The sequence below is a fragment of the Cupriavidus sp. GW822-FHT02D05 genome (genome assembly GCF_058802485.1).
In genome coordinates this window covers 168,226-225,404 of record NZ_JBXAOE010000011.1, presented here as the reverse complement: position 1 = coordinate 225,404, position 57,179 = coordinate 168,226, and the positions used below count along the sequence as shown (strand labels likewise).

49 protein-coding genes, 1 other RNA gene and 1 pseudogene (2 of these 51 only partly in view) are annotated in these 57,179 nt (G+C 64.8%); 35 read left to right on the top strand and 16 right to left on the bottom strand.

What is annotated here, in order from left to right; translation table 11 throughout:
* Both AC1RQK_RS16965 and AC1RQK_RS16960 read left to right on the top strand, forming a co-directional pair.
* A protein-coding gene (locus tag AC1RQK_RS16965; RefSeq protein ID WP_492809962.1) for a DUF1653 domain-containing protein crosses the window boundary here: on the top strand, positions 1–786 show its 3' portion. It extends 84 nt beyond the left edge of the window; the window shows 786 of its 870 coding nt (coding positions 85–870); the start codon falls outside the window, past its left edge; the stop codon is at positions 784–786.
* A 4-nt stretch (positions 787–790) separates the two neighbouring features.
* Positions 791–1,630, top strand: a pseudogene (locus tag AC1RQK_RS16960) (phosphatase PAP2 family protein); the annotation flags it as partial.
* A gap of 157 nt (positions 1,631–1,787) precedes the next feature.
* Here AC1RQK_RS16960 and paeA read toward each other — a convergent pair.
* A complete protein-coding gene (gene paeA, locus AC1RQK_RS16955; protein ID WP_492809960.1) occupies positions 1,788–3,101 on the bottom strand; it encodes a polyamine export protein PaeA in 1,314 nt (437 codons plus the stop codon).
* Between the two features lie 85 nt (positions 3,102–3,186).
* On the bottom strand, positions 3,187–4,140 hold the full coding sequence (locus AC1RQK_RS16950) for a LysR family transcriptional regulator (RefSeq protein WP_492376699.1): 954 nt from the start codon (positions 4,138–4,140) through the stop codon (positions 3,187–3,189).
* 137 nt (positions 4,141–4,277) lie between these two features.
* Between AC1RQK_RS16950 and AC1RQK_RS16945 the strand changes: the two genes are divergently transcribed.
* The 4 genes from AC1RQK_RS16945 to AC1RQK_RS16930 all read left to right on the top strand — a co-directional run bounded on the left by AC1RQK_RS16945 (position 4,278) and on the right by AC1RQK_RS16930 (position 8,206).
* Positions 4,278–5,540: a D-amino acid dehydrogenase gene (locus AC1RQK_RS16945; protein WP_492809958.1), complete on the top strand. Its 1,263-nt coding sequence runs from the start codon at positions 4,278–4,280 to the stop codon at positions 5,538–5,540.
* Between the two features lie 104 nt (positions 5,541–5,644).
* Positions 5,645–6,565 (top strand): glutamate/aspartate ABC transporter substrate-binding protein, encoded by a 921-nt coding sequence (locus AC1RQK_RS16940; RefSeq protein WP_492376697.1) that lies wholly within the window; start codon positions 5,645–5,647, stop codon positions 6,563–6,565.
* Positions 6,566–6,718: 153 nt separating this feature from the next.
* A complete protein-coding gene (locus AC1RQK_RS16935) occupies positions 6,719–7,516 on the top strand; it encodes a transporter substrate-binding domain-containing protein (protein WP_492376696.1) in 798 nt (265 codons plus the stop codon).
* A 30-nt stretch (positions 7,517–7,546) separates the two neighbouring features.
* Positions 7,547–8,206, top strand: a complete 660-nt coding sequence (locus AC1RQK_RS16930) for an amino acid ABC transporter permease (RefSeq protein ID WP_174423239.1) — start codon at positions 7,547–7,549, stop codon at positions 8,204–8,206.
* A gap of 212 nt (positions 8,207–8,418) precedes the next feature.
* Here the strand turns inward: AC1RQK_RS16930 and cphA (AC1RQK_RS16925) are convergent, their stop codons facing one another.
* Both cphA (AC1RQK_RS16925) and cphA (AC1RQK_RS16920) read right to left on the bottom strand, forming a co-directional pair.
* Positions 8,419–10,989 carry a cyanophycin synthetase gene (cphA, locus tag AC1RQK_RS16925; RefSeq protein ID WP_492809955.1) on the bottom strand — a complete coding sequence of 857 codons (2,571 nt, stop codon included), beginning with the start codon at positions 10,987–10,989 and terminating at the stop codon, positions 8,419–8,421.
* A gap of 20 nt (positions 10,990–11,009) precedes the next feature.
* A complete protein-coding gene (cphA, locus tag AC1RQK_RS16920) occupies positions 11,010–13,646 on the bottom strand; it encodes a cyanophycin synthetase (protein WP_492373958.1) in 2,637 nt (878 codons plus the stop codon).
* A gap of 240 nt (positions 13,647–13,886) precedes the next feature.
* Between cphA (AC1RQK_RS16920) and AC1RQK_RS16915 the strand changes: the two genes are divergently transcribed.
* The gene (locus tag AC1RQK_RS16915; protein ID WP_492373959.1) at positions 13,887–16,175 is read left to right on the top strand and encodes a cyanophycin metabolism-associated ABC transporter; all 2,289 of its coding nucleotides are present in this window, start codon (positions 13,887–13,889) and stop codon (positions 16,173–16,175) included.
* A 14-nt stretch (positions 16,176–16,189) separates the two neighbouring features.
* Positions 16,190–16,660, top strand: coding sequence for a cyanophycin metabolism-associated DUF1854 family protein (locus AC1RQK_RS16910; protein WP_144409738.1), 471 nt, complete (start codon positions 16,190–16,192; stop codon positions 16,658–16,660).
* An 8-nt stretch (positions 16,661–16,668) separates the two neighbouring features.
* Here AC1RQK_RS16910 and AC1RQK_RS16905 read toward each other — a convergent pair whose 3' ends face one another.
* From AC1RQK_RS16905 to ompA, 5 genes are all read right to left on the bottom strand, one after another.
* Positions 16,669–17,541, bottom strand: coding sequence for a hypothetical protein (locus AC1RQK_RS16905; protein ID WP_492809952.1), 873 nt, complete (start codon positions 17,539–17,541; stop codon positions 16,669–16,671).
* A 441-nt stretch (positions 17,542–17,982) separates the two neighbouring features.
* Positions 17,983–18,341: a transfer-messenger RNA gene (gene ssrA, locus AC1RQK_RS16900) on the bottom strand.
* Between the two features lie 88 nt (positions 18,342–18,429).
* Positions 18,430–19,101 carry a phosphoglycolate phosphatase gene (gph, locus tag AC1RQK_RS16895; protein ID WP_416047841.1) on the bottom strand — a complete coding sequence of 224 codons (672 nt, stop codon included), beginning with the start codon at positions 19,099–19,101 and terminating at the stop codon, positions 18,430–18,432.
* Positions 19,102–19,103: 2 nt separating this feature from the next.
* Complete coding sequence (ubiG, locus tag AC1RQK_RS16890; protein ID WP_459373108.1) at positions 19,104–19,853, bottom strand: bifunctional 2-polyprenyl-6-hydroxyphenol methylase/3-demethylubiquinol 3-O-methyltransferase UbiG; 750 nt, start codon at positions 19,851–19,853, stop codon at positions 19,104–19,106.
* 111 nt (positions 19,854–19,964) lie between these two features.
* Positions 19,965–20,624, bottom strand: coding sequence for an outer membrane protein OmpA (gene ompA, locus AC1RQK_RS16885; protein WP_492373962.1), 660 nt, complete (start codon positions 20,622–20,624; stop codon positions 19,965–19,967).
* A gap of 458 nt (positions 20,625–21,082) precedes the next feature.
* Here ompA and gyrA point away from each other — a divergent pair, with 458 nt between their 5' ends.
* From gyrA to aroA, 7 genes are all read left to right on the top strand, one after another.
* Complete coding sequence (gyrA, locus tag AC1RQK_RS16880) at positions 21,083–23,797, top strand: DNA gyrase subunit A (RefSeq protein WP_253931343.1); 2,715 nt, start codon at positions 21,083–21,085, stop codon at positions 23,795–23,797.
* Positions 23,798–23,878: 81 nt separating this feature from the next.
* Positions 23,879–24,442, top strand: a complete 564-nt coding sequence (locus tag AC1RQK_RS16875) for a DUF2059 domain-containing protein (RefSeq protein ID WP_043344476.1) — start codon at positions 23,879–23,881, stop codon at positions 24,440–24,442.
* A 122-nt stretch (positions 24,443–24,564) separates the two neighbouring features.
* Positions 24,565–25,725 (top strand): 3-phosphoserine/phosphohydroxythreonine transaminase, encoded by a 1,161-nt coding sequence (gene serC, locus AC1RQK_RS16870; protein ID WP_492809948.1) that lies wholly within the window; start codon positions 24,565–24,567, stop codon positions 25,723–25,725.
* Between the two features lie 117 nt (positions 25,726–25,842).
* Positions 25,843–26,982, top strand: coding sequence for a prephenate dehydratase (gene pheA, locus AC1RQK_RS16865; RefSeq protein WP_492373963.1), 1,140 nt, complete (start codon positions 25,843–25,845; stop codon positions 26,980–26,982).
* A 44-nt stretch (positions 26,983–27,026) separates the two neighbouring features.
* The gene (hisC, locus tag AC1RQK_RS16860) at positions 27,027–28,142 is read left to right on the top strand and encodes a histidinol-phosphate transaminase (RefSeq protein ID WP_492373990.1); all 1,116 of its coding nucleotides are present in this window, start codon (positions 27,027–27,029) and stop codon (positions 28,140–28,142) included.
* Between the two features lie 140 nt (positions 28,143–28,282).
* The gene (locus tag AC1RQK_RS16855; protein ID WP_492373964.1) at positions 28,283–29,191 is read left to right on the top strand and encodes a prephenate dehydrogenase; all 909 of its coding nucleotides are present in this window, start codon (positions 28,283–28,285) and stop codon (positions 29,189–29,191) included.
* A 93-nt stretch (positions 29,192–29,284) separates the two neighbouring features.
* A complete protein-coding gene (aroA, locus tag AC1RQK_RS16850) occupies positions 29,285–30,595 on the top strand; it encodes a 3-phosphoshikimate 1-carboxyvinyltransferase (RefSeq protein ID WP_150992216.1) in 1,311 nt (436 codons plus the stop codon).
* Here the strand turns inward: aroA and AC1RQK_RS16845 are convergent, their stop codons facing one another.
* On the bottom strand, positions 30,596–30,829 hold the full coding sequence (locus AC1RQK_RS16845; protein WP_492373966.1) for a DUF2061 domain-containing protein: 234 nt from the start codon (positions 30,827–30,829) through the stop codon (positions 30,596–30,598).
* Positions 30,830–30,963: 134 nt separating this feature from the next.
* Here AC1RQK_RS16845 and cmk point away from each other — a divergent pair, with 134 nt between their 5' ends.
* The 11 genes from cmk (at position 30,964) to cysM (ending at position 42,399) form a co-directional block, all read left to right on the top strand.
* Positions 30,964–31,626, top strand: a complete 663-nt coding sequence (cmk, locus tag AC1RQK_RS16840) for a (d)CMP kinase (RefSeq protein WP_492373967.1) — start codon at positions 30,964–30,966, stop codon at positions 31,624–31,626.
* Between the two features lie 151 nt (positions 31,627–31,777).
* Positions 31,778–33,472, top strand: coding sequence for a 30S ribosomal protein S1 (rpsA, locus tag AC1RQK_RS16835; protein ID WP_006158411.1), 1,695 nt, complete (start codon positions 31,778–31,780; stop codon positions 33,470–33,472).
* Between the two features lie 32 nt (positions 33,473–33,504).
* Positions 33,505–34,005 carry an integration host factor subunit beta gene (locus tag AC1RQK_RS16830; protein WP_492809944.1) on the top strand — a complete coding sequence of 167 codons (501 nt, stop codon included), beginning with the start codon at positions 33,505–33,507 and terminating at the stop codon, positions 34,003–34,005.
* 205 nt (positions 34,006–34,210) lie between these two features.
* The gene (locus AC1RQK_RS16825) at positions 34,211–34,540 is read left to right on the top strand and encodes a lipopolysaccharide assembly protein LapA domain-containing protein (protein WP_492373969.1); all 330 of its coding nucleotides are present in this window, start codon (positions 34,211–34,213) and stop codon (positions 34,538–34,540) included.
* Between the two features lie 3 nt (positions 34,541–34,543).
* Positions 34,544–35,782: a lipopolysaccharide assembly protein LapB gene (gene lapB / locus AC1RQK_RS16820; RefSeq protein ID WP_492373970.1), complete on the top strand. Its 1,239-nt coding sequence runs from the start codon at positions 34,544–34,546 to the stop codon at positions 35,780–35,782.
* 66 nt (positions 35,783–35,848) lie between these two features.
* Positions 35,849–37,222 carry a UDP-glucose dehydrogenase family protein gene (locus AC1RQK_RS16815; RefSeq protein ID WP_492373971.1) on the top strand — a complete coding sequence of 458 codons (1,374 nt, stop codon included), beginning with the start codon at positions 35,849–35,851 and terminating at the stop codon, positions 37,220–37,222.
* Between the two features lie 70 nt (positions 37,223–37,292).
* Entirely contained in the window at positions 37,293–38,240 is a 948-nt protein-coding gene (gene rfaE1, locus AC1RQK_RS16810; protein WP_174423163.1) for a D-glycero-beta-D-manno-heptose-7-phosphate kinase, read from the top strand.
* Between the two features lie 40 nt (positions 38,241–38,280).
* Positions 38,281–39,276: an ADP-glyceromanno-heptose 6-epimerase gene (gene rfaD / locus AC1RQK_RS16805; RefSeq protein WP_174423162.1), complete on the top strand. Its 996-nt coding sequence runs from the start codon at positions 38,281–38,283 to the stop codon at positions 39,274–39,276.
* 185 nt (positions 39,277–39,461) lie between these two features.
* A complete protein-coding gene (locus tag AC1RQK_RS16800; RefSeq protein ID WP_174423161.1) occupies positions 39,462–39,839 on the top strand; it encodes a ComEA family DNA-binding protein in 378 nt (125 codons plus the stop codon).
* 276 nt (positions 39,840–40,115) lie between these two features.
* Positions 40,116–41,426 (top strand): solute carrier family 23 protein, encoded by a 1,311-nt coding sequence (locus AC1RQK_RS16795; RefSeq protein WP_492373972.1) that lies wholly within the window; start codon positions 40,116–40,118, stop codon positions 41,424–41,426.
* Positions 41,427–41,496: 70 nt separating this feature from the next.
* Positions 41,497–42,399, top strand: coding sequence for a cysteine synthase CysM (cysM, locus tag AC1RQK_RS16790; RefSeq protein ID WP_150992214.1), 903 nt, complete (start codon positions 41,497–41,499; stop codon positions 42,397–42,399).
* An 84-nt stretch (positions 42,400–42,483) separates the two neighbouring features.
* Here the strand turns inward: cysM and mltB are convergent, their stop codons facing one another.
* The gene (mltB, locus tag AC1RQK_RS16785; protein WP_416047854.1) at positions 42,484–43,590 is read right to left on the bottom strand and encodes a lytic murein transglycosylase B; all 1,107 of its coding nucleotides are present in this window, start codon (positions 43,588–43,590) and stop codon (positions 42,484–42,486) included.
* 118 nt (positions 43,591–43,708) lie between these two features.
* Between mltB and AC1RQK_RS16780 the strand changes: the two genes are divergently transcribed.
* The 8 genes from AC1RQK_RS16780 (at position 43,709) to AC1RQK_RS16745 (ending at position 51,960) form a co-directional block, all read left to right on the top strand.
* Positions 43,709–44,632 carry a histone deacetylase family protein gene (locus AC1RQK_RS16780; protein WP_416047855.1) on the top strand — a complete coding sequence of 308 codons (924 nt, stop codon included), beginning with the start codon at positions 43,709–43,711 and terminating at the stop codon, positions 44,630–44,632.
* 11 nt (positions 44,633–44,643) lie between these two features.
* Entirely contained in the window at positions 44,644–45,447 is an 804-nt protein-coding gene (locus AC1RQK_RS16775; protein ID WP_492373973.1) for an enoyl-CoA hydratase, read from the top strand.
* Between the two features lie 170 nt (positions 45,448–45,617).
* Complete coding sequence (locus AC1RQK_RS16770; protein WP_043344503.1) at positions 45,618–46,652, top strand: methionine ABC transporter ATP-binding protein; 1,035 nt, start codon at positions 45,618–45,620, stop codon at positions 46,650–46,652.
* On the top strand, positions 46,642–47,295 hold the full coding sequence (locus AC1RQK_RS16765; protein WP_043344505.1) for a methionine ABC transporter permease: 654 nt from the start codon (positions 46,642–46,644) through the stop codon (positions 47,293–47,295). The genes AC1RQK_RS16770 and AC1RQK_RS16765 overlap by 11 nt, the downstream gene beginning before the upstream one ends.
* A 68-nt stretch (positions 47,296–47,363) precedes the next feature.
* Complete coding sequence (locus tag AC1RQK_RS16760; RefSeq protein ID WP_043344507.1) at positions 47,364–48,161, top strand: MetQ/NlpA family ABC transporter substrate-binding protein; 798 nt, start codon at positions 47,364–47,366, stop codon at positions 48,159–48,161.
* 204 nt (positions 48,162–48,365) lie between these two features.
* Entirely contained in the window at positions 48,366–49,115 is a 750-nt protein-coding gene (locus AC1RQK_RS16755) for an electron transfer flavoprotein subunit beta/FixA family protein (RefSeq protein ID WP_006158397.1), read from the top strand.
* A gap of 19 nt (positions 49,116–49,134) precedes the next feature.
* A complete protein-coding gene (locus AC1RQK_RS16750) occupies positions 49,135–50,070 on the top strand; it encodes an electron transfer flavoprotein subunit alpha/FixB family protein (RefSeq protein ID WP_477134969.1) in 936 nt (311 codons plus the stop codon).
* Between the two features lie 105 nt (positions 50,071–50,175).
* The gene (locus AC1RQK_RS16745) at positions 50,176–51,960 is read left to right on the top strand and encodes an acyl-CoA dehydrogenase (protein ID WP_492809938.1); all 1,785 of its coding nucleotides are present in this window, start codon (positions 50,176–50,178) and stop codon (positions 51,958–51,960) included.
* A gap of 76 nt (positions 51,961–52,036) precedes the next feature.
* Here the strand turns inward: AC1RQK_RS16745 and AC1RQK_RS16740 are convergent, their stop codons facing one another.
* On the bottom strand, positions 52,037–53,341 hold the full coding sequence (locus tag AC1RQK_RS16740; RefSeq protein ID WP_492809936.1) for a D-amino acid dehydrogenase: 1,305 nt from the start codon (positions 53,339–53,341) through the stop codon (positions 52,037–52,039).
* A gap of 109 nt (positions 53,342–53,450) precedes the next feature.
* On the opposite strand from AC1RQK_RS16740, the gene AC1RQK_RS16735 reads away from it, so the two are divergent.
* Positions 53,451–53,954: an Lrp/AsnC ligand binding domain-containing protein gene (locus tag AC1RQK_RS16735; RefSeq protein WP_006158394.1), complete on the top strand. Its 504-nt coding sequence runs from the start codon at positions 53,451–53,453 to the stop codon at positions 53,952–53,954.
* Between the two features lie 25 nt (positions 53,955–53,979).
* On the opposite strand, the gene AC1RQK_RS16730 is transcribed toward AC1RQK_RS16735, so the two are convergent.
* From AC1RQK_RS16730 to AC1RQK_RS16715, 4 genes are all read right to left on the bottom strand, one after another.
* A complete protein-coding gene (locus AC1RQK_RS16730) occupies positions 53,980–55,062 on the bottom strand; it encodes a PA0069 family radical SAM protein (protein ID WP_492373976.1) in 1,083 nt (360 codons plus the stop codon).
* A gap of 74 nt (positions 55,063–55,136) precedes the next feature.
* Complete coding sequence (locus AC1RQK_RS16725; protein ID WP_492809933.1) at positions 55,137–56,060, bottom strand: LysR family transcriptional regulator; 924 nt, start codon at positions 56,058–56,060, stop codon at positions 55,137–55,139.
* A 36-nt stretch (positions 56,061–56,096) separates the two neighbouring features.
* Entirely contained in the window at positions 56,097–56,582 is a 486-nt protein-coding gene (locus AC1RQK_RS16720) for an NINE protein (RefSeq protein WP_492373978.1), read from the bottom strand.
* 274 nt (positions 56,583–56,856) lie between these two features.
* A protein-coding gene (locus AC1RQK_RS16715) for a hypothetical protein (RefSeq protein WP_492373979.1) crosses the window boundary here: on the bottom strand, positions 56,857–57,179 show its 3' portion. It continues 85 nt past the right edge of the window; the window shows 323 of its 408 coding nt (coding positions 86–408); its start codon lies off the right edge, out of view — the gene reads right to left on this strand; it ends in the stop codon at positions 56,857–56,859.

Sequence of the window (57,179 nt, the reverse complement as noted above, 5' to 3'; positions counted from 1 at the left end):
CGCCATTACAAGGGCGGCGCCTATGCCATGGTTGGCCTCGGCGTGATCGAGTCTGACTTGTCGCAGGTGGTGGTGTACGAGTCGATGCGGGACCGCTCCCGCTTGTGGGTGCGGCCGCTGGATGTGTTCGGTGAAAACGTGGACACGCCGCAGGGCACGCAAGCGCGTTTCGCGCCGGACTGGCCGGCTGCGCTGGCTTGCCTGGACTTCTTGCCGCGCGCGACGGTGTTGCAGGTGCTGGCCTGCTACGACGCGCCTTACCGCCACTACCACGATCGCCGCCATGTGCTGGAGATGTTCGCGCTGGCGCAGGCGCGCGGCATTGCGCTCGCGCCCGCGCAGGCGCTTGCCGTGCTGTTCCACGACGCGGTCTACGTGCCGGGCTGCGAGCACAACGAAGCGGCGTCGGCCGCGTTGATCGAGACCATGGTGAGCGGGGTCGATGCGGCGGTGACAGCGCTGGCCGCGCGCATCGTGATGGATACCTGCGGGCATCGTGCATCGGTGCCGGAGTCCGAGGCGGTGCTGGATCTGGACCTGTCCCGGCTGGCTGCGCCCGACGCGGAATTCGATGCGTGGACTGTCGCTGTGTTCGAGGAAAACAAGGCGCTGCTGGCCAATCGCACTGGCCTGTCTGGCGATGCCCTGTACGCGGCATTCATGCAGCGGCGGATCGCGTTCCTGCAGGCGATGGCGCAGCGGCCACACTTGTTCCTCACGCCAGCCTTTGCCGATTGCGAAGCGCCGGCACGCGCCAATATCGCGCGTATGGCGGCAGGGGGCTGAGCCGATGGTGGCTGCTCCCGTTCAAGCGCTCGCGGCCGTCCAGCCGGCTGGCGCGTCCTGGCTCACGCCGGCAACCGCGCTGGGCGTGGTGGGCCTTCTCGCTTTGTTCGCGTTGTTGCTGCTCTGTGTGGTGCGCGGCTTGCTGCTGGTGATCCGCCCGCTGGTGCGCAGGCTCGATGCCGCGCGCTTGCGTGCCCGCGATGCGCTGCGGACGCGGGACACGCAGCCGTGGCCGCGCGTAGCCGGCATGCTGGAGCGCGATATCGTCGAGCTGCTCCTGCTGGCGGCAGGCGGTGTGTTGTTGCTGGCTTGCGCAGCCGCGTTGCTGTGGCTGGGCGAATCCATCGCCGAAGGCGCGCCGCTGGTGCAGGTGGACCAGGCGGTGTTCGCGCAGCTTCGCGCGTGGCAGCAGGGCTGGCTGGATACGGCCATGGTGGCGCTGACCGAGCTGGGTGGCGCGCGGGTGTCCGTGGCGGTGGGCGTGGCGGTCTTTGGCTGGCTGGCATGGCGCCGTGCCTGGGTGGCGGCAGCTTACTGGGTGGGGGCGCTGGTTGGCGCGCGCGCCTGCGTGATGGTGCTCAAGCTTGCCCTTGAGCGCAGCCGGCCGGCCAGCATCTACGGCGGCCTGGAGTCGTTCTCGTTTCCTAGCGGCCACGCCACCAGCAGCATGGTGACCTATGGCTTCCTGGCCTTCCTGCTGTGCCTGCGCCAGCCGTGGCGGGTACGGATGCCGGTGGTGGCGCTGACCGCGGTGGTGGTGACGCTGATCTGCCTGTCGCGGCTCTACCTTGGCATGCACTGGCTGTCCGACGTGCTGGCGGGCTGCGCGCTCGGCTTTGCCTGGATCGTGCTGCTGGGCACCGCCTATGCCACCCTGCATGCACCGGAACGCCTGGCGCCGCTGCGCCTGGGCGCGGTCGCCGCCGCGGCGGTGGTGGTGGTTGGCACGTGGATCGTGGTGTTCCAGCTGCCCGGCACGGTCGAGCGGTATCGCCGCGCGCTTACGGCTGGAACGGCGCCGCCAGCGGCAGCCGCGAAACCAGCAACTGATCGATCTTGTGATGGTCGATGTCCAGCACTTCAAAGCGGAATCCCGCAGCCTCGATCGCTTCCGACTTCTTCGGGATCCGCTTGAGCGTGTAGATGACGAGCCCGGCGGCCGTGTCGACGTAATCCTCGCCGGGCAGCTCGTCGAGCTCCAGCGCCTTCTTCAGGTCCACCAGCGGCGTGACGCCGTCGACCAGCCATGAGCTTTCGTCGCGCCGCACGATCTGTTCATCCTCGGTGGAGTAGATGATGTTGCCCATCAGCGCGCCGACGATATCGTCCAGCGTGACGATGCCCACCACCAGCCCGTATTCGTTCATGACCACCGCAAAGTTCTGGTGCATCTCGCGAAAGCGCGTGAGCGATTCGGTGAGCGTCAGCGTGTCCGGGATCACCAGCACGTTCTTGTCGTGGTGTTTGCCGATATTGCCGATGTTGCCCATCACGCCGGTGGAATCGTCGGCAAGGAACAGCTGCAGGATGTCCTTCGAATCGATGTAGCCCAGCACGTCGTCGAGGTTGTGCCCGCACACCGGATACTGCGCGTGCGGATAGTTGACCAGCTTGCGCCGCAGGCTGTCGGGGGATTCGTCCAGGCCGATGTAGACCACATCGTCGCGCGGGGTCATCACCGCGGTGACGCTTTTCGCGTCCAGCTCGAACACGTTCTCGATCAGGTGGATCTCGTGCTTGTGCAGCACACCGGCCTCCGCCCCGGCATCGACCATGGCGGCGATGTCCTCCGAGGTGATCTGGTCGATGTGCTTGGTGGGCACGCCGAACAGATGCAGCGTGGCATTGGCGGCACCGTTGAAGACGTAGACCAGTGGCTTGAAGATCTTGATGAGCGTGAGCATCGGCCCGATCACCGCCAGCGCGCAGGCTTCGGGAAACGTCATGGCGATGCGCTTGGGGATCAGGTCGGCGAACTGGATAAAGAGCAGGGTGACGATCAGGAAGGAGCCGACATTGGCGATGCGCTGGGTGGTGACCACGTCCAGGTAGGGCAGCAGCGCCGTCTGCAACAGGTCGGAGACATGCTTCTCGCCGACGATACCGGCCAGGATGGCCACGCTGTTGACGCCGATCTGCACGATGGTGAAGAAGTTGCCCGGCTCCTCCTTGAGCAGCATGATCTTGGTGGCGCGGCGGTCGCCACGCTCGGACAGCGTCTGCAGCTTGGTGCGGCGCGATGCGGTCAGCGCGATCTCGGAAATCGAGAAGAAGGCGCTGATCAGGATGAGGAGAAGCAGGGTCAGGGCGAACATAGGTTTGGGAAAGCACCGTTCAGGCACTTTGATGATGGTGCACGGCGCACGGTACTGTCAAATTCCGCAAGGGCGGCGGGACGTTTCATCTAGGCGCATGCTCAAAACTGACCGCCGGCGCTTCCAGTCGCTGCGGCAGCGCAGCAGCCAGTTCCCGTGCGGCGGCGGCAAACTGTTCGCGCATCGCGTCGGCCAGGCTGGAACTGCCGCGGTGGCTGGCGCGCAGCAACTGGATCTCGAAAGGCAACGCGGGCTTGACCTCGTGCAGCGAAACTCGCTGCGGGTTTGCGCCCAGCGCGGTGTACTGGTCGAGCAAGGTAAGGCCCAGGCCGGCATCGACCAGTGCCAGCGCCAGCGAATAGGTCTGGACTTCCAGCGTGGAACGCGGCTCAAGCGCATTGCGCGCCAGCGTCTGGCGCACCAGCAGCCCAAGCGAGCTGTTGTCGTCGTAGGCAATGAAGGGACGCTCAACCAGCTTGTGCATCGGCACGTCGGCCCGCCGGCCACGGGCCGCCAGCGGCTCGCCGCGCGGCACCGCCAGCAGCATCTGGCCACCAGCTACCGGTTCGCTGGTGATGGCTTCGTGGCGTGGTGGCGAGAAGGCGAAGCCCAGGTCGATCTGGTTAGCCAGCAGCCCTTGCACGATCTCGTCGGTGTGGTGGGTCAGTACCTGCACCTGGGTGTCGGGATGGCGCGCGCAAAAGCGGCGTACGGCTGGCACCAGCAGCGGATTGGCCAGGCTGGGCGTGGCCGCCACGCGCAGGCGGCCGGCGCCTTTGTGGCGCAGGCTTTCGGAGACGCGGCGCACCCGCTCGATCTCGCCATATAGCCGCTCGACATCGCCATACAGCGCGCCGGCCTCCGGCGTGGCCTGCAGCCTGCCTTTCACCCGGTCGAACAAACGGAAGCCGAGCGTGGCCTCGGCATGCTGCAGCACGCGCGTGACCACCGGCTGGGAGACGTGCAGCAGGCGCGCGGCCTCACTGACGGTGCCGGTCAGCATGACCGCGCGAAAGACTTCGATCTGACGCAATCGCATGTGGCAGGGGAGGGCGCTGCAGCAAAGCGGCACCCATAGCCTAAAGACATATTCTTGCACGTATTCGCATTGGGCAAGGCGGGCCGCGTGGTCTACCCTGTGTCGGGTCGAGAAGGACCGGATCAAAGAGGCGGGTAATGAAGGTTGTGATCGTAGGGGCGGGCGTGATTGGGATGAGCGCGGCGTGGCGGCTGGCGGGCGACGGGCACGAGGTGACCGTGCTGGAGCGGCACGACGGCCCGGGCGAGGAAACCAGCTTCGCCAACGGCGGGCAGCTCAGCTATAGCTATGTGGCGCCGCTCGCCGGGCCGGGCGTGCTGGCCAAGGTACCCGGGTGGCTGCTGCGCCCTGATTCGCCGATGCGCTTCCGGCCATCGGGCGACCCGGCGCAGTGGCGCTGGCTGGCGGCGTTTGCACGCGCTTGCAATGCCTCGGCCAGCGAGGCCACCACGCGCAAGCTGCTGCGGTTGGCCTTCTACTCCCGCGACCTGATGCAGGCCTTTGTCGACAGCCAGCCGGTGGACTTCGGCTTTGCCCGGCGCGGCAAGCTGATTGTGCACCGCGACGCGGCCGGCTTCGATGCCGCCTGCCGCCTGCTCGATTACCAGGCCAGCCTGGGCTGCGAGCAGCAGGCGCTGGACGGCGACGCGTGCGTGGCGCTGGAACCGGCGTTGGCCGGCATCCGCGGCGAGATTGCCGGGGCGATTCACACGCCGAGCGAGGAAGTGGCCGATTGCCATCGTTTCTGCCTGGCGTTGGCACAGTTGCTGCGTGACCGTCCTGGCGTGTCGCTGCGCTTTGGCACCGGCGTGCTGGGCATCGAGCGCGAAGGCGATCGCGTGACCGGCGTGCGTACCGATGCCGGCATCGAGCGGGCGGATGCCGTGGTGGTGGCAGGCGGCATCGGCAGCGTGGCGTTGCTCAAGCCCCTGGGCGTGCGGGCACCGCTGTGGCCGCTCAAGGGCTACAGCATCACGGTGCCAATTCGCGATGGCGAGCGCGCGCCGCACATCAGCATCACCGATGCTGCGCGCAAGATTGTCTATGCCCGCATCGGCAACACCTTGCGCGTGGCGGGCATGGCCGACCTGGTGCGCGCGGATACCGTCATCGACCGTGCCCGCATCGCCACGCTGGCCTTTGAGACCCGCGCGCTGTTTGGCGACATGGCGCCGGGCATGGAGCCGGAGCAGTTGCAGCCCTGGGCGGGCCTGCGCCCGGCCACGCCGACCGGCCTGCCGATGGTGGGCCGGTCGGGCGTGCGCGGCCTGTGGCTCAACATCGGCCACGGCGCGCTTGGCTTCACGCTGGCCATGGGCAGCGCGGGTTTGCTGGCTGATGGCCTGGCCGGGCGCAAGCCGGCCATCGCAGACACGGATTTCGCCGGGATGCTGGCTTGATGGGCAGCGTTCCGGGGCAGTTTTTACGTTTGCATTACCGCTGAGAAACACCGCTTCACGACCAGGCAGTACCTCGAGCCATTCCCACCCAAGGAGAAAACGATATGAAATCGCAGGTCCACTCCAACCGATTCTCCCGCTGCCTGCTGGCGGTTGCCATGCTGGCTGGCACCGCAGGCGCTGTCAGCAATGCGCACGCCGCCGACGGCGATACGCTGCGCAAGATCAAGGAAACCGGCGTGATCTCGCTGGGCTATCGCGAGTCCTCCATCCCGTTCTCCTATACCAACGGACGCGATGTGATGGGCTACTCGCACGAGATCCTGCTGCAGATCGTCGACAAGGTGAAGGCGCAACTGCAAAGCCCCAAGCTCGAGATCAAGCTGGTGCCGATCACGTCGCAGAATCGCATTTCGCTGATGCAGAACGGCACCATCGACATCGAGTGCGGCACCACCACCAACAACCTGGAGCGGCAGAAGCAGGTAGCGTTTTCCAACAGCCTGTTTGTCTACGGGCTGCGCATGCTGACCAAGAAGGATTCGGGCGTGAAAGACTTCCCGGATCTCAAGGACCGCAACGTGGTGACCACCGCTGGCACCACGGATGAGCGCCTGCTGGTCAAGATGAATGGCGAGAAGGCCATGAACATGAGCCTGATCAGCGCCAAGGACCACGGGCAGTCCTTCCTGATCCTGGAGACCGGGCGCGCGGTGGCCTTCGTGATGGACGAGCCGCTGCTCTACGGCGAGCTGACCAAGGCCAAGAGCGCCAATGACTGGACCGTGGTGGGCACGCCGTTGCAGACGGAGAACTACGCCTGCATGTTCCGCAAGGACGATCCGTCGTTCAAGGCGCTGGCCGACGGCGTGATCGCCGACCTGATGACCAGCGGCCGCGCCGAGCAGTTGTACAAGAAGTGGTTCCAGTCGCCGATTCCGCCGCGCAACATCAACCTGAACTATCCGCTGTCAGCCGATATGAAGGATCTCTACGCCCATCCTAACGACAAGGCGTTCCAGTAAGCCGGGCGGGGCAGGGCGAATCGTTATTGCTGTTCGACGCGAAATTGCGCTAGGCTAAAAGCCGGCTTGCGCGCTTGGCGGACCAACGCCGGGTTGGCGCTTGCCGGACCGTTGCGGACGCCGTCCGCGTCGGCTGTGCTGACTGGAGAACATATGCGATCGCTTCGTACCGGCTGTCTCAACGCCCTGTTCGCCGTTTCGCTGCTGGCGGCCGGCGCCGCCGCGCAGGCCGCCGACCTGCTCGATACCGTAAAGCAGGCCGGCGTGCTAAAGATTGGGCTGGAAGGCACCTATCCGCCATTCAACTACCGCGGCAGCAACAACCAGCTGGAAGGCTTCGACGTGGATGTGGCGAAGGGCGTGGCGGCCAAGCTGGGCGTCAAGCCGGAGTTTGTCACCACCGAGTGGAGCGGCATCATTGCCGGGCTGCAGGCCGGCAAGTTCGATGTGATCGTCAACCAGGTCGCGGTTACGCCGCAACGCAAGCAGGTGCTGGAATTCTCCACACCTTACGTGTATTCGGCGGCGCAACTGATCCAGCGCAAGGATGACAACCGGCAGTTCAAGTCCCTCGAGGACCTGAAAGGCAAGAAGCTCGGCGTGAGCCTGGGCAGCAACTACAACGAACTGGCCAAGTCGGTCGCCGGCATCGACGTCAAGACCTATCCGGGCGCGCCCGAGTACCTGCGCGACCTGGCCGCGCAGCGCGTGGATGCCGCGCTGAACGACCGCCTGATGATCGGTTACCTGATCAAGACGTCAAACCTGCCGCTGCGGCCCGGCGCGATTGTGGAAGGCGGCAATTCCGAGGTGGCGATCCCCTTTCGCAAGGACAATCCGAAGTTTGCGCAGGCCATCGACCGCGCGCTCGACGAGATGCGCAAGGACGGCAGCCTCGGCAAGCTCTCGGCGAAGTGGTTCGGCAGTGACGTGACCAAGCCGGCCAGATAAGCGCGGGCAGGCCTCCCGCCAGGGCTTTCCATGTCCGCTCTCCAGCTCGTTGCCGCATCGCTGCCCGTGTTGCTGCAGGGCATGCTGCTGACCATCAAGTTCGCGCTGCTGTCGATGATCTTCGGGCTGGTGATCGGCACCGTGGTGGCGTTGATGGGCATCAGCCACCAGCCCGTGCCGAAGGCCGTCGCGCGGGCCTATGTCAGCATCATGCGCGGCACGCCGCTGCTGGTGCAGATCTTCGTGGTGTATTACGGCTTGCCGGGCATCGGCATCGCGCTGGAACCCACCCCGGCGGGCGTGTTGACGCTGAGCCTGAACGTAGGGGCGTATCTCTCGGAGAGCATGCGCGGCGCCATCCTCGGCATCCCGCGCGGGCAGTGGCTGGCGGCTTACAGCCTGGGCCTGACGCAAGGCCAGACCTTGCGCTACGTGGTCGGTCCTCAGGCGCTGCGGCTGGCGGTGCCGAGCCTGTCGAACAGCCTGATCAGCCTGATCAAGGACACCTCGCTGGTGTCTGTGATCACGGTGACGGAGCTGCTGCGCACGGCGCAGGAGGTGATTGCCGCGACCTACCAGCCGTTGCCGCTTTATCTTGCCGTGGCTGCTATTTATTGGATGCTTAGTACGGCGCTGGCGCATGTGCAGCGGTTGTTGGAGAGGCGGCTGTCGTTGCCGGGGAGGCATTAGGGGTGGGGGGGATAGGGGGGATAGGGGGGGATTTGGGCGGCGTTGGTTTTTGGACCCAAAAGCCATCGCCGCCAACAAAAAAACCAAAGCCCCCGCAGATCAACGTCATACGGCTGTTGGGTACAAGACACCAACCAACGCCAATCAAAATCAGAATGCAAGAAAGCCAGCCGATGAGGCTGGCTTTCTTGTTTACCGCGAGGCTATCCAACTCACCCCTGAGCAATCCTCTGCTCAATATGCGCCAGCGCCTCCTCCACCTGATCCACCAAAATCAAGCAAAGATCCCCCGACTGCAAATGCGACAACGCCGTATCGATAGCAAGGAACTCCCCACGGATCTCCTCGACTGTGCTGGCGCGCTTCGCGCCCTCCAGGCCTTCGCGCAGCAAGGCCAGCACTTCGCCGTCCTCGCGTCCGCGCTGGCACTGGTCCTGGTACAGGATCACTTCGTCGAACACATCGCCAAGGATCTCCGTCTGGCGGCGGATATCGACGTCGCGGCGGTCGCCGGCACCGCTGATCACCACCGAGCGGCGCTTGGCGGGCATGCCTTCGATGGCGTTGCACAGCGCCTGGATCGCATCCGGGTTGTGGCCGTAGTCGGCGATCAGCGTCGCGCCCTTGTAGTCGAACACGTTGAAGCGGCCGGGGGCGGTGGCTGCATCGTTGACGAAGGTCGCCAGGCTGCGGCGGATCACTTCCCAGTCGATGCCCAGTGCCCACGCCGCCGCGGTGGCGGACATGGCGTTCTCGACCTGGAAGCCGATCGAGCCGCCGCGCGTCAGCGGAATGCTCGACAGCGCGATGCGCTCCTGATGCTCGCCTTCGGCGGCCACGATATGGCCATCCTCGACGTACACCACGCGCTTGCCCTGCGCGCAGTGCGTAGCCATCACGGGGTTGTTGAGGTCGGCCGCGAAGAACGTCACGGCGCCCGGGCAGGCGTCGGCCATGCGCACCACCATGGGGTCCGCGGCATTGAGCACGGCCATGCCGTGCGGTGCCACGTTTTGCACGATGACGCTTTTCAGCACGGCGAGGTCTTCCACGGTGCTGATAAAGGACAGCCCGAGGTGATCGCCTTCGCCCACATTGGTGACCACCGCCACGTCGCAGCGGTCGAAGGCCAGGCCTTCGCGCAGCAGGCCGCCGCGCGCGGTCTCGAACACGGCGGCGTCCACGTCGGGGTGCATCAGCACATTGCGGGCGCTGCGCGGGCCGCTGCAGTCGCCGGTGTCGATGCGCTCGCCCTTGACGTAGACACCGTCGGTGCCGGTCATGCCGATGCGCAGGCCGCTGCCGGCCAGCAGGTGGGCAATCAGGCGGACCGTGGTGGTCTTGCCGTTGGTGCCGGAGACCGCCACCACGGGGATGCGGCCATCGTCGCCGTCGCCGAACATCGTGGAGATGATGGCTTCGCCCACCGCACGGCCCTTGCCGTAGGAGGGCTGCAGGTGCATGCGCAGGCCCGGCGCCGCATTGACTTCGACGATGCCGCCGGCTTGTTCCTCGAACGGCTTGAGCACGGTCTCGCAGACCGCGTCGACGCCGCAGATGTCCAGGCCAACCATGCGCGCGGCCGCCACGGCGCGGGCAGCCATGTCCGGGTGCACATCGTCGGTGACGTCCGTCGCGCTGCCGCCGGTGGACAGGTTGGCGTTATTGCGCAGCACCACGCGGGTGCCCTTGGGCGGCACCGCATCCGCGGTGAGATGCTGCTTGGCCAGCGTGGCCAGCGCGATATCGTCAAAGCGGATCTTGGTCAGCGAGGTGGCGTGTCCCTCGCCGCGGCGCGGGTCGCGATTCACTTCCTCGACCAGTTGGCGCACGGTGTGCTTGCCATCGCCGGTGACCTGCGGCGGATCGCGGCGGGCCGCGGCGACCAGGTGGTTGCCCACCACCAGCAGGCGGAAATCGTGGCCGGGAATATAGCGCTCAACGATCACGTCGGAGCTGATCTCGGCGGCGACTTCATAGGCGGCGATGACTTCCTCGCGGGTGCGGATGCGCACCGCCACGCCCTTGCCCTGGTTGCCGTCGCGCGGCTTGACCACCACCGGCGCATCGATTTCCTGCGCGGCGGCCCAGGCTTCGTCGGGGTCCGAGACGGAGCGGCCCATCGGCACCGGCACGCCGGCGGCGTGCAGCAGCTTCTTGGTGAGTTCTTTGTCTTGCGCGATCGATTCCGAGACCGCGCTGGTCATGTCGGTTTCGGCTGCCTGGATGCGGCGTTGCTTGCTGCCCCAGCCAAACTGGACCATGCTGCCTTGCGTCAGGCGGCGATAAGGAATGCCGCGTGCCACGCCCGCATAGACGATGGAGCCGGTGCTCGGCCCCAGGCGCACGTCTTCGTCGAGCTCGCGCAGGCGATGCAGCGCATCGGCCAGGTCGAACGGCATGTCATCGCGCGCGGCGCGGCACAGCGTGGCGGCGAGTTCCAGCGCCAGCCGGCCGACTTCTTCCTCGCTGTACTGCACCACCACCTGATAGGTGCCGGGTTCGACAGTGGGCGCGGTGCGGCTGAAGCTGACCGGGCAGCCGGCCTCTGCTTGCAGGCGCATGGCCGCGCATTCGAGCGCGTGCGCCAGCGACACCACGCCTTCGTTGTCATCGGGCCGCAGCGGGCCTACCTCGGGAAAGCGCGCGCGCAGGCGCTCTTCAAAACCGGGCAGCTGTGCCAGCGTGTGGGCCTCGTCAGAGCAAGAAACGATGGCTTCGATGGCGGTGTGGCGGCACCACAGGTTAGGGCCGCGCAGGGCCCGGATACGTGAGACTTCCATGAAATCAGTTTCCTTGCGGATCAGGCGCGGCGGCCCGGTTGGCCCATCCACTGGTGCACCAGGTCGATCGTCGGCAGGGTCGTCGCCTCATCGCATTGCAGGACCAGCAGGTCGCCGGCCACTACTTGCGCGAGCGCGGCCTCGATCGCCTGGCGGCGCGAGCCCTCGTCGATGATCTTGGTCACGCGCCGTCCTTCATACAGGCCCTGCTTGAGCAGCGCGCGTGCCTCGGCGTCCGGCAGCGCGCGCTTGACCGAAGTGTCTTCGCACAGGAAGACGCGGTCGAACGCGGCGCCCAGCACCTTGCCTTGCTTGACCATGTCTTCGTCGCGGCGCGGCGCGCCGGCGCCGTACACCACCACGCGGCGCTCGCTCGGGAAGCGTTCCAGCGATGCCACCAGCGCTTCCAGCGCGGGTGCATTGTGGGCGTCGTCGATCACCACGATGGCACCGTTGCGCTCGAACAGCGTGAAGCGTCCGGGCACATCCACCTGGCCCACATCGAATGTCACCACGCCAGCACGAATCAGGTCGTTGGAGATGCCCAGCGCCCAGCCGGTGGCCACAGCCGCCAGCACGTTCTCGACCTGGAAGGCCACGCGGCCCGCATAGGTGAGGGGGATCGCGGCCACATCGGCCAGCGGCACCTCGCGGCTGCCGGTGGCGAGCACCACTTTGCCGTCGCGCACGTAGACCGCACGGCGGCCCGCCGCGCGATGCGCGGCAATGGCGGGCAGGTCAGCCGTCATGCCGAAGAAGATCACGTCGCCATCGCACAGCTCGGCCATCTCCACGACCAGCGGGTCGCGCGCGTTGAGCACCGCCACGCCGCCGTCCAGTACCACGTCGACTTGGGTGCGCAGCACGTTGTACATCTTCTCGACTTCCTCGACGTAATACTGGCCAAGGTGGTCGGGCACATCGATATTGGTCACCACGCCGACCTGGCAACGGTCGTAGGCGAGGCCTTCGGACAGGATGGCGCCGCTGTCGTTCTCGAGCACGGCGGCATCCACCGCGCGGTTCATCAAGATGCGGCGGGCCGCGTCCCAGTTGGCGCGGTCGCCGCCTTGCACCTGGCGGCGGTCCAGGTAGAGGCCGTCGCTGCAAGCCAGGCCGGTGTGCTTGCCCGAGAGCTGCAGCAGGCGTGCGACCAGCTTGGCCACCACGGTCTTGCCGTTGGTGCCGGTGATGCCGACCACGGGAATGCGGCCGTTATCGTCGCCTTCGCCAGCCGGGAACAGGTGATCCACCACGGCACGGCCCACCGGGCGGGCTTCGCCGTTGGAGGGCTTCAGGTGCATCAACAGGCCGGGGCCGGCATTGACCTCGACAATGGCGCCGCGCTGCTCGGCGAGCGGCCGCGAAATGTCCTGCGCCACCAGGTCGACGCCGGCGATGTCCAGGCCCACGATGCGGGCGGCCAGCGAGGCATGCGCGGCCACGCTCGGGTGCACGCGGTCGGTCACATCGAAGGCCACGTTGCCGTTGCGCTGGATCAGCACATGCTTGCCCTCGGGCGGTACGGACGTGGCGTCAAAGCCCTGGCGCTTGAGTTCCAGGCGCGCGGCCGAATCCAGCCGTACCTTGTTGAGCGGGTGGTCTTCGGTGCTGCCGCGGCGCGGGTCGGAATTGATCTGCGACTCGATCAGCTCGTCGATGGTCGACTTGCCGTCGCCGGTCACGCTGGCGGTCTCGCCCATGGCGGCGGCCACCAGGCGGCCGCCCACCACCAGCAGGCGGTGTTCGTTGCCCAGCACAAAGCGCTCGACGATGACGCCACTGCCCTCATCGATGGCGACGCCGTAGGCGGTCTCGACTTCTTCGCGCGTGGTCAGGTTGGTGAACACACCGCGGCCGTGGTTGCCGTCATAGGGCTTGACCACCACCGGCAGGCCGATGTCCTCGGCGGCGTCCCAGGCGTCGGCGGCACTTTCCACCAGCCGGCCTTCGGGCACGGGCACGCCGCAGGATTCCAGCAGGCTCTTGGTCAGGTCCTTGTCACGCGAGATGCTCTCGGCAATGGCGGCGGTGCGGTCGGTCTCGGCAGTCCAGATGCGGCGCTGGCGGCTGCCATAGCCGAGTTGCACCAGGTTGCCCTCGGACAGGCGCAGCGCCGGGATGTCGCGGTCGTCGGCTGCGTCGACGATGCAGGCAGTGCTCGGACCCAGGCAGTGCTTGTCCACCAGGCGTCGCAGGTGATCCACCGTCTCCTGAACGTCATAGGGACGGTCCTCGATGGCGGCCATCACCAGGTCGCGGGCGGCGAACAGGGCGGCACGGGTGACATCCTCGTGCCAGGCCCGCACGATCACCTTGTAGACACCCCGGATCGGGGTCTCGCGCGCCTTGCCGAAGCCGCCGGGCATGCCGGCGAGGTTCTGCAGCTCAAGCGTGACGTGTTCCAGGATGTGGCCAGGCCACGTGCCGTCCTTGAGCCGCTGCAGGAAGCCGCCGCGCTCGCCGATACTGCAGCGATGCTCGACCAGCGAGGGCAGCCATGCCGACAGGCGCTCGTAGAACCCCGGAATCTTGTTGGAGGGAAAATCCTCCAGTTCCCCGATATCGACCCACGCCTCCAGCACAGGCCGATATGTCCACATATTCGGGCCGCGCAGCGACATGACATCGAAAATCTCAATGTCCTTCTTTTTCATTGATTTAGCTTGAGGCAGTGGGCGAGTGCCCGAGAAATAGAAGCCTAACCTTTCAGTAACGTTACAACGGTCAGCCGGTTGACTTTCTTGATTAAAAAGCGATTGTGCAGTGCATCAGGGGCGCCCGTGTGTTTGGCCTTATGTATACTGCGGGCAAATCGGCGGGCCGCCAGGGCGCGCCCGCGCTAAATTGTTTCAAGTTATGTCCATAGCCCAAGGACGCAGCATGCCGTACCAACGATGACCCAACCTTCCTTGCCCGTGATTGACAGCGACGCCCACAACGAGCCGTGGCGTAACGAACTCGGCATCCGCCTGCAAGCTGGCGAAGCCGTGCTTGCCTGGCTCGAAGTCGACCTTGACGCAAAGCTGCATTTTACCCAAGGCTGGGTACTTGTGACGGATCGTCGCTTGCTGGCGCGCATGCCGGGGCAAAAAGACTGGCAGGAATGGGCGATCCAGCCCGGATTATCGCTGCATCACGCCGATCATGCGGGGGTTGGCACGCTGGAGTTGCAAGACAATGGGCGATTGCTGGCCAGTTGGCGCTACACGCTGGGCCACAACCCGGCTGCGTTGCGCCTGATCGACCAGTTCCACGCGCAGCGCGACCTGTCGGCCTCAGGCCGGGCAGGGCGGCTGGATCTGGATGCCGAAGCGGTCTGCCCGACCTGCAAGGCTCCGCTGCCCCCGGACGACGACCAATGCCCGCAATGCAGCCGTGACCTGGAAATGCCGCCGTCGACCTGGGCCCTATTGCGCCTGTGGCGGTTTGCCCGGCCGTACCGCTTCCAGTTGCTGGCCGGCTTCCTGCTGACGCTGCTGTCCACCGCCGCAACGCTGGTGCCGCCGTACCTGACCATGCCGTTGATGGACAACGTGCTGATTCCCTACCAAAACGGGCTGCCCATCGACTACGACCGGGTCAAGCTGTACCTGGCCGGCCTGCTGGGTGCGGCGCTGGTTGCATGGAGCCTTGGCTGGGCTCGCACCTATCTGCTGGCGCGGGTGTCCGAGCGCATCGGCGCGGACCTGCGCACCACCACCTACGAGCACCTGCTGCGTCTGTCGCTGGAGTACTTCGGCGGCAAGCGCACGGGCGACCTGATGGCCCGCATCGGCTCGGAAAGTGATCGCATCTGCGTATTTCTGTCGCTACATCTGCTGGATTTCGCCACCGACGTGCTGATGATCGTCATGACGGCGGCCATCCTGATTTCGATCAACCCGTGGCTGGCGCTGGTGACCCTGGTGCCGCTGCCGTTCATCGCGTGGATGATCCACCTGGTGCGCGACCGGCTGCGCCACGGCTTCGAGAAGATCGACCGGATCTGGTCGGAGATCACCAACGTGCTGGCCGATACCATCCCGGGCATCCGCGTGGTCAAGGCCTTTGCGCAGGAAAAGCGCGAAGTGGAGCGCTTCCGCGAAGCCAACCGGCACAACCTGGCCATCAATGACCGGGTCAACGCGGTGTGGTCGCTGTTCACCCCGACCGTCACGCTGCTGACCGAGATCGGCTTGCTGGTGGTGTGGATCTTCGGCATCTGGCAGGTCTCGCACAACGCGATCACGGTCGGCGTGCTGGTGGCCTTCCTCACCTATATCAGCCGCTTCTACACACGCCTGGATTCGATGAGCCGCATCGTCTCGGTCACGCAGAAGGCCGCCGCCGGCGCCAAGCGCATCTTCGATATCCTCGATCACGTCTCCAGCGTGCCGGAACCCACGCGGCCGGTGCACCTGGAGCGTGTGGAGGGCGCCATCGAGCTGCGCGAGCTGGGCTTCCGCTACGGCAACCGTGCCGTAATCCGCGGGCTCAACCTGTCGATCGCACCGGGCGAGATGATTGGCCTGGTGGGACACAGCGGGTCGGGCAAGAGCACGCTGGTCAACCTGATCTGCCGCTTCTACGATGTCTCCGAGGGCGCGATCCGGCTGGACGGCGTCGATATCCGCTCGCTGCCGGTCTCGGAGTTCCGCAGCCATATCGGGCTGGTGCTGCAGGAGCCGTTCCTGTTCTTTGGCACGATTGCCGAGAACATTGCCTACGGCAAGCCGGGTGCTTCGCGCGAAGAGATCATCGCCGCGGCGCGCGCCGCTCATGCGCACGAGTTCATCCTGCGCCTGCCGCACGGCTATGACTCTCTCGTGGGCGAGCGCGGGCAGGCGCTGTCCGGCGGCGAACGCCAGCGTATCTCCATCGCTCGCGCGCTGCTGATCAATCCGCGCATCCTGATCATGGACGAGGCCACCTCGTCGGTGGATACGACGACGGAGAAGGAAATCCAGAAGGCGCTGGACAACCTGGTGCAAGGCCGCACCACCATCGCCATCGCCCACCGCCTGTCCACGCTGCGCAAGGCGGACCGACTGGTGGTAATGGATCGCGGACAGATCGTGGAAGTTGGCAACCACGATGAATTGCTGGCGCGCGAAGGCGCCTACTACAAGCTCTACCAGGCGCAGGCCCGCAATGTCGATGCCGACGCGGATCTCACCTCCGCCGATGCGGTCAACGTGCAATAAGGATGGGAGCTCACATGCAGCAAGTCGATTTCAAGCTCTCCCGCAATGCCCTTGGCCGCCTGGTGATGACCACGGCAGATGGCGTTGTGCATGATGGTGTCGTTCCCGTGCGCGCCTTCCCCATCGCCGCGCCCGACGACGGCGTCGGCCTCGTCAGTGCCGATGGCCGCGAGCTGGCCTGGCTGCCTCGCCTGGATACCTTGCCTGCCCCGGTGCGCGAGATGATCGAGGCCGAGCTGGCCAGCCGTGAATTCATGCCGGAGATCCGCCGCATCCGCTCGGTGTCGACCTACGCTACCCCCAGCACCTGGGAGGTAGAGACGGATCGCGGCCTCACGTCGCTGGTGCTGCGTGGCGAGGAAGACATCCGCCGCCTCGCCGGCTCCACGCTGCTGATCTCCGACAGCCACGGCATCCATTACCTGGTGCGCAACCTGGCCAGCCTGGACAAGGGCAGCCGCAAGATCCTCGACCGCTTTCTCTAGGCTGCGCTTCAGGGCTTGCCAGTGAAGATCACCCCGACCTGGCGGTCGGGGCGCATCGCAAACAGGTAGATCTGGCCGGGCGTGGGCAAGCTATGCGTGGTGGTGGGGTCGTAGTAGGCAATGCCGCTCATGGGTGTGTTCGCGTAAGGGCAACTCGGCCCAGTCAGCTGCAGGGCGACGTTGTAGACCTTGCCCTGGCGCCGCGGCGTGGCGGTCCCGGTAAAGCTGCAGCCCGAGCCGCTGCCGTCTAGCGTGAGGTTGCCGCTGGCGTCGATGGTCAGCCTTACAGCACCCGCCGCGATCCCGGTCGTGTCAATGACGTTCGACGTCCCGTAGTAAGTCCCCTTCAGGCCGTCGGTGGTCGCGATGAAGTTGTAGTCGGTGCTGTAGGTGGCATTGACGACCGTGCTCCTGCCGTTGCGATAGGTGACCTGCGCCTGGATCGACTTGCCCGGCACGTAGGCCGCCATCAGGTTCGCTGCGGTCAGGCTGTAGCCAGCCGCCTCCTGATTGAAGTCCAGCCCGTTGTTATTGGTGGTGAGTGCACCGCTGCCCGAGCTGTAGTTGCCGGTCAGGACCCCGGTCGATACGTCCGGTATGCCCGCCATCGCGTAGAAGGCGTAGTAGACGTTCTCGTCCAACACCAGGATGTTGAACCGCTCGCTGGCGGCAGAGGTACCGATGTAGAAGCCTGAGCCAAGCGCGATGGTGTCGGGTGCCGCCGGGGTCACTGGGGTCGTCGGGGCCGTGGGTGTCGTAGGTGTGGTGGGTGTGGTGGCGGGAGGAGTGCGCACGATCGCCAGTCCGTCACTGTTGTCGCCCGATCCGCCACAGCCTGCGAGGGTCAGCGCAATGCTTGCAGCCCCAATCAGTTTCTTCATTTGTACTTGCCTGTTCCGATGCGCATGGGCGCCTCTGGCGCCGCTTTTCGGTTGCCGAAAAAATCTCGACTGTAACAGATGATTACAATTTGCTAATGACCTTGCGCTTGGCGACCGCGCTGAGCTTGTTCGAGCGCCCAAAAAAAGACGCCCACACAGGATTGGGCGGGCGCTGGAGGGCAACTCCGGACGTGAAGCTACGAAGGCCCGCGTCGGGAAGTCTGCCTCTGCAGAGGCAGCTTGGGTAGATGATGCAGGCTTGGGGGCGTTATGTGAATCGGACAAATCTTAATTCGGCGGAAATTGCCCGCCTTTGCAGCAATTTTTTTGGGGTAGTGGGGGCTTTGCGCCACCCTCATTATCAAAGCCGGAAAAAAGAAAACCCCGAGGATGCCTATCCCCGGGGTTTCGGTAGTCCTGGAAATAACCAGGACTGAATATTGGTGGAGCCGGCGGGAATCGAACCCGCGTCCGCAAGCCCTCCACAGAGAGTTCTACATACTTAGTCCTGCCATTTGATTTAACCGGTGCATCGCGGACGGACACGCTCTACAACGGCGAGTCACTAAATTTTCGTCCCTAGGTCCGTGACAAACTCAGGGCTTATCTGGCGTTAATGACCTCGCGTAGTCTTGCGACTCTAGCCCGCCAGCGAGCCAGTGCGAGGACGGCCGCAATTAAGCGGCCAGTGCGTAACGTTCGTCGTTAGCAGTTATTGCATTCCCATTGATTAACGAGGTGACGGGTCCTCGGTATGCCCTCCACTGCTTTGTAACCCACGTCGAAACCAGGTCGGCCCCTGCGTGAACTGTGTGAACAGTGTCAAGAAGACAGATTGTACCCCGTCGGCGGCTTCAGGTGTAAATGCCTGCCGTGCCGCCTCGCGCGTCAGCGCTGTGCGCCAGGGGCCAGCAGCGCGATCAGCTCGCTGGGATGGCGCACCAGGTAGTCGGCGCCCCATGCCTCGGGCGGTTCGCCATCGCCGCAGTAGCCGTAGGCCGCGGTGATGGTGATCATGCCGGCGGCCTTGCCTGCCTGGATGTCGCGCACGTCATCGCCAACGTACACGCAGCGCCCGGGCGCCACGCCGCTGACTTCGGCGGCATGCAGCAGCGGTGCGGGGTGGGGCTTGGCATGCGCCGTGGTGTCGCCGCTGACCACGGCTGAGGCGCGCGGCGCCAGTCCGATGGCGGCGACCAGCGGCGCTGTGAAGCGCGTGATCTTGTTGGTGACGATACCCCACCGGATGCCGGCGGTTTCCAGCGCGTCCAGCACCTCGGCCATGCCATCGAACAGGCGCGTATGCACCGCGATGTCGGCCTCGTAGTAATCGAGGAAGGTGTCGCGCAGGGCGGGGAACTCTGGGTCGGCCGGGCTCTTGCCGAAGGCGGCGCCAATCAGGCCGCGTGCGCCGTGCGAGGCCACGGGGCGGAGTTTCTCGTAGTCCACGGGCGGGCGGCCATGCTCGGTGACGAGCCGGTTCGCGGCCGCGGCCAGGTCGGGGGCGGTGTCGGCGAGCGTGCCGTCGAGATCAAAGAAGACTGCGTCGTAGGTGCGCATGTTCAGGCGGGCCGGCGAAATGCCATCATATAGTTCACATCGGTGTCCCGGCCCAGCGAGTAGACCTGGGTCAGCGGGTTGTAGGTCATGCCGCGCATCTCGACCAGTTCGAGCCCGGTGTTGCGGGCGTAGCGGGCGAGTTCGGACGGCGTGATGAACTTGTCGTAGTCATGCGTGCCGCGCGGCAGCATCTTGAGCACGTATTCGGCGCCGACCACGGCCAGCAGATAGGCCTTGAGGTTGCGGTTGATCGTGGAGCAGAACACGTAGCCGCCCGGGCGTACCAGCGTGGCGCAGGCGCGCAGGATCGATTGCGGGTCGGGCACGTGCTCCAGCATTTCCATGCAGGTCACCACATCGACGCTGGCGGGCATGCGCGCCGCCAGCGCTTCGGCAGCGATCTCTTCGTAGGTCACTGTCACGCCGGATTCCAGGCTGTGCAGGTCGGCGACCTTCAGTGCCTTGGTGGACAGGTCGATGCCGCGCACGGTGGCGCCGGTGCGCGCCATGCTCTCCGCCAGGATGCCACCACCGCAGCCGATGTCGACCACGTCCTTGCCCTTGAGGCTGGCGATGCCGTCGATCCAGCCGAGCCGCAGGGGGTTGAGTTCGTGCAGCGGCTTGAACTCGCTTTCCGGATCCCACCAGCGATGGGCCAGCTCGCTGAATTTGTCGATTTCGCGTGCGTCGGCGTTCTTACCGATCAAGGTAGTTTCAACGGTCGGATGGAGCGGGGAGGATATCTGCGTCATGGAGTTTGGCGCGCCACCAGGGCGGCAGCGTGAAAGCGGAGGGTATGCTGCGACTGTATCAAAAAAAAAGCCCAGCTTGCGCTGGGCTTTCTTTCATCGGAAAGGTTCCGATTAACGTGCGCTGCGGGTGCCGACCACTTCGACTTCCACGCGACGATTCGGCTGCTGGCAGGCGATTTGTGCCTTGCGATTGCCCTTGCACGACTTCGGGTCAACCTTCAGCTGACGCTTGCCCTTGCCTTCCGTGTAGACACGGTTGGCTTCCACGCCCTTGCTGACCAGATAGGCCTTGACGGCTTCAGCACGACGGATCGACAGGCGATCGTTGTACTTGTCCGAGCCGAACGAGTCGGTGTGGCCAACTGCGATAATCACTTCCAGGGTGATGCCCGACAGCTTGGAGGTCAGGTCGTCCAGCTTAGCCTTGCCTTCCGGCTTCAGCACAGCCTTGTCGAAATCGAACAGGGTGTCAGCAGCGAAAGTGACCTTTTCGCTGGAAACAACCGGAGGAGCAACCGGTGCCACCGAGGGGGCAGCCGGAGCGACCGCCGGAGCCAGGGCGCCATCGCACAGGGCGTTGGCGGTGGCCGGGGTCCACGAGCTGTCGCGCCAGCAGAGCTCGTTCGTGCCGTTCTTCCACACGTACTCGCTCGTACCGTTGCCCCAGTTATCGTTCACAGCCTTCTTTTCGTAGGGGACGGACTGGGCTTGAGCGGATGCAGCCATTACTGCGGTAGCTGCAACGAGCGCGAGCTTGGCAAATTTTTTCATATTTCTCCTCTCAGGATGAGATCACCGCAGGGTTACTGCGAGCAAATGGACGGAAACAAGTCATACATTCTTCGGAGTATAACATTCTCGATGCGGTGTATGCTCCACTTCGAACAATGTCTGGCTCTTCGCTGGGGAATTGTGCCACAAGGGTCGTTTCCTAAGAAGTAAATATATTCGATTCCATCAATGGGTTTTAGGCCTGTGGTGTTTGTGCAACATGGCCCTTGCGATGCCCGCAAACCCTTGTCAGGCCGTGCTTGCAGGATTTTCGACTCGGCCTTGCGCGTGCTTTCCGGGCGCTGCCGAAGCCCCTGCCAAGGGGGGCGCCGCGGCTGCGGGAGAGGGCAGCCGCGCATGTTAGAATGTCACGTTGCCCACCTGTCAGACGCCGCTTTGGCGAATGGCGATTCACCTGGGTGCCTTCTGTTTAAATTCGCCGGATAACCCACGCCGCAATGGATCAATTCGCCAAAGAAACCCTTCCGGTCTCCCTCGAAGAGGAAATGCGCCGTTCCTATCTCGATTACGCCATGAGCGTGATCGTCGGGCGCGCGCTTCCCGATGTGCGGGATGGCTTGAAGCCGGTACACCGGCGTGTGCTCTATGCGATGCATGAGCTTAACAACGACTGGAACCGGCCGTACAAGAAATCGGCCCGTATCGTCGGGGACGTGATTGGTAAGTATCACCCCCACGGCGACACTGCTGTATACGATACGATCGTGCGGATGGCGCAGAATTTCTCGCTGCGCTACATGCTGGTCGATGGCCAGGGTAACTTCGGTTCGGTGGACGGGGATAACGCGGCAGCCATGCGTTATACCGAAATCCGCCTGTCCAAGATTGCCCACGAGATGCTGCTCGATATCGATAAGGAAACTGTCGATTTCGGGCCGAATTATGACGGCTCCGAACATGAGCCGCTGATTCTGCCGGCACGCATCCCGAATCTGCTGATTAATGGTTCGTCGGGTATCGCGGTGGGTATGGCCACCAATATCCCGCCGCATAACCTTAACGAAGTGGTCGATGGCTGCCTGCATCTGCTGCGTAATCCGCAAGCTACGATTGACGAACTGATCGAGCTGATTCCGGCGCCGGACTTCCCGACCGCCGGCATTATCTATGGCATCCAGGGCGTGCGCGAAGGCTACCGCACCGGCCGCGGCCGCGTCGTCATGCGCGCCAAGACGCACTTCGAGGATATCGACCGTGGCCAGCGCCAGGCGATCATCGTCGACGAGCTGCCTTACCAGGTCAACAAGCGCACCCTGCTCGAGCGCATCGCCGAGCTGGTGACGGACAAGAAGGTCGAGGGCATCTCCGATATCCGCGACGAGTCCGACAAATCCGGCATGCGCGTGGTGATCGAGCTCAAGCGCAACGAAGTGCCGGAAGTGGTGCTGAACAATCTATATAAGCACACCCAGCTGCAGGACACCTTCGGCATGAACATGGTGGCGCTGGTCGATGGCCAGCCGCGCCTGCTGAACCTGCGCCAGATGCTGGATTGCTTCCTGTCGCACCGGCGCGAGGTCGTCACCCGCCGCACCGTGTTCGAGCTGCGCAAGGCGCGCGAGCGCGGCCATGTGCTGGAGGGCCTGGCGGTGGCTCTCGCCAACATCGATGAGTTCATCGCGATCATCAAGGCGGCGCCCACGCCCCCCATCGCCAAGCAAGGGCTGATGGCCAAGGCCTGGGATTCCAGCCTGGTGCGCGAAATGCTGGCACGCGCTGAAGGCGACACCGCCGGCGGCCGGGCGTCCTACCGCCCGGACGGTCTGCCGGCCATCTTCGGCATGCAAGCCGACGGGCTGTACCGCCTGTCCGACTCGCAAGCCCAGGAAATCCTGCAGATGCGCCTGCAGCGCCTCACGGGCCTGGAGCAGGACAAGATCGTCCAGGAATACCGCGATGTCATGGCGGTCATCTCCGACCTGCTCGACATCCTGTCGCGCCCGGAGCGCATCAGCACCATCATCACCGACGAGCTGACCGCCATCCGTGCCGAGTTTGGCGACCTGCGCCGTTCGCACATCGAGCTCAACGCCACCGAGCTCGATACCGAGGACCTGATCACCCCGCAGGACATGGTGGTGACCCTGTCGCACAGTGGCTATATGAAGAGCCAGCCGATTTCCGAGTACCGCGCGCAAAAGCGCGGCGGCCGCGGCAAGCTGGCGACCACCACCAAGGAAGACGACTGGATCGACACGCTGTTCGTCGCCAACACGCATGACTACATCCTGTGCTTCTCGAACCGCGGCCGGCTGTACTGGCTGAAGGTGTACGAGGTGCCACAGGGGTCGCGCAACTCGCGCGGCAGGCCGATCGTCAATATGTTCCCGCTGTCCGATGGCGAGAAGATCAACGTCATCCTGCCGGTGCGCCAGTTCGACGCCGAGCACTTCATCTTCATGAGCACCGCGCGCGGCACTGTCAAGAAGACGGCGCTGACCGAGTTCTCGAACCCGCGCAAGGCCGGCATCATCGCAGTCGACCTCGATGAGGGCGACTACCTGATCGGCGCTGCCGTCACCGACGGCCAGCACGACGTGATGCTGTTCTCGGATTCCGGCAAGGCCGTGCGCTTCGACGAAAACGACGTGCGTCCGATGGGCCGCCAGGCCCGCGGCGTGCGCGGCATGAACCTGGAAGAAAGCCAGACCGTGATCGCCATGCTGGTGGCCCCGGCTGAGACCAGCGAGCAGGCCGTCGCAGTGGGCAGTGTGCTGACCGCCACCGAAAACGGTTACGGCAAGCGCACCCCGATCGCCGAGTACACTCGACATGGCCGTGGCACCAAGGGCATGATTGCGATCCAGACGAGCGAGCGCAACGGCCGGGTAGTGGCTGCCGCGCTGGTGTCGCCGGAGGACGAGATCATGCTGATCACGACCGGCGGCGTGCTGATCCGCACACGTGTGTCTGAAATCCGCGAGATGGGACGTGCCACGCAAGGCGTGACCCTGATCAATGTGGACGAGGGCACCAAGCTGTCCGGCCTGCAGCGAATCGTCGAAAGCGATGCCGACAACGGTGTGGCGGGCGACGAACTCGAAGAAGGGGCTGACGCGGTGGATGCGGCGGCTCCGGCTGCCGACGGTGAGCAGGCAGGTGCGCAGGACGGCACCGACGCCGGCACACCTGACACAGGATCAAATTCGTAAGTTGTTGCAACATTGACCCGTTATCCGGAACTCGATTGCCGGCTGCGGGACTAAAACGGACATATTTACAAGGGAGTCACAATGCTCAAAACCTATCGACGTATCGCTGTTCTGGCTGCCTTCGTACCGGCCATGATGCTGGCCAACGCGGCGCATGCCCAGGACGCCGACAAGACCGCTGCCATCAAGGAACTGCTGACCGTGATGCAAGCCGACCAGGCCGTCAAGGGCCAGGCCGAGAACTGGCAGCAAGGCGCCAAGCAGGAAGCGCCCATGGTCCTGGAGCAGGTACTGGTCGAGAACAAGACGCTCAACGACAAGCAAAAGCAGGCTGCCGTCGAGAAGCTCAAGAAGAACGGCGCGGTGCAGCGCATGGTCGATGGTGCCGGCACGGCGTTCACCACCGATGGCTTCAAGACCGATGCCATGAAGGCCCACTACGACGCCTTCGGCAAGTACTACAGCGCCCAGGAAATCAAGGACCTGACCACGTTCCTGAAGTCGCCGACCGGCCAGAAGTTCATGGCTAACCAGGGCAAGGCGACCCAGGAAATCTGGGGCTCGATGATGCAAAAGTACGGCCCGCAAGTCGGCAAGTCGATGCGCGACGCCGCCGAGAAGGAAATCGCCGCCGCGGCGAAGTAATTCGCCGGCGGGCAGGCTGGGCGGGCGGGGCGCTGTCCTCGCCTCCCCAATCTGGCGCGGGTTTGATGGATAATGGCTGCTTGGGTAATACCGGCAGCCATTTTTCATTTCCATCTCGATCCATGAACGAACCCCAGAATCCAGCACTTGCCGCCATGATGCAGCGCGCCGTGGCCGAGCGTGTCTATAACTTCTCGCCCGGTCCGGCGGCCCTGCCGACCGAAGTGCTGCTGCAGGCAGCCGACGAGATGCTGTCGTGGCACGGATCCGGCGTGTCGGTGATGGAAATGAGCCACCGCAGCCGCGAGTTCGAGAGCATCCAGGCCGAGGCGCTGGCCAACCTGCGCGAACTGCTGCAGGTGCCGAAGAACTTCCGCATCCTGTTCCTGCAGGGCGGTGCCATCGGCGAAAACGGCATCGTGCCGCTGAACCTGATGCGCCGCGTGAACGCGGATCGTCCCAAGGCGGATTTCGTCGTCACCGGCACCTGGTCGGTCAAGTCCGAACAGGAAGCGCGCCGCTACGGCGAGGTGAATATCGCAGCCACCAGCATCGCGCAAAAGTTCGCCCGCATCCCGGATGTGGCTGACTGGAAGCTGTCGGACGATGCTGCCTACGTGCACCTGTGCACCAACGAAACCATCGTTGGCGTGGAGTTCCAGGACGTGCCCGACATCGGCCAGCACCGCGACGGCGGACCGGTCGTGGTCGCCGACGTTTCCAGCCACATCCTGTCGCGCCCGGTCGACTGGTCGCGCGTGCAGGTAGCCTACGGCGGCGCGCAAAAGAACATCGGGCCGGCCGGCCTGACCATCGTGATCGTGCGCGAAGACCTGCTGGGCCATGCGCATCCCCTGTGCCCGTCCGCCTTCAACTGGCGCCTGGTGGCCGAGCATGACTCGATGTACAACACGCCGCCGACCTATTCCATCTATATCGCCGGGCTGGTTTTCAAGTGGCTCAAGGCGCAAGGCGGCGTAGGCGCCATCGAGCAACGCAATATCGCCAAATCGCACGCGCTGTACGAGTTCCTCGACCAGAGCGCGTTCTACCGCAACGAGATCGATTCTGGCAGCCGCTCGCGCATGAACGTGCCGTTCTTCCTGGCCGACGAATCCCGCAACGACGCCTTCCTGGCAGGCGCGCGCGCCAATGGCCTGGTGCAGTTGAAGGGCCATAAGTCGGTCGGCGGCATGCGCGCCAGCCTCTACAACGCCATGCCGATCGAGGGCGTTGCCGCCCTGATCGAGTACATGCGCGAGTTCGAGCGGACCGCGGCCTGATCCTTTGTTCGCTGCGGCATCGCTTGGCGATGCCGCAGCGGTGCCGATTCGGTTTTTCCCAAGGCCATTTCACTGCCATTGGCACTGCGCAATGGCGTGGCGTAGCGGATTCATACAATGACAAATCAAGACAAGCAAGGCGTGCAGGGGGAGGCGCAGCAGGACAATGGCGCGGCCGAAAAGGCGCTGGGCGTCGAGCTGACGCCGCTGCGTGAGCAGATCGACACGCTCGACCGCGAACTGCTGGCGATGCTGAACCGCCGCGCGCAACTCGCCCTCGATGTGGGCGAGGTCAAGAAGAAATACGGCGCGCCGGTGTTCCGTCCCGAGCGCGAGCTGCAGGTGATCCGCAAGGTGCAGGGGGCCAACCCCGGCCCCCTGCTAGACGACAGCGTGGCGGCAATCTGGCGTGAAGTGATGTCGGCCTGCCGCGGGCTGGAGAAGCCGCTCGAGGTGGCCTTCCTCGGCCCGGCAGGCACGTTCTCGGAGCAGGCGCTGTACGCGCACTTTGGCCACGAGGTCAGCGGCGTACCCTGCCCCAGTATTGATGAGGTGTTCCGCGCGGTGGAAGCCGGCACCGTTGAGTACGGCGTGGTGCCGGTGGAGAATTCCACCGAGGGCGCGGTCTCGCGCACGCTGGACCTGTTCCTGCAGACCTCGCTGAAGATCAGTGGCGAGATCGCGCTGAAGGTGCACCACAACCTGATGGCGTCGTCGCCCGATATGAAGGGCGTGACCGTGGTGCGCGCGCATGCGCAGGCGCTGGCGCAGTGCCAGCACTGGCTCACGGCCAACTACCCGCACCTGGAGCGCCAGGCGGTGTCGAGCAATGCGGAAGCGGCACGCATGGCCAGCGAGGATCCCACCGTGGCGGCCATCGCCGGCGAGTCGGCGGCCAATCGCTACCACCTGCATCTGGTGCGCACGCACATCCAGGATGATCCGCATAACCGCACGCGCTTCGCCGTGATCGGCCGCTACGAGACCGAGCCCTCCGGCAGCGACCAGACCTCGATGATCCTCTCGGTGCCCAACAAGGCCGGTGCGGTCTACCAGCTGCTTGCGCCGCTGGCCGACAACGGCGTGTCGATGTGCCGGTTCGAGTCGCGGCCCGCGCGCAGCGGCGCGTGGGAGTACTACTTCTACGTCGACGTCGAAGGCCACCAGCACGATGCTTCAGTGGCGCGCGCGCTGGAAGAGCTGCGCCGCAACGCGGCTTACTTCAAGGTGCTGGGCTCGTATCCGTCCAGCCGGTAACAGGATCGGCGATCCGCGAACAACGTTTCAGAGAAGGAATGAACATGGCAGAGCAGGGCAAGCAGTTCGGTCCCGAGTATGTGCGGGCGATTTCCCCGTACGTGGCGGGCAAGCCGATTTCCGAAGTGGCGCGCGAGTTTGGCCTGGTCGAGTCCACCATCGTCAAGCTGGCCTCGAACGAGAATCCGCTCGGCATGCCCGAATCGGCCCGGACCGCTATCGCTGCCGCCGTGGCCGACCTGGGCCGTTACCCGGACGCGAACGGCTTCGCCTTGAAGGGCGCGCTGTCGGCCCGCTTCGACGTGCCGGCCGACTGGCTCACGCTAGGCAACGGCAGCAACGATATCCTGGAAATCGCGGCGCATGCGCTGGTCAAGCCGGGCGAGTCGATCGTCTATGCCGAGCATTCTTTCGCGGTGTACGCGCTGGCCACGCAGGAAGTCGGCGCGCGCGCCATTGAGGTCAAGGCGCGCGACTACGGCCACGATCTCGACGCCATGGCCGAGGCCATCGCCCCGGACACGCGCCTGGTCTTTATCGCCAATCCTAACAACCCGACCGGCACCTTCCTGCCGGCCGCCGAGATCGAGGCCTTCCTGGCCAAGGTGCCGGCCGATGTGGTGGTGGTGCTGGACGAGGCCTACAACGAATATCTGGACGACGCGCAGCAGTACGATTCGATCGCGTGGGTCCGCAAGTATCCCAACCTGCTGGTATCGCGCACCTTCTCCAAGGCCTATGGCCTGGCCGGGCTGCGCATTGGCTACGCCGTGGCGCAGCCCGCGCTGACCGATCTGCTCAACCGCATCCGCCAACCCTTCAATGTCAACAGCCTGGCCCAGGCAGCGGCGGTGGCGGCGCTGGGCGATGCGGCCTTCCTGCAGCGCAGCGCCGAGCTGAACCGTGCCGGCAAGGCGCAACTGGTGGCGGCGTTCGACCGGCTTGGCCTGCAATACGTGCCGTCCTCGGGCAATTTCGTGCTGGTGCGCGTGGGGCGGGACGATGGCGCCGGCGCGCGCGTCAACCTGGCGCTGCTCAAGCAGGGCGTGATCGTACGGCCGGTGGGCAACTACAACCTGCCGCAATGGCTGCGTATCACCATCGGCCTGCCCGAGGAAAACGCGGCGTTTATCGCGGCGCTGGAAAAGGCCCTCAAGTAAGCACTGTTGCAAGCAATGCCCCGGCCCTCTGCGGGCCGGTGGCATGCAAGCTCGCGCAAAGGCGCAATGGCGGCGCCGCCCTCCGGCGGAGAAGTTACAATATCGGATTCCCGAACTTCCTTGCCTGGCAGCGTATCCCCGTGACCGTTCCTGCGTCCGCTCCATTTTTTTCCCGTGTCGTCATTGTCGGCGTCGGCCTGATCGGCGGCTCGCTGGCACTCGCGCTCAAGCGCGCAGGTGCGGTCGGCACGGTGGTCGGCGTCGGCCGCTCGCAAGCTTCGCTCGAGCGAGCGCTCAAGCTGGGCGTGATTGACGAGGCGGCCACGCTGGAAGACGCCGCCAAGGGCGCCAGCATGATCGTGCTGTGCGCGCCGGTGGCGCAGACCTTTGCGCTGCTCCATGCACTTGAGCCGCATCTGGAGCCAGCTACGATCATCACGGATGCCGGCAGCACCAAGTCCGACGTCATCATGGCGGCCAAGACCGCGTTGGGCGACAAGGCGGCCCAGTTCGTGCCGGCGCATCCGATTGCCGGGCGCGAACTGCATGGCGTGGAAGCGGCGCTGGACGATCTCTATGTTGGCAAGAAAGTCGTGCTGTGCCCGCTGCAGGAAAATAGCCGCATTGACGTTGCGGCCGTGCGCGCCATGTGGGAGACCGCGGGCGCCCAGTGCAGCGTGATGTCGGCCGTGCAGCACGATGCCGTGTTTGCCGCCGTCAGCCATTTGCCGCACCTGCTGTCCTATGCGCTGGTGGCCCAGGTGGCCAATGCCGAAGACGCGGCGCTCAAGCTCGATTTCGCGGGCGGCGGCTTCCGGGATTTCACCCGGATCGCGGCGTCGTCGCCGGAGATGTGGCGCGATATCTGCGTTGGCAACCGCGAGGCGATGTTGAGTGAGCTCAGCACCTACCAGGCCATGCTGGCGCATCTGAAGACCCTGATCGAAAACAGCAACGGCGAGGGCCTGGAACGTATTTTCCAGCGCGCCAGCCAGGTGCGGCAGCAATGGGGCGCGCAGCGCGCGCCGGCTGTCAACGCCGAGCCCTGATCGCCACGCAATCCGGCGCTACACGAACGCCACGTCACCAACGAAAGCGGCACGCCTTTCATCGAAAGCCGCCCGCCAACTAGCATGGAAACCATGGAACATCTCACGCTCGGTCCCTTCACTCGCGCTTCGGGCACGGTTCGCCTGCCGGGTTCCAAGAGCATCTCGAACCGGGTCCTGTTGCTGGCGGCGCTGGCCGAGGGCGAGACCCGCGTGTGCGACCTGCTCGACTCGGATGACACGCGCGTGATGCTGCAGGCGCTGCGCACGCTGGGCGTGGAATGGCGCCAGGAGGAAGGTGCTTGCGTGGTGCGCGGCGTGGGCGGCAAATTTCCCAACAAGGCAGCCGAGCTGTTCATGGGCAATGCGGGGACGGCCATTCGCCCGCTGACCGCGGCGCTGGCGCTGCAGGGCGGGAGCTACAAGCTGTCCGGCGTGCCGCGCATGCATGAGCGGCCGATCGGCGATCTGGTCGATGGTCTGCGCCAGATTGGCGCGAGCGTCGCCTACCTTGGCACCGAGGGCTATCCGCCCTTGCAGATTTCTCCCGCACGGATTCGCATCGATGCGCCGATCCGCGTGCGTGGCGACGTGTCCAGCCAGTTCCTGACGGCGTTGCTGATGGCCTTGCCGCTGGCCGATGCGCCTGGCGACACCATCGAGATCGAAGTGGTGGGCGAGCTGATTTCCAAGCCCTATGTGGAGATCACGCTCAACCTGCTGGCGCGCTTTGGCATCGAGATCCGGCGCGAGGGCTGGTCACGCTTCATCCTGCCGGCTCGCGCGGCATACCGCTCGCCGGGCGAAATTTTTGTCGAGGGCGACGCGTCCTCGGCCTCATACTTCCTGGCTGCGGGCGCCATCGGCGGCGGCCCGCTGCGGGTGGAGGGCGTGGGCATGGCCAGCATCCAGGGCGACGTCAAGTTTGCCGAGGCGCTTAACCGCATGGGCGCCAACGTGATGGCCGGCGCCAACTGGATCGAGGTCCGCGGCACCGAGCGCGACGATGGCCGCTTGAACGGCATCGAGCTGGACTGCAACCATATTCCGGACGCCGCCATGACCCTGGCGGTGGCGGCGCTGTTCGCCGAGGGGCCTACTACGCTAACCAATATCGCCAGCTGGCGAGTCAAGGAAACCGACCGCATCAGCGCCATGGCCACCGAGTTGCGCAAGCTAGGCGTCGAAGTGGAGGAGGGTGCGGATTACCTGAAGGTGACGCCACCGGCCCAATCCGCCTGGCAGACCCCGGCCGCCGGCATCGATACTTACGATGACCACCGCATGGCGATGTGCTTTTCGCTGGCCGCGTTCGGTCCGCTGCCGGTGCGCATCAACGAGCCTGGCTGCGTTGCAAAGACGTTCCCGGATTACTTCGAGGTGTTTGGCGCGGTGGCGCGCTGATCACGCGGCCAGTGGCAGGTCATCGGCGCCGCGCCCGGTTTGGGGCAGGGTCTTGTGCTTCGCCACGGGTTCGCGCCGTTCCCAGTAGCGGTCGAAGAAGTAATGCGCCACAGTGTTGACTGCCGGTTCGATGAAGGTCACGGCGCCGCTGACAGCCAGATTGCCGGTCAGGGCATAAGTGACGCCAAAGGCAATGACAACGTGCATGATGCCGAACGACAGGGTCTTAGCCATGGTAGATTGCCTCGCGAAGATGTCGGTTGTTTGCTGCTTGGGCCCGCGATTTTGTCCGGTGCCTGTCATGAACTACATGCTAATGATTCCCAATTGATTTAAGAAATCAATATTTTGTTCTGTATTAATAAACAATGACTATCGTCGACGTCATCACCATCGACGGGCCCACCGCATCGGGAAAGGGCACCGTAGCGCACAAGGTGGCCGACGCGCTCAGCTTCCATTTGCTGGACAGCGGTGCGTTGTACCGCCTGGTGGCGCTCGCCAGCGAGCGTGCGGGCATCGACATGCAGGATGTGGAGGGGCTGGCCAGCCTGGCTACCCGCCTCGATGTGAAGTTCGGGCCTGACCGTGTCTGGCTGCGCGGCGAAGAGGTCAGCCTGGCCATCCGCGCGGAAGCCACCGGCAATAGGGCCTCTGCGATCGCCGTGCACCAGCCGGTGCGCGACGCCCTGACGGCGTTGCAGCGCGGTTTTCGCAAGCTGCCGGGCCTGGTTGCCGACGGCCGCGACATGGGCACCGTGATTTTCCCGGACGCCAGGCTGAAGGTGTTCCTGACGGCAAGTGTCGAGGCGCGCGCTCGCAGGCGCTATAAACAATTGATTGATAAGGGAATTTCTGCTAATATCGAAGACCTTTTGCGAGACCTTGAGTCGCGCGACCAGCGGGATCGCTCCCGCACGGCCGCGCCGCTGCGTCCCGCAGAGGATGCGCACTTGCTCGATACCTCCGACATGACGGTGGATCAGGCGGTGGCGCAGGTGCTGCATTGGTATGGCGCGCCGGGTTCCTGACCCGCGCTAGTCGAGCCGCTGCAACATCGAAGTGCCGGCAGAGCCTGCAAGCGCAGATCCGCCGGTGTTGTTCAACCTGACCCCGCTGCCCGGTGCAGACTGAGCGCGATCCACGCGCCGGCCCGAGTACTGCGGATTGATACTCAAGTTTATGTCCGACCTGCAAACTAACGAATCCTTTGCCGCACTGTTCGAGGAATCCGTCGCCCGCTCCAATATGAAGGCTGGCGAAGTGATTTCCGCTGAAGTCGTGCGCATCGACCACAATTTCGTGGTCGTCAACGCCGGCCTCAAATCGGAAGCCTTTGTGCCGGTGGAGGAGTTCCTGAACGACCAGGGCGAACTCGAAGTGCAGGCCGGCGACTACGTCTCCGTGGCCATCGACGCGCTCGAGAACGGCTATGGCGACACGATTCTCTCCCGCGACAAGGCCAAGCGCCTGGCATCGTGGCTGAACCTCGAGAAGGCGCTGGAAGACGGCGAAATCATCTCGGGCACGGTCACTGGCAAGGTCAAGGGCGGCCTGACCGTCATGGTCAACGGCATCCGCGCGTTCCTGCCGGGCTCGCTGGTCGACGTGCGTCCGATCAAGGACACCACGCCGTACGAAGGCAAGACCCTGGAATTCAAGGTCATCAAGCTGGACCGCAAGCGCAACAACGTGGTGCTGTCGCGCCGCGCCGTTGTGGAAGCGACCCTGGGCGAAGAGCGCCAGAAGCTGATGGAAACCCTGAAGGAAGGCGCTATCGTCAACGGTATCGTCAAGAACATCACGGACTACGGCGCATTCGTGGACCTGGGTGGCATCGACGGCCTGCTGCACATCACCGACCTGGCATGGCGTCGTGTGCGTCACCCGAGCGAAGTGCTGTCGGTTGGCCAGGAAATCACCGCCAAGATCCTCAAGTTCGACCAAGAGAAGAACCGCGTCTCGCTGGGCGTGAAGCAACTGGGCGAAGATCCGTGGGTCGGCATCTCGCGTCGTTACCCGCAAAGCACCCGCCTGTTCGGCAAGGTGACCAACCTGACCGACTACGGCGCATTCGTTGAAATCGAAGCCGGCATCGAAGGCCTGGTCCACGTTTCCGAAATGGACTGGACCAACAAGAACGTCGCTCCGTCGAAGGTTGTCCAGCTGGGCGACGAAGTCGAAGTCATGGTTCTGGATATCGACGAAGACAAGCGTCGTATCAGCCTGGGCATGAAGCAATGCAAGGCCAATCCGTGGGACGATTTCAGCCGTAACCACAAGAAGGGCGACAAGCTGGGCGGCCAGATCAAGTCGATCACCGACTTTGGCGTGTTCATCGGCCTGCCCGGTGGCATCGACGGCCTGGTGCACCTGTCCGACCTGTCCTGGCAAGAAACCGGCGAAGAAGCCGTGCGCAAGTACAAGAAGGGCGACGAAGTGGAAGCCGTGGTTCTGGGCATCGACGTCGACAAGGAGCGCATCTCGCTGGGTATCAAGCAGCTGTCGGGCGACCCGTTCAACAACTTCATCTCGGCTAACGACAAGGGTTCCCTGGTCAACGGCACGATCAAGACTGTTGATGCCAAGGGCGCTGTCGTGCAACTGGCTGATGACGTCGAAGGCTACCTGCGCGCATCCGAAATCTCGGCTGACCGCGTGGAAGATGCTCGCAACGTGCTGAAGGAAGGCGAACAAATCACCGCCCTGGTGGTGAACGTCGACCGCAAGTCGCGCAACATCAACCTGTCGATCAAGGCCAAGGACAACGTCGAGCAGCAAGAAGCCATGCAAAAGTTCGCTGCCGACACCGGCACGGCTGGCACGACCAACCTGGGCGCGCTGCTGAAGGCCAAGCTCGGCCAGGACAACCAGTAAGCATTGGTTCTTACGCCTGCTAGCGGATGCCCATGACCAAGTCCGAGCTTGTCGAAAAACTGGCTGCCCGGTTCCCGCAGCTGTTGCTGCGGGATGCGGACATCTCGGTGAAGACGATCCTCGACGCGATGTCCGAAGCGCTGGCTGATGGCCACCGCATCGAGATTCGCGGATTCGGCAGTTTTGGTCTGAACCGGCGTCCGCCGCGCGTGGGACGCAACCCCAAGTCCGGCGAACGTGTGCTGGTGCCCGAGAAACGGGTGCCGCACTTCAAGGCGGGCAAGGAGTTGCGTGAACGAGTCGATCGCAGCCCGGCGCTGCCGCAGGCAGGTAGCGGCGGCACTGGCGCCAATGCCAACGGAAGTCTCGTTGGCAACGGCAATGCGAATGGCGGCACCCATGGCGGCGGCAGCAATGGCCATGGCGCTACGGCTGGTGCAGGTCATGTGACCGCGCCTGGCCCGGCGAAGCCGGCAGCCGCTGCCGGCAACGCCTTGCATGATGATGGCGGGCTGAAGCTGGCCCAGTCCTGAATCCGCTGCGTTTGGCTTGTGATGTGCCTGGATAGTCAAAAAAGCGCCCCTTATCGGGGCGCTTTTTCATTGTGCGAGCATACAAGACGTTACCGTTGGCGCGAGGCGATTCCGCTACAATGCCGGGAATCCACCGAGGGGGCACCGCCCGCCGACGTCCGCATCACCGGAGTCCGATTCATCCCATCTGCCGCATGAAGCCCGCATGAAACTTGTCGCCTGGATCATCCGCATCGTCCTGTTCGCGCTGCTGTTCGTGCTGGCGCTGCGCAATACCGCCGACGTCTCACTGCAACTCTTTTTTGATGCCGTCTGGCGCGCGCCGCTGATCCTGATCTTGCTGGCCGCGTTCGGGCTGGGCATCCTCGCCGCGCTCGCTGCGCTGGCGCCCGTGCTGATGCGCCAGCGCATGGAGGCGGGCCGGCTGCGGCGTGCGCTGGGCGAGGCGCGCAGCCAGTCGGCGGAAGGTGCGCGCGACCCACAGGCCGCGGCAGGTTCCGGTATTCCTTACAACGTAGTTGGCCCGAAAGTCTGACCCATGATTTTTGAAACCTGGTGGCTGCTGGCGCTGCCGCTCATTTTCGGCCTCGGCTGGATGGCTGCCCGCTTCGATGCGCGCCAGCTGATGAGCGAGCAGGGCGCGCTGCCGCGCTCCTATTTCAAGGGGCTGAATTTCCTGCTCAACGAGCAGCCCGACCAAGCCATCGACGCGTTCATCGAGGTGGTGCGCCTGGACCCCGAGACCACCGAGCTGCACTTTGCGCTTGGCGCTTTGTTCCGCCGGCGTGGTGAAACCGAACGCGCCATCCGCGTGCACCAGAACCTGGCTAGCCGCCAGGATCTTCCCGATGCCGAGCGCGAACACGCACTCTATGAGCTGGGCCAGGATTTCCTGCGTGCCGGCCTGCTTGATCGCGCGGAGGAATCGCTGCGCCGGCTGATGTCAGGGCCGTACGCGGCCCCGGCCAAGCATGTGCTTCTGGAGCTCTACGAAGTCGAGAAAGAGTGGAAGAAAGCCATCGACGCGGCACGCGAGCTGCAGCCGCTGGAGCAGAAGGACTACAGTGTGCAGATCGCGCAGTTCTGCTGCGAACTGGCGCAGGACGCGCTGCAGCGCAAGCAGCCCGATGACGCCATTGGCTGGCTGCAGCAGGCTGCCAAGGAAAACCCCGCCAATGTGCGTGCGCCGATGCTGCTGGGCGATGTGGCCATGGCCGCGGGCGACGCGCAAGGCGCGCTTGGCCACTGGCTGGGCATCGAGAAGCAGGACGCGTCTTACCTGCCGCTGGTGGCGGATCGGGTGGTCAAAGCGTACCGCCAGCTCGGCGACGATGGCCAGGCGCTGGAGTGGCTGCGCGGACTGCTGAAGACGAACCTGGCTGCCGAGCTGCTCGATAGTGCCTATCGCGCCGAGCTGGAGCAGCACGGCGCGCATGCCGCGGCCGTCCTGATGCGAGAGCAATTGCGCCGGCAGCCGTCGTTGCAGGCGCTGACCAAGTATTTTGAGGCGCAGGCCGCCGAGGTAGCGCAAGCCAGCGTGGCTGTCACGGCCGATGCGGCCGATGCGGCTGACGGCGAGCCGGCGGGCTCCGCGCACGATGTCGAACATGAGCAGGAGGTGTCGGCGATTCGCGACCTGCTGCAGCACCGCACGCGTAACCTGGCGCGCTATACCTGCCGCGAGTGCGGTTTCCGCGCCCGGTTGTTCTATTGGCAGTGCCCTGGCTGCAACCGCTGGGAAACCTACGCACCGCGCCGTTCCGAGGCGCTCGGCTGATGCTGGCGCCGATGTCGATGTTGCTGCTTTAGCGTCGCACGCCAATCCCTATCTGGAGTACAAGTTATGAAAGTCACCATTATCGGCAGCGGCTACGTCGGTCTAGTGACCGGGGCCTGCCTGGCCGAGCTGGGCAACGACGTGTTTTGCCTGGACGTCGATGAACGCAAGATCGCGATGCTCAATGCCGGCGGCGTGCCAATCTACGAACCGGGCTTGAAAGAGCTGATCCAGCGTAATCGCGAGGCTGGCCGGCTGACGTTTTCCACCGATGTGGCGGCCAGCGTGGAGCATGCCGACGTGCAGTTCATTGCCGTTGGCACGCCGCCTGACGAGGATGGCTCCGCCGATCTGCAATATGTGCTGGCGGCTGCCCGCAATATCGGCAAGTACATGACCGGCTTCAAGGTGGTGGTGGACAAGTCCACCGTGCCGGTCGGCACCGGCGATCGTGTCGCCGAAGCCATTCGTGAAGAGCTGGCCGCGCGCGGCCTAGAGGACCTGCAGTTCTCGGTGGTCTCCAATCCGGAATTCCTGAAGGAAGGCGCCGCGGTGGAGGACTTCATGCGTCCCGACCGTATCGTGCTGGGCTGCAATGCCGACGTGGCTGGCCGGCATGCCAAGGCGATCATGCGCCAGCTCTACGCGCCCTTCAACCGCAATCACGAGCGTACGTTCTATATGGACGTGCGCTCGGCCGAGTTCACCAAGTACGCCGCCAACTCGATGCTGGCCACGCGCATCTCGTTCATGAACGAGCTGGCGAACCTGGCCGATGAAGTCGGTGCTGATATCGAGCTGGTCCGCATGGGCATCGGTTCCGATCCGCGCATTGGCTATAGTTTCCTGTACGCCGGTGCCGGCTATGGCGGCTCGTGCTTCCCCAAGGATGTGCAGGCGCTGATGCGCACCGCCAGCGCGCATGGCAAGCCCATGCGCGTGCTGGAAGCGGTGGAAGCGGTCAACGACGCGCAAAAGCAGGTGCTGGCCGACAAGGTCGTGCGCCGCTTTGGCGAGGATCTCGCCGGGCACACCTTTGCGATCTGGGGCCTGGCCTTCAAGCCCAATACCGACGACATGCGCGAAGCGCCGTCGCGGGTGCTGGCGCAAGCGCTGGTGTCGCGCGGCGCCTCGCTGCGCGTGCATGATCCGATCTCGATGGCCGAGGCCAAGCATGCGCTGGCCCTCGATCTCGCACACATCGACGGTGGCTTTGCACGCGTGCATTTCAGCGACGCGCAGATGGACACGCTCGACGGTGCCGATGCCCTGGTCATCGTCACAGAATGGAAGGTGTTCCGCAGCCCGGATTTCAACCAGATCAAGCGCCGCCTGAAGGCCCCCGTCATCTTCGACGGACGCAATCTGTACGAGCCCGAAGCCATGCAGGAAGCGGGCATCGAATATCATGCGATCGGGCGGCCGACCACGACGCGCTGAAACGCAACCCAACGGGAACGACAAGCCAACGCCCCGGCTGACGGACCGGGCTGTGTTGCCAAGGATGTCCATGAGCAAGAACCATATTCCGCAGCAACAGATCAATCAATCGCGCATCCTGGTGGCGGGCGACATGATGCTCGACCGCTATTGGTTCGGCGATGTCGAGCGTATCTCCCCGGAAGCCCCGGTGCCGGTGGTGCAGATCAAGCGCAGCGACGAACGCCTTGGCGGCGCTGCCAACGTGGCGCGCAATGCCGCCGCGCTGGGCGCCCAGGTGGGCATGCTGGGCGTGGTCGGCGATGACGAGCCCGGCCGCACGCTGGAGGCGCTGCTCAGCGCCAGCCACGTGCAGCCCTACCTGCATCGCGACCCCAGCGTCAACACCACCATCAAGTTGCGCGTGGTGGCGCACCAGCAGCAGTTGCTGCGCGTGGACTTCGAGAATGCACCGGGACATGAAGTGCTGGCCGCGGTGCAGGATCGTTTCCTTGCCTTGGTCAAAGAGTACAAGGTCCTGGTGCTCTCCGACTACGGCAAGGGCGGCCTGGCCCACGTGGGCCGCATGGTCGAGGCTGGCCGCGCCGCGGGCTGCCTGGTGCTGGTCGACCCCAAGGGCGACGATTACTCACGCTATCGCGGCGCGACGCTGATCACCCCCAACCGTGCCGAAATGCGGCACGTGGTGGGCGCCTGGAAGACCGAGTCCGATCTCACCATCCGGGCCCAGAACCTGCGGCGCGAGCTGCATCTCGAAGCGCTGCTGCTGACGCGCTCGGAAGAGGGCATGACGCTCTACACCGAAGCCGAGGTGCTGCACGTGTCGGCGCAGGCGCGCGAAGTCTACGACGTGTCCGGCGCCGGCGACACCGTGATTGCCACGCTGGCGACCATGCTGGGCGCTGGCGTGCCGCTTAAGGAGGCCGTGCAGCACGCCAATCGCGCAGGCAGCATCGTGGTGGGCAAGCTGGGCACCGCGGTCGTCACCTATCCTGAATTGTTCGGCACGCCGGCGTAATGGCCGCGCTGCCTCCTGGCTCGTTTGAGCCCACACGACCATGACCATCATCGTAACCGGCGCTGCCGGCTTTATCGGCAGCAACCTCGTCAAGGGCCTGAACGAGCGCGGCGAAGACAATGTCGTCGCCGTCGACAACCTGACGCGCGCCGACAAGTTCCACAACCTCGTCGACTGCGAGATCCGCGACTACCTCGACAAGAGCGAGTTTCTCGAGCGCTTCAAGCGCGGTGAGTTTGGCAAGGTGCGCGCGGTGTTCCATGAGGGAGCTTGCTCCGACACCATGGAGACCGACGGCCGCTACATGATGGAGAACAATTTCCGCTACACCCAGGCGTTGATGGATGCCTGCCTGGAGCAGGGCACGCAGTTCCTCTACGCCTCTTCAGCAGCCACCTATGGCGCCTCGCAGGTGTTCAAGGAAGAGCGCCAATACGAGAAGCCGCTGAACGTCTACGGCTACTCGAAGTTCCTGTTCGACCAGGTGGTGCGGCGCACGCTGCCGTCCGCGTTGTCGCAGATCGTGGGCTTTCGCTACTTCAACGTGTATGGCCCGCGCGAAGCGCACAAGGGCCGCATGGCCTCGGTGGCGTTCCACAATTTCAACCAGTTCCGCGCCGACGGCACGGTGAAGCTGTTTGGCGAGTATGGCGGCTATGCGCCGGGTGGCCACACCCGCGACTTCATCTCGGTGGAGGACGTGGTGAAGGTCAACCTGTTCTTCCTGGAGCATCCGGACAAGTCGGGCATCTTCAACCTCGGCACCGGCCGCGCGCAGCCGTTCAACGACATTGCCGCGACGGTGGTCAACACGCTGCGCGAGGCCGATGGCCGCCCCCAGCTGACGCTCGACGAGATGGTGCAGGAGGGACTGGTGGAGTACATCAAGTTCCCCGACGCGCTGCGCGGCAAGTACCAGTGCTACACCCAGTCCGATGTCTCGCGCCTGCGTGGCGCTGGGTACAAGGATGCCTTCTACACTGTGGAAGAAGGCGTGTCGCGCTACTGCCGCTGGCTGCTGCAGAACAAGGGCTGAAGTCGCAAAGACGCGCGCGTAAGGGCGCCTTTTGTGCGCCTTGCGCGCGCTGTGGAGACACCTCGGTAGCGTTGAGGTGAACTTTTGTTGCGAGGTGCGCCAAGCCAGTTGCGCGCTCCTATCCTGCGTGTTGCTTCGTCCTGCCAGGGCGAAGCGACCTTCATCAATGGATAGGAGAAACTCCCATGTTCAAGCCAACTTTGACGCGCGCGTCCAGGCAGGTCCTGCTGGCCGCCGCCGTCTGGTTCTCGCTATCGGGTGCCGCGTTTGCGGCTGTCGATGTGAATACCGCCGATGAGGCCGCGCTGGTGTCGCTCAAGGGCATCGGGCCGGCCACGGCCAGCACCATTGTCAGCGAGCGCAGCCGGGGTGGTCCCTTCAAGGATGCCGCGGATCTCGCCGATCGGGTCAAGGGCCTGGGGCAGAAATCTGTCGTGCGCTTGCAGGAGGCCGGCATGACCATCGGTGCCGGCGGCGCTGCGGCGCCGAAGGCCACGGTGGCGGCGGCCCCGGCCAAGAAAGACGCCAAGACGGAGAAGCCGCCCGCCAAGGCCGTTCGCTAAGGTTGCCGCGGGCGTGCAGCGGGGCGCCCGCATCCAAGCTATCCGATCGTCGAAGCCCCGGCCGAGCCCGGGGCTTTTTGCTGCGCGTGCACCAGCACGAGGATCCGGCGCTGGTATGGCTCGTGCTAGTGCCGTGTGGCTTATCACGAATGCGGCCGCGCGGTATCATGCGGACGCTGTTGCGGCCCGAGCCGGCTGCGTGGCCAACAAAATCCAAGATCGCGCCGGACCTGCCTGCATTCGGGGCGGCCAGGCCAATAAAAAGGGAGCTGGACAATGGGAAATAACGAGGACGCGGGATTCCTGCCCAAGTGGCGGCTGAAGACGCACGGCGTGATTGCGCCTGATGAGCGACTGCCCGCCGGCCAGACCCTGCTGGCAGGTATCCAGCACGTGGTAGCGATGTTCGGCTCGACCGCGATCGCGCCGATCCTGATGGGCTTCAATCCCAATATCGCCATCCTGTTTTCCGGCATCGGCACGCTGATTTTCTTTCTGTGCGTGCGCGGCAGGGTGCCGAGCTACCTGGGCTCCAGCTTTGCCTTCATCGCGGTGGTGATCGCGGCGACCGGCTACGCCGGCAGCGGCCCCAACCCGAATATCCCGGTGGCGCTCGGCGGCATCATCGCCGCGGGCGTGTTGTACTTGCTGATCGGACTGGTGGTGCAGGCGGTGGGGTATCGCTGGGTGGAGCGGCTGATGCCGCCGGTGGTGACGGGTGCCATCGTCGCGGCCATCGGCCTGAACCTCGCGCCGGTGGCGGTCAAGGCCGTGAGCGGCGCGCCGTTGGATACCTGGGTGGGCCTGGCGACCGTGCTGGCGGTGGGCGTGGTGGCGGTGCATGCGCCGGGCATGCTGCGCCGGCTGCCGGTACTGGTGGGCGGGCTGTTCGGCTACGTGCTGTACTACCTTTGCACCAACGGGCTGGGCATGGGCAAAGGCATCGACTTCTCCGGCGTGGCCGCCGCGGCCTGGTTCGGGCTGCCGGTCTTCTCCACGCCAGTGTTCCAGGCCAGCGCCATGCTGCTGATCGCGCCGGTGGCGATCGTGCTGGTGGCGGAAAACCTCGGGCACATCAAGGCCATCAGCGTGATGACCGGCCGCAATCTCGATCCATATATCGGCCGCGCCTTCATCGGCGACGGCATTGCCACCATCATTTCCGCCGGCGGCGGCGGCACGGGCGTGACCACTTACGCCGAAAACATGGGCGTGATGGCGGTGACCAAGATCTACTCCACGCTGATCTTCGTGGTGGCGGCGGTGGTGGCGCTGGTGCTGGGCTTTTCGCCCAAGTTCGGTGCGCTGATCCTGACCATCCCGGGCCCCGTGATCGGTGGCCTGACCATCGTGGTGTTCGGCCTGATCGCCGCCACTGCCGGGCGTATCTGGGTGCAGAACAAGGTCGATTTCTCCAGTTCGCGCAACCTGATCACGGTCGGCGCCACGTTGACCGTGGCGGCTGGCGACCTGACGCTGAAGCTGGGCGGCATGACGCTGGGCGGCATCGGTACCGCCACTTTCGGCGCGATTCTGCTGTACCACCTGCTGGGCAGCCGCAAAGCCGAAGCCGAAGCCGAGGCCTGACACGCCACGTCGGCAACGCAGGCTTTGCGACTGGATTACAATGTCCGCCGACATTGGAATCCCGCTCACCATGGCCTACAAGACGATTGAAGACACCATCGGCAATACGCCGCTGGTGCAACTGCAGCGCATCCCCGGCGCCGCCGGTACCCCGCGCGGCAACGTAATCCTCGGCAAGCTCGAGGGCAACAACCCGGCGGGCTCGGTCAAGGACCGGCCGGCGGTCTCGATGATTGCCCGCGCCGAGTCGCGCGGGCGCATCAAGCCGGGCGATACGCTGATCGAGGCTACCTCGGGCAATACCGGCATCGCGCTGGCCATGGCAGCCGCCATCCGCGGCTACAAGATGGTGCTGATCATGCCGGAAGACCTGAGCATGGAGCGCCGCCAGAGCATGGCTGCCTACGGCGCGGAGATCATCCTGACGCCGGTCAAGGGCGGCATGGAATACGCGCGTGACCTCGCGGACTCCATGGAGCGCGACGGCCGCGGCGTGATCCTGGACCAGTTCGCCAATCCGGACAATCCGCTGGCGCATTACGAGACCACCGGCCCGGAGATCTGGCGCGACACCGAAGGGCGCATTACTCACTTCGTCTCTGCCATGGGCACCACGGGCACCATTACCGGTGTCTCGCGCTACCTGAAGGAACAGAACGCAGGGATCCAGATCGTGGGTGCGCAGCCGGCTGAAGGCTCGCGTATTCCCGGCATCCGCAAGTGGCCCGAGGCGTACATGCCGAAGATCTACGATCCGAAATTCATTGACCGTACCGAGCCTGTCAGCCAGGGCGATGCCGAGCACATGGCACGTCGCATGGCGCGCGAGGAAGGGATCTTCTGCGGCATCTCGGCTGCGGGCGCGCTGTGCGTCGCGCTGCGTATCGCCGAGGAAGTGGAGAATGCCACCATCGTGTTCGTGGTGTGCGATCGCGGTGATCGCTACCTTTCGACCGGGGTGTTCCCGGCCTGATGCCGCCTTGCCGCGCGCATTGAAAAAGCCCCCGCGAGTTCAGTCTTGCGGGGGCTTTTTGCTTGTCGCGCAGCGGATGCCGGCTTAGCCCATCGCCGCCTTGACCGCCTCGCCCAGCTGGTACACAGCCAGCGCGTAGAAGAAGCTGCGGTTGTAGCGCGTCAGCACATAGAAGTTGCGCAGGCCGAGCATGTAGTCGGTGGTTTCGCCGGGCGTGGGCAGGTCCACCACCAGCACGCCGGTTTCGCCTTCGCGTGTCGGGTCGATCGGCTCGTCCACGCGCAGGCCGGCCTTGAGCAACTGGTTGAGCGTGCGGGTGGGCCATGGCTCGCCATCCGCGGCTGCGGCGGCGATGCCGCGGCTGCCCTCGTCGGCGGCGATGCGCCAGACCACCGGGCGGCCCGGTTCCCAGCCGTGCAGCTGCAGGAAACGCGCCACGCTGCCGATCGCGTCGGTGGCGCTGCTGCGCAGGTCGATGCGGCCGTCGCCGTCATAGTCGATGGCGTATTCGCGCAGGCTTGTGGGCATGAACTGCGGAATGCCCACGGCACCCGCGAAGGAGCCCAGCACCGAGAACACATCGGTGTTGGTGTCGCGGCACCAGAGCAGGTAGTCGGTCAGCTGGTTGCGGAACAGCGTGGTGCGCGCTTCGCGGTTGGGCACGTCCGGATAATCGAAGGCCAGCGTGGAAAGCGAGTCGATCACGCGGAAGGTACCCATGTCGCGGCCATAGATGGTCTCGACACCGATGATGCCGACGATCACCGAGGCCGGCACGCCGAACTCGGCTTCCGCGCGGCGCAGTGTTTCGCGATTTTGCTGCCAGAAGCGCACGCCCGCGTTGATGCGGATCGGCTCGATAAAGCGCGAGCGGTAGGTGCGCCAGCTTTTGCGTCCCGGCGTGGCGGGCGGCATGATCAGGCGCACCACCGTGGATGAATACACGGCCTGGCCGAACCAGCCTTCCAGCGTCTGGCGGGCAAAGCCGTGGCGTGCCACCATCTCGTCGATGAAGGCGCGGCTCTTGGGATTGTCACGGTAGCGGCCCGGCTCGATTTCTTCTTCGCGCATGCTCACGCGGCGCTTGCCGGCTGCAAGCAGGGCGGGGGAGACGCCGCACAAGCTCAATGCGGCAGCGGAAAGTGCGGCGCCCAGAAGCGGGCGGCGCAGGGAGCGCTGGGAGTCGGTCATGGTGTCCTTTGCAAGTCGCTGCGAGTATAGCGGATGGTGTCCGCGCGGCAGGTCGCTGGGTGGCTGGCGCGGCATGTGCTAACGTAACGAATGGAGACCACGATGAAAGCAATAAGACATGCCCACAGGCTATTACACGCATCCCGAGTTCCTGCTGCATGAGATGGGGCCATTCCATCCGGAGTGCCCTGAGCGCCTGCAGGCCATTGAGGATCACCTGATCTCGCACGGCATGGATGGCCTGCTTGACCGGCGCGAGGCGAGCGCCGCCACCGCCGAGCAGATCGGGCGCGTGCATCTTCCGCAGTACATCGCCTCGCTGGCCGCGGCCAGCCCGGCCAGCGGCTACCACCCGATCGATCCCGATACCCTGATGAATCCGCACACGCTCGCCGCCGCCACCCATGCGGCAGGCGCCGCGGTGGCTGCTACCGACGCGGTGATGGCGGGCGAGATCGAGAATGCGTTCTGCTGCGTGCGCCCGCCGGGCCACCATGCCGAGCCGGACCGGGCCATGGGTTTCTGCTTCTACAACAATGTGGCGATCGCCGCGCGTCATGCGCTCGCCGCGCACGGGCTGGAGCGCGTGGCCATCGTCGATTTCGACGTGCATCACGGCAATGGCACCGAAGCTGCATTCCGTGGCGACGCCCAGGTGCTGATGTGCAGCTTCTTCCAGCATCCGTTTTATCCCTACAGCGGCACCGAGCACATTGCCACCAATATGTCGAACATCCCGCTGCCGGCCTATACCAACGGCCTGGCGGTGCGCGAAGTGGTGGAGACGATCTGGCTGCCGCGCCTGAACGAGTTCAAGCCGCAGATGTTGTTTATCTCGGCTGGCTTCGACGCCCATCGAGAGGATGACCTCGGGCAGATGGGGCTGGTCGAGCAGGACTATGCCTGGATCACCGCCCAACTGGTCGACGTCGCCCGCGCCCATGCAAAGGGGCGCATCGTCAGTTGCCTTGAAGGCGGCTATAACCTGAGCGCGCTGAGCCGTAGCGTGTGTGCACACCTCAAGGTGCTGCTCGAACGATAGGAGGCCCTCGCATGGCTGAAACCGATAACCGCGCCGTGACCCCGCTGGTGAGCGAAAGCCTCGACGCCCCGGGCGTGCTGCGCCTGACGATGAACCGCCCGGAGGCGTTCAACGCGCTGTCAGAGGACCTGCTGGATGCGCTGTGCGCGGCGTTTGCCCGCGCCGGCGCCAATGCCTCGGTCCGCGTCGTGGTGCTGGCCGCCGCCGGCCGTGCGTTCTGCGCGGGACATGATCTGCGCGAGATGCGCGCCAGCCCGTCGCACGACTACTACCGCCGCCTGTTCGACCGCTGCACCCGCATGATGATGGCGATGCAGAAGATGCCGCAGCCGGTGATCGCGCGCGTGCAGGGCATTGCCACAGCGGCCGGCTGCCAACTGGTGGCGATGTGCGACCTGGCGGTGGCCGCCGATGTGGCTCGCTTTGCGGTATCGGGCGTCAACCTTGGCTTGTTCTGCGCCACGCCAGGCGTGGCGCTGTCGCGCAACCTGTCGCGCAAGCACGCCATGGAAATGCTGCTGACCGGTGACATGATCGACGCGCTGCAAGCCCGCGACCGCGGGCTGGTCAACCGCGTGGTGCCCGCCGATGCCCTCGATGCCGAGGTTGCACGCCTGGCGGCCAGCATCTGCGCCAAGCCGGCCGCCGCCGTGGCCGCCGGCAAGGGCCTGTTCTACCGCCAGCTGGAGATGGGCATCGAAGCGGCCTACCAGCTCGCCGGGCAGACCATGGCCTGCAACATGATGGATCCGACGGCGCTGGAAGGCGTGCAGGCCTTCCTCGACAAGCGCCCGCCCTTGTGGGATGTCTTGTAAATCTCTTTTTTTTGGTTTTTGTTGGGCTATATGCCCACAGCGCATAAAGACATCGGCAAAAAGTCGTTTCTGGTATGAAGCGGATCGCTTAAAATGCGCGCTTCGCCCAAAAAAATAAAATGCGGCAACAGTGCTAGAGACAAACTCGCCTGTTGCCGTTTTCTTTTCACATGATCGAACTGCAAGGTCTTTCGCAGCGCTTCCCCGGCGGGTCGGGTGAGGTGCATGCGCTGCGGGACGTCAACCTGTCGATTGCGGCAGGTGAGGTCTTCGGCATCATCGGCCGCAGCGGCGCTGGCAAGAGCACGCTGGTGCGCGCCATCAACCTGCTTAACCGCCCCAGCGCCGGCCGCGTCTTCGTCGCCGGCCAGGAACTGACCGCGCTCGACAGCGGCGCGTTGCGCCGGGCACGCCGCGACATCGGCATGATCTTCCAGCATTTCAACCTGCTGTCGTCGCGCACCGTTTATGACAACGTGGCGCTGCCGCTGGAGCTGGCTGGCAAATCCCGCAGCGAGATCTCCGACACGGTGCTGCCGCTGCTGGAGCTGGTTGGCCTGACGGCGCTCAAGGATCGCTATCCTGCCCAGATCAGCGGCGGGCAGAAGCAGCGCGTGGGGATTGCACGTGCATTGGCCAGCAAGCCCAAGGTGCTGCTTTCGGACGAGGCCACGTCCGCCCTCGATCCGGAGACCACGCGCTCCATCCTGGAACTGCTCAAGCAGATCAATCGCGAGCTGGGCCTGACCATCGTCATGATCACGCACCAGATGGAAGTGATCAAGCAGGTCTGCGACCGCGTGGCCGTGCTTGAGGCTGGCCAGGTGGTGGAAACCGGCCGGGTGATCGACGTCTTCCTGCGTCCGCAGCATGCGGTCACGCGCGCCATGATCGGCGACGTGATCGCGCAGGAACTGCCGCAAAGCGTGCTCAAGCGCGTGGAGAGCCGCCTCGGCAACGGGCGCGACCACGTCTATCGCCTGGCCTTCACCGGCGCGGGCGTGGACCAGCCAGTGCTGGCCCAGGCGATTCGCCGCTACGGGCTGGACTTCAACATCCTGCACGGGCATATCGACGAAATCCAGGGCCAGGCCTTCGGCTCGCTGGCCATCATGGCCACCGGCGACCTGGCCGACGTGAAGGCGGCAATGGAGTATCTGCAACAAGAAGGCGTGGTGGTGGAGGAGATCGAGCATGTGGTCTGAAATGTTTGACCTGTTCCTGACCTCGTTCAACGAGACGCTGCTGATGGTGAGCATCTCGGGCGTGGTCGGCGCGCTGTTTGGCGTGCCGCTGGGCGTGCTGCTGCACCTGACCAACCGCGGCGGCGTGCTGTCGCACCCGCTGTTCAACCGCACCATTGGCGTGGTGGTCAACGCCGTGCGCTCGATCCCCTTCATCATCCTGCTGGTGGTGGTGATTCCGTTCACGCGCTTTATCGTGGGCTCGTCGATCGGCACGACCGCGGCCGTGGTGCCGCTGACCATCGCCGCGATCCCGTTTATCGCACGGCTGGTGGAAAGCGCGCTGCGCGAAGTCGACAAAGGCCTGGTCGAGGCCGCCCAGTCGATGGGTGCGAGCACCGGCCAGATCGTGATGAAGGTGCTGCTGCCCGAGGCCATGCCCGGCATCGTGGCCGGCCTGACCATCACCTTTGTCAGCCTGGTGGGCTACTCGGCCATGGCCGGCGCCATCGGTGGCGGCGGCCTGGGCGACCTCGGCATCCGCTACGGCTACCAGCGCTACATCACCGAGGTGATGGTGGCGGTGGTGCTGATCCTGATCGTCTTCGTACAAGCGGTGCAAAGCTTCGGCGACTGGCTGGTGCGGCGCATCAGCCACAAGTAACAAGTCGGCCCGGCGATCCGCCTGGCTATCTGCAAAGACATAGAGCCATCGAGATAAAGGAAGTCAACATGCAACGTCGTAACTTGCTGCAATGGATTGTCGGCGCCGCCCTGGGCGCCACCCTGGCCACTGGCGCCATGGCGCAGGAAAAGCCGATCAAGATCGGCGTCACCGGAGGCCCGCACGCCCAGATCATGGAGCAGGTGAAGAAGGTCGCGGCCAAGGACGGCCTGAATATCCAGCTGGTGGAGTTCAGTGACTATGTCCAGCCGAACGCCGCGCTGGCCGCTGGCGACCTGGACGCCAACAGCTACCAGCACCTGCCGTACCTGGAAGCGCAGATCAAGGACCGTGGCTACAAGTTCACCCACATCGCCTTCACCGTGACCTTCCCGATGGGCGTGTACTCCAAGAAGATCAAGTCGCTCGACCAGCTCAAGGACGGCGCGCGCGTTGGCGTGCCGAACGACCCCACCAATGGCGGTCGTGGCTTGCTGTTGCTGCAAAGCAAGGGCCTGATCAAGCTGCGCCCGGATGCCGGCCTGAAGGCCACGCCGCTGGACATCGTTTCCAACCCGAAGAAGATCCGAATCGTCGAACTGGACGCCGCGCAGCTGCCGCGTTCGCTGGATGACCTCGACGCCGCCGCCATTAACGGTAACTACGCTGAATCGGCTGGCCTGTCGCCCACCAAGGACGCGATTGCCATGGAAGGCCCCAAGGGTCCCTATGCCAACCTGATCGCCATCCGCGAAGCCGACAAGAACAAGCCCTGGGTAGCCAAGCTGGTCAAGGCCTATCATTCGCCGGAGATCAAGCAGTACGTCCAGAGCACTTTCAAGGATTCGGTGATTACCGCCTGGTAAGTTTGAAAAAACCCTCAAAAACCGTGTGCCGCAGGGCATCCTGCGGCACAATACGGCGAGGTTTTCACATTGCCGGGCTATGCCCGGCAATTCTTTACCGATAAAATAGTACGACCGTTCGAAAAATAAGAGTGCCACCCACCCGGTGGTTATAATGGCGGGCGAACCAAATTTCTGACTATCGACTATCAGTGGAGTGAGCGCATGAAAGTACTCGTCGCAGTCAAGCGCGTGGTGGATTACAACGTCAAGGTCCGGGTGAAGTCGGACGGCACGGGTGTGGATCTGGCTAACGTCAAGATGAGCATGAACCCGTTTGACGAAATCGCCGTGGAAGAAGCGGTGCGCCTGCGGGAAGCCGGGGTGGTCACCGAGGTGATCGCCGTGTCCTGCGGCGTGACCCAGTGCCAGGAAACCCTGCGTACGGCGATGGCCATCGGTGCCGACCGCGGCATCCTGGTGGAATCGAACGAAGACCTGCAGCCGCTGGCCGTGGCCAAGCTGCTCAAGGCCCTGGTCGACAAGGAACAGCCGCAGCTGGTGATCCTAGGCAAGCAGGCCATCGACGACGACTCCAACCAGACCGGCCAGATGCTGGCTGCGCTGGCGGGCCTGCCGCAAGCCACTTTCGCTTCGAAGGTGGTGGTGGCCGATGGCCGCGCATCGGTGACGCGTGAAGTGGACGGCGGTCTGGAGACCCTGTCGCTCAAGCTGCCGGCGGTGGTGACCACCGACCTGCGCCTGAACGAGCCGCGTTATGTCACGCTGCCGAACATCATGAAGGCCAAGAAGAAGCCGCTCGACATCGTCAAGCCGGAAGATCTCGGCGTGGACGTGGCGCCGCGTCTGAAGACCGTCAAGGTCGTTGAGCCGCCCAAGCGTAGCGCGGGTGTGATGGTGCCGGACGTTGCGACGCTGGTGCAAAAGCTGAAGAACGAAGCCAAGGTCATCTGAGCGCGCCAGGAGATAAAACATGACTGCACTCGTCATTGCTGAACACGACAACCAATCCATCAAGGCCGCCACGCTGAATACCGTGACGGCAGCCGCCCAGTGCGGCGGCGATGTCCACGTGCTGGTGGCCGGCGCCAATGCCGCCGCCGCCGCTGCCGCTGCCGCGAAGATCGCCGGCGTGTCCAAGGTGCTGCTGGCCGACGCGCCGCAGTTCGCCGACGGCCTGGCCGAAAACGTGGCCGAGCAAGTGCTGGCCATCGCCAGCGACTACAGCCACATCCTGGCGCCCGCATCGGCCTACGGCAAGAACATCCTGCCGCGCGTCGCGGCCAAGCTGGACGTAGCCCAGTTGTCGGACATCACCAAGGTCGACAGCCCGGACACGTTCGAGCGCCCGATCTACGCCGGCAACGCGATCTCGATCGTTCAATCGTCGGACAAGGTCAAGGTCATCACCGTGCGCGGTACCGGCTTTGACGCTGCCGCAGCCGAAGGTGGCTCGGCCGCCGTGGAAAGCCTGCCCGCCGTGGCCGACGCTGGCATCTCGCAATTCGTTTCGCGCGAAGTCACCAAGAGCGACCGCCCCGAGCTGACCGCGGCCAAGATCATCGTGTCCGGTGGCCGTGGCGTGGGTTCCGGCGAGAACTACACCAAGGTGCTGACGCCGCTGGCCGACAAGCTGAACGCCGCGATGGGCGCGTCCCGCGCTGCTGTCGATGCCGGCTTCGTGCCCAACGATTACCAGGTCGGCCAGACCGGCAAGATCGTTGCGCCGCAGCTGTACATCGCCGTCGGCATTTCCGGCGCGATCCAGCATCTGGCTGGCATGAAGGACTCCAAGGTGATCGTGGCGATCAACAAGGATGCCGAAGCCCCGATCTTCTCGGTGGCCGACTACGGCCTGGTTGGCGATCTGAACACCGTCGTGCCCGAACTGGTGGCGGCGCTGGGCTGATCCCCACTGCCCGGCACGGCGTTTGACGCGCCGGGCTCGATCAGGAAGTACTAGCCGTTCCGGGCCCGCCCGAGAACGGCTTTTTTATACATACCGGAGACATCGATGACCTACCGTGCCCCGCTCAAGGACATGCTGTTCGTGATGAACGAACTGGCTGATCTTGACGCAGTCAGCAAGCTGCCCGGCTTCGAGGACGCCACGCCGGAGACGGCGCAGGCGGTGCTCGACGAGGCAGCCAAATTCAACGAACAAGTGGTGGCGCCGCTCAACCGCATTGGCGACACCGATCCGAGCAGCTGGAAGGACGGTGTGGTTACCACCACGCCCGGTTTCAAGGACGCGTTCCGCCAGTTTGGCGAAGGTGGCTGGCAGGGCGTGCTGCATCCGCAGGAATTTGGCGGCCAGGGCTTGCCCAAGTTGATCGCCACCGCCTGCAACGAGATGCTGAACACGGCGAACCTGTCGTTCGCCCTGTGCCCGTTGCTGACAGACGGCGCCATCGAAGCCCTGCTGACCGCGGGCAGCGACGCGCAGAAGGCCACCTTCCTGCCCAAGCTGATCTCCGGCGAATGGACCGGCACCATGAACCTGACCGAGCCACAGGCCGGCTCGGACCTGGCGGCCGTGCGCACACGCGCCGAGCCGCAGGGTGACGGTACCTACAAGGTGTTCGGCACCAAGATCTTCATCACCTACGGTGAGCACGACATGGCGCAGAACATCGTCCATCTCGTTCTTGCGCGCACGCCCACGGCACCCGAGGGCGTCAAGGGCATCTCGCTGTTCATCGTGCCCAAGTTCCTGGTGAATGAGGATGGTTCGCTGGGCGCGCGCAATGATGCGCACTGCGTGTCGATCGAGCACAAGCTGGGCATCAAGGCCAGCCCCACAGCCGTGCTGCAGTTCGGCGACCACGGTGGCGCCATCGGCACGCTGGTCGGCGAGGAAAACCGCGGCCTGGAATACATGTTCATCATGATGAACTCGGCGCGCTTCTCGGTCGGCATGCAAGGCATCGCCGTGTCGGAGCGGGCCTACCAGCAGGCTGTGAATTTTGCCCGCGAGCGCGTGCAAAGCCGTCCGGTCGATGGTTCCGCACGCGAAGCTGTGACCATCATTCATCACCCGGACGTCAAGCGCATGCTGATGACCATGCGCTCGCTGATCGAAGGCGCGCGCGCGGTAGCGTATGTGGCCGCCGCCGCGTGCGACACGGCGCACCAGCATGCCGACGACGCGGTGCGCAAGCAAAGCCAGGCATTCTACGAGTTCATGGTGCCCATCGTCAAGGGCTGGAGCACCGAATTGTCGATCGATGTGACCAGCCTCGGCGTACAGGTGCACGGCGGCATGGGCTTCATCGAGGAGACCGGCGCGGCCCAGCATTATCGCGATGCCCGCATCCTGCCGATCTACGAAGGCACGACCGCGATCCAGGCGAACGACCTCGTCGGCCGCAAGACGCTGCGCGACGGTGGCGCGGTGGCCCGTGCGATCTGCGAGCAGATTGCCGAGACCGAGGCAGCGCTGGGCAAGCATGGTGGCGCGGCATTCACCGCGGTACAGGCGCAACTGGCCAAGGGGCGCGCCGCGCTGGAGACCGTCGTGGCGTTCGTCGTGGCCAATGCCAAGTCGGACCCGAATGCCGTGTTTGCCGGCAGCGTGCCTTACCTGAAGCTCTGCGGCATCGTGTTTTCGGGCTGGCAGCTTGGCCGCGCGATGCTCGCGGCGGATGCGAAGCGTGGCGAGGATCCGTCCTTCCACGACGCCAAGATCTCGACGGCGCATTTCTTCGCGGAGCACATCCTGTCACAGGCATCGGGTTTGCGCGATGCCATCGTGGCGGGCGCGGTGCCGGTCAATGCGTTGAGCGAAGCGCAGTTCTGAGGTCTTCCTGGTCCAGGCAAGAAAAAAGGCGACCCGCGGGTCGCCTTTTTTTACTTCCTCGAAACCGATGCGCGGATCAGGCCGCTGCGTGGCGCGGGGCGGCGTGCGTTCTCGCTGGCTTGAGATAGCGAGCCACCGAGAGGTCGTCCGCGCGGATCGCCGGCGAGGTGCCGGACACCAGGTCCGACAGCAGCTTGCCCGAGCCGCAGGCCATGGTCCAGCCCAGTGTGCCATGGCCGGTATTGAGCCACAGGCCCTTGACCTGCGTGGGGCCGACGATGGGCGTGCCATCCGGTGTCATCGGGCGCAGGCCGGTCCAGAAGCTGGCACGGCTGACATCGCCCGCGCCCGGGAACAGGTCCGTGACCACATGCTCCAGGGTGCGGCGCTTGGCCGGGTCGAGCGTGCGGTCGTAGCCCACGATCTGCGCCATGCCGCCCACGCGGATGCGATCGTCGAAGCGGGTGATTGCCACCTTGAAGGTTTCGTCGAGCACCGTGGAAACGGGGCTGCGATCGGCATTGGTCATCGGCACCGTGAGCGAGAAGCCCTTGAGTGGATACACCGGCAGGTTCGACAGGCCCGGCAGGAAATTCTTCACGAACGGTGTCGACCAGCTGCCCAATGCCACCACGACCAGGTCGGCCATGACAGGCTCGCCGCCCACCATGGCGCCGGTAACGGCATCACCCTTGGTCAGCAGCCCGTCGATGGAGCGGTTGTATTGGAACTGCACGCCCAGGCCTTCGGCCATGGCGGCGAGTTGCCGGGTGAACAGCTGGCAGTCGCCGGTTTCATCGTTGGGTAGCCGCAGGCCGCCGGTCAGCTTGTGGCTGACGGCGGCCAGGGCCGGTTCGCTGGCGGCGAGTTCCTCGCGCGATAGCAACTGGTAGGGCACGCCGGCTTGCTCCAGCACGGCAATGTCCTTGGCGGCGCCGTCGAGCTGCTCGGCGGTGCGGAAGACTTGCAGCGTGCCTTGCTGGCGGCCTTCGTAGGCGATGCCGGTATCGGCGCGCAGGGCGACGATGCAGTCGCGGCTGTACTCGGCCAGGCGCACCATGCGTTCCTTGTTGACCGCATAGCGCTCAGCGCTGCAGTTCATCAGCATCTGCCACATCCATTGCAGCTGGAACAGCGTGCCGTCCGGTTTGATGGACAGCGGTGCGTGTTCCTGGAACATCCACTTGATGGCTTTGAGCGGCACGCCGGGTGCGGCCCAGGGCGACGCATAGCCCGGGGAGATCTGGCCGGCGTTGGCGAAACTGGTCCCCAGCGCGGGTGCGGCCTCTCGGTCGATCACGGTGACTTCATGGCCGGCACGGGCCAGGTACCAGGCGCTGGTAACGCCAATTACGCCACTGCCAAGAACGAGAACGCGCATAGTCGGGGGCTCGCAACCAAGAAATAGAGTGGATAAAGTATTTACATCTATACTATTTAAATATGAGCAGTCATAGTTATTGTAATTTTCAGAGAAACAGGAATAACTAATGAGAACGAGTCGTCAGCCCGTGCGCAGCCTGGACCGGCTGGATCGGAAGATCCTGGCCTTGCTCCAGGCGGACGGGCGTATGTCGATGAAGGAACTGGCGGAAGCGGTTGGCCTGACCATCACGCCATGCATCGAGCGGGTCAAGCGCATGGAGCGTGACGGCGTCATCATGGGCTACTACGCGCGCCTGAATCCCGCGCTGCTCGGCAGCGGCTTGCTGGTGTTTGTCGAGATCTCGCTGGGCAACAAGTCCGGCAATATGTTCGAGCAGTTCCGCCGCGAGGTGTCGCGCATTCCGGAAGTACTGGAGTGCCATCTGGTCTCGGGCGATTTCGACTACCTGATCAAGGCGCGCATCCGCGAGATCGGCGAGTACCGCCGCCTGCTGGGCGACATCCTGTTGCAGTTGCCGGGCGCCGCCCAGTCCAAGAGTTACGTGGTGATGGAAGAGATCAAGGAAACGCTGGCGATCGCGGTCGACGAGAAGGCGCCGCACGCCTGAAGCCTCGCTGTCCTGCGCATCCGGCCTAGAACAGCGACATCTGCGGCGCGGCGCTCGCCTGGGAGAAATGTTCGATGGTGAGGGGGTGGCGCTCAGCATTGAGCCCGAAGCGCTGGCAGGCCAGCTTGAAGCGCTTGCGCAGCAGTTCGGCAAAGATGCCGGTGCCGGTCATGCGCGTGCCGAACCGTGAGTCGTAGGCCCGGCCTCCGCGCATTTGCGCGACCAGGCTTTCGACGTGCCGGGCGCGCAGCGGATGGTAGGTGGCCAGCCACTCTGAGAACAACTGCTCCACCTCGCGCGGCAGGCGCAGCAGGATATACGCCGCGGTTTTCGCGCCGGCCCTGGCGCCGGCGTCAAGGATGGACTCCATTTCCGGATCGGTCAGGCTCGGAATGACTGGCGCCACCATCACCCCCACCGGGATGCCGGCCTCGCTCAGGGAAGCGATGGCTGCCAGGCGGCGCGCCGGCGCGCTTGCGCGGGGCTCCAGCGTGCGGGCGATCTCGTTCTTGAGCGATGTGACCGACATATGGACCCGGACCAGGTTCTTGGCCGCCATGCGCTGCAGGATGTCGATGTCGCGCGTGACCACGCCCGACTTGGTCGTGATGGCCACCGGATGGTTGAATCGCTCCAGCACTTCCAGGATGCCGCGCGTGATCTTGAGATCCCGCTCGATGGGTTGGTAAGGATCCGTATTGGCCCCCAGCGCGATTACCGTCGGTACGTAGTTGCGGTGAGCCAGTTCGGCCTCGAGCAAGGCGGCGGCGTTGTCTTTTGCGTACAGGCGGGTTTCGAAGTCGAGGCCCGGCGAAAGCCCCAGATAGGCGTGGCTGGGCCGGGCATAGCAATAGATACAGCCATGCTCGCACCCGCGGTACGGGTTGATGGACGCGTCGAACGGCAGGTCTGGCGATTGGTTGCGCGAGACGATGCGTTTGGCCTTCTCCGTGAAGACAATGGTCTGGATTTGGGGTGTCTCTGGCTCATCGAAGGCTTGGGACTCGTCGGCGACCCGTTCGCGGGTCCAGGCGTCGAACCGGCTGACGTCGTTCGAGCGCGCCGCCCGGCCTTTCAGCGGGCTGGAGGAGGGTGGTCGGGTCGGCACGTCGGCGGTCCTGTGGCTACAGTTGATACTGTATATTTATACAGTACTTCGCGTAGGGAGCCAAGCTGTGTTTTTTACGGGGCGGGAGCCGTGGCCTCTGGGCTATCCCAGTAGGGTGGGGAGCCGAAGCGCGCAGCAAAGAAATCGATAAATGCGTGCGTCTTCGCGGGCACCTGGCGGCGGCTGGGATAGACCGCCCAGATCGACACGGCCGGCAGCACCGGGTAATCGGGGAGCACGCGGACCAGCGCGCCGCTGCGCAGGTAAGGGCCAACGTCCCAGGTCGACTTGAGCGCCAGCCCCATGCCAGCCAGGATCGCATCCCGGATGACTTCGCCGTTGTCCGTGCGCAGGTTGCCGGCGACCGCTACTGCTGTCTTGCCTAGCGCCGTGTCGAACTGCCAGGAGGACTGGTCGCCCAGCACGATGCAATTGTGGTGGCGCAACTCTTCGGGATGCCGGGGCGTGCCGTGCGCAGCAAGATAGCCAGGCGAAGCGCAAACGGCGCGATGGCTAGGGGCCAGGGGGCGTGCCACCAGGGATGAGTCCGGCAACGCACCCATGCGTAATGCCACGTCGACGCCGGCCTCGACCAGGCCGATCACCTGGTCGGTCAGGCGCAGGTCCAGCGTCAGTCCCGGGTAGGCGGCGAGAAAGGCAGGGATGGCCGGCGAGACGTGCTGGCGGCCAAAAGATGCGGGCACCGTGACCCGCAACTGCCCCTGGGGCGCCTGCGCGCCGCGGCCCACTGATTGCGCGGCCTGGCCGGCTGTGTCGAGCAAATGCGCGGCATGTTCGAGGAAGCGCTCACCCTCGCCGGTCAGGGAGATGCGGCGCGTGGTCCGGTGCAGCAGCCGCGTGCCGAGCCGCTGCTCGAGCTGGGCCAGGCGGCTGCTGGCCGAGGAGGTGGATAACCCGAGATCGCGCGCCGCTGCCGAGAGGTTGCCCAGCGACGCTGCGCGCACGAACACGGCGATGTCCAGCAGGTCGAAGTGCATCGGCGCCGGGGGGGGGCTGGGCCTGGGACCTGAGGCTTATTGCGACAAGGCGCGCGCGGCTTCGACCTGGGATTCGAAGAAAGTCTGGAAACTGATGGCCAAGCCCGCCATCAGCAGGCCGGTGCCGATCAGCAGGGACAGGATGACGAGGATCACGACGGGCCAGCCCGAACGGGTTGGCGTGCCATGCGGGTTGAAGCGGGCATCCCATTTGTCGTCGGGGCGCAGGCCATACACGATGGCCGCCAGGAAGGCGCTGATCACCGACGTGCCGCCGGCAATGGCGAAGGTCCAGTTCAGGGCCGGCGAGCCGGCGCTAGTTTGCATCGACATGACGCCGATGACCCCGGCGAGTGCCGCCAGCAGGTGCGCCCAGGCAAACTTATCGCGCAAGCCACCCAGGTAGAAGCGATGCAGGCCCACGGTGCCGAACAGGAAGGCCAGTGCGACCGTGATCAGTTTGGATTTGCCCTGAAGCGGCTTGGGGGCAGCGGTGGCTGAAACTTGGGTAGCGGCGGGCATGGGGCGACAGCTAGGTTAATGACCGGCAGGGGCGGCCGGCAAGCGCAATTCAGGTGAATGCCAGCCAGGCTGGCGCCGGCGCTCATTGTACGCCGGCATCAACCGAGGGCGGACTCCGGCGGAGCAGGGCAGGAAGCTTTGCGGGTCGGACGCGGATGCCCGCGAGAGTTTCTTTCGCGGCATATCGTCGAGGAGGGGGCAAGTAGAGAGTAGAGCGTGATTGCCGTGGGCACGGCAATCAGCCATGGAAGGCAGTGAGGAGGGGGGGGCGTGCCTAGCGGCCGCCGTCTCGTCCGCGCGCTTGCCAGCCCGGGCCCATGCCGGAGCCGCGCTGCTCGCCACGCCCGTTGTCGCCTTGCATATTGCGATCCGACTGCCGGTTGCGTTCATCGTCGCGTTCCTGAGGTGGCAGGGGGCGGCCATTCAGGCGGTCATCGGCGCGCGCGCGGGCTTCCATTCGTTCGATCTGGGCACGCACATGGTCTTGCCGTTCCGCGCGTACACTCGCCATTTCCCATGCGCCGTGGCCTGGCTGGCCATGCGCATTGCTCACAATCCGGCCTTCGGGCCGGCCATGTTGCCAAAACGCGACCTGTG

Bases quoted from the DNA above. Each gene is read 5' to 3' on its own strand.
- paeA (WP_492809960.1), bottom strand. From the start codon at position 3,101: ATGTTCGCCCTGACCCTGCTTCTCCTCATCCTGATCAGCGCCTTCTTC.
- AC1RQK_RS16950 (WP_492376699.1), bottom strand. From the start codon at position 4,140: ATGCGATTGCGTCAGATCGAAGTCTTTCGCGCGGTCATGCTGACCGGC.
- AC1RQK_RS16945 (WP_492809958.1), top strand. From the start codon at position 4,278: ATGAAGGTTGTGATCGTAGGGGCGGGCGTGATTGGGATGAGCGCGGCG.
- AC1RQK_RS16940 (WP_492376697.1), top strand. From the start codon at position 5,645: ATGAAATCGCAGGTCCACTCCAACCGATTCTCCCGCTGCCTGCTGGCG.
- AC1RQK_RS16935 (WP_492376696.1), top strand. From the start codon at position 6,719: ATGCGATCGCTTCGTACCGGCTGTCTCAACGCCCTGTTCGCCGTTTCG.
- AC1RQK_RS16930 (WP_174423239.1), top strand. From the start codon at position 7,547: ATGTCCGCTCTCCAGCTCGTTGCCGCATCGCTGCCCGTGTTGCTGCAG.
- cphA (WP_492809955.1), bottom strand. From the start codon at position 10,989: ATGGAAGTCTCACGTATCCGGGCCCTGCGCGGCCCTAACCTGTGGTGC.
- cphA (WP_492373958.1), bottom strand. From the start codon at position 13,646: ATGAAAAAGAAGGACATTGAGATTTTCGATGTCATGTCGCTGCGCGGC.
- AC1RQK_RS16915 (WP_492373959.1), top strand. From the start codon at position 13,887: ATGACCCAACCTTCCTTGCCCGTGATTGACAGCGACGCCCACAACGAG.
- AC1RQK_RS16910 (WP_144409738.1), top strand. From the start codon at position 16,190: ATGCAGCAAGTCGATTTCAAGCTCTCCCGCAATGCCCTTGGCCGCCTG.
- AC1RQK_RS16905 (WP_492809952.1), bottom strand. From the start codon at position 17,541: ATGAAGAAACTGATTGGGGCTGCAAGCATTGCGCTGACCCTCGCAGGC.
- gph (WP_416047841.1), bottom strand. From the start codon at position 19,101: ATGCGCACCTACGACGCAGTCTTCTTTGATCTCGACGGCACGCTCGCC.
- ubiG (WP_459373108.1), bottom strand. From the start codon at position 19,853: ATGACGCAGATATCCTCCCCGCTCCATCCGACCGTTGAAACTACCTTG.
- ompA (WP_492373962.1), bottom strand. From the start codon at position 20,624: ATGAAAAAATTTGCCAAGCTCGCGCTCGTTGCAGCTACCGCAGTAATG.
- gyrA (WP_253931343.1), top strand. From the start codon at position 21,083: ATGGATCAATTCGCCAAAGAAACCCTTCCGGTCTCCCTCGAAGAGGAA.
- AC1RQK_RS16875 (WP_043344476.1), top strand. From the start codon at position 23,879: ATGCTCAAAACCTATCGACGTATCGCTGTTCTGGCTGCCTTCGTACCG.
- serC (WP_492809948.1), top strand. From the start codon at position 24,565: ATGAACGAACCCCAGAATCCAGCACTTGCCGCCATGATGCAGCGCGCC.
- pheA (WP_492373963.1), top strand. From the start codon at position 25,843: ATGACAAATCAAGACAAGCAAGGCGTGCAGGGGGAGGCGCAGCAGGAC.
- hisC (WP_492373990.1), top strand. From the start codon at position 27,027: ATGGCAGAGCAGGGCAAGCAGTTCGGTCCCGAGTATGTGCGGGCGATT.
- aroA (WP_150992216.1), top strand. From the start codon at position 29,285: ATGGAACATCTCACGCTCGGTCCCTTCACTCGCGCTTCGGGCACGGTT.
- AC1RQK_RS16845 (WP_492373966.1), bottom strand. From the start codon at position 30,829: ATGGCTAAGACCCTGTCGTTCGGCATCATGCACGTTGTCATTGCCTTT.
- cmk (WP_492373967.1), top strand. From the start codon at position 30,964: ATGACTATCGTCGACGTCATCACCATCGACGGGCCCACCGCATCGGGA.
- rpsA (WP_006158411.1), top strand. From the start codon at position 31,778: ATGTCCGACCTGCAAACTAACGAATCCTTTGCCGCACTGTTCGAGGAA.
- AC1RQK_RS16830 (WP_492809944.1), top strand. From the start codon at position 33,505: ATGACCAAGTCCGAGCTTGTCGAAAAACTGGCTGCCCGGTTCCCGCAG.
- AC1RQK_RS16825 (WP_492373969.1), top strand. From the start codon at position 34,211: ATGAAACTTGTCGCCTGGATCATCCGCATCGTCCTGTTCGCGCTGCTG.
- lapB (WP_492373970.1), top strand. From the start codon at position 34,544: ATGATTTTTGAAACCTGGTGGCTGCTGGCGCTGCCGCTCATTTTCGGC.
- AC1RQK_RS16815 (WP_492373971.1), top strand. From the start codon at position 35,849: ATGAAAGTCACCATTATCGGCAGCGGCTACGTCGGTCTAGTGACCGGG.
- rfaE1 (WP_174423163.1), top strand. From the start codon at position 37,293: ATGAGCAAGAACCATATTCCGCAGCAACAGATCAATCAATCGCGCATC.
- rfaD (WP_174423162.1), top strand. From the start codon at position 38,281: ATGACCATCATCGTAACCGGCGCTGCCGGCTTTATCGGCAGCAACCTC.
- AC1RQK_RS16800 (WP_174423161.1), top strand. From the start codon at position 39,462: ATGTTCAAGCCAACTTTGACGCGCGCGTCCAGGCAGGTCCTGCTGGCC.
- AC1RQK_RS16795 (WP_492373972.1), top strand. From the start codon at position 40,116: ATGGGAAATAACGAGGACGCGGGATTCCTGCCCAAGTGGCGGCTGAAG.
- cysM (WP_150992214.1), top strand. From the start codon at position 41,497: ATGGCCTACAAGACGATTGAAGACACCATCGGCAATACGCCGCTGGTG.
- mltB (WP_416047854.1), bottom strand. From the start codon at position 43,590: ATGACCGACTCCCAGCGCTCCCTGCGCCGCCCGCTTCTGGGCGCCGCA.
- AC1RQK_RS16780 (WP_416047855.1), top strand. From the start codon at position 43,709: ATGCCCACAGGCTATTACACGCATCCCGAGTTCCTGCTGCATGAGATG.
- AC1RQK_RS16775 (WP_492373973.1), top strand. From the start codon at position 44,644: ATGGCTGAAACCGATAACCGCGCCGTGACCCCGCTGGTGAGCGAAAGC.
- AC1RQK_RS16770 (WP_043344503.1), top strand. From the start codon at position 45,618: ATGATCGAACTGCAAGGTCTTTCGCAGCGCTTCCCCGGCGGGTCGGGT.
- AC1RQK_RS16765 (WP_043344505.1), top strand. From the start codon at position 46,642: ATGTGGTCTGAAATGTTTGACCTGTTCCTGACCTCGTTCAACGAGACG.
- AC1RQK_RS16760 (WP_043344507.1), top strand. From the start codon at position 47,364: ATGCAACGTCGTAACTTGCTGCAATGGATTGTCGGCGCCGCCCTGGGC.
- AC1RQK_RS16755 (WP_006158397.1), top strand. From the start codon at position 48,366: ATGAAAGTACTCGTCGCAGTCAAGCGCGTGGTGGATTACAACGTCAAG.
- AC1RQK_RS16750 (WP_477134969.1), top strand. From the start codon at position 49,135: ATGACTGCACTCGTCATTGCTGAACACGACAACCAATCCATCAAGGCC.
- AC1RQK_RS16745 (WP_492809938.1), top strand. From the start codon at position 50,176: ATGACCTACCGTGCCCCGCTCAAGGACATGCTGTTCGTGATGAACGAA.
- AC1RQK_RS16740 (WP_492809936.1), bottom strand. From the start codon at position 53,341: ATGCGCGTTCTCGTTCTTGGCAGTGGCGTAATTGGCGTTACCAGCGCC.
- AC1RQK_RS16735 (WP_006158394.1), top strand. From the start codon at position 53,451: ATGAGAACGAGTCGTCAGCCCGTGCGCAGCCTGGACCGGCTGGATCGG.
- AC1RQK_RS16725 (WP_492809933.1), bottom strand. From the start codon at position 56,060: ATGCACTTCGACCTGCTGGACATCGCCGTGTTCGTGCGCGCAGCGTCG.
- AC1RQK_RS16720 (WP_492373978.1), bottom strand. From the start codon at position 56,582: ATGCCCGCCGCTACCCAAGTTTCAGCCACCGCTGCCCCCAAGCCGCTT.